At 64.0% G+C, this 54,514-nt stretch carries 58 protein-coding genes, 6 tRNA genes and 2 pseudogenes (1 of these 66 cut by a window edge); 31 read left to right on the top strand and 35 right to left on the bottom strand.

What is annotated here, in order from left to right; translation table 11 throughout:
* The 6 genes from rhaS to F8R15_RS05670 form a co-directional block, all read left to right on the top strand.
* On the top strand, positions 1–288 hold the final stretch of the coding sequence (gene rhaS / locus F8R15_RS05695; RefSeq protein ID WP_152843906.1) for a rhamnose ABC transporter substrate-binding protein. Its footprint begins 702 nt before the window's first position; only the last 288 of its 990 coding nucleotides appear in the window; its start codon lies off the left edge, out of view; the stop codon is at positions 286–288.
* 88 nt (positions 289–376) lie between these two features.
* Positions 377–1,912, top strand: a complete 1,536-nt coding sequence (locus F8R15_RS05690) for a sugar ABC transporter ATP-binding protein (protein WP_152843905.1) — start codon at positions 377–379, stop codon at positions 1,910–1,912.
* Positions 1,909–2,898 carry an ABC transporter permease gene (locus F8R15_RS05685; protein WP_152843904.1) on the top strand — a complete coding sequence of 330 codons (990 nt, stop codon included), beginning with the start codon at positions 1,909–1,911 and terminating at the stop codon, positions 2,896–2,898. The genes F8R15_RS05690 and F8R15_RS05685 overlap by 4 nt, the downstream gene beginning before the upstream one ends.
* A 13-nt stretch (positions 2,899–2,911) precedes the next feature.
* Complete coding sequence (locus F8R15_RS05680) at positions 2,912–3,901, top strand: ABC transporter permease (RefSeq protein WP_152844204.1); 990 nt, start codon at positions 2,912–2,914, stop codon at positions 3,899–3,901.
* On the top strand, positions 3,901–4,215 hold the full coding sequence (rhaM, locus tag F8R15_RS05675) for an L-rhamnose mutarotase (RefSeq protein ID WP_216644110.1): 315 nt from the start codon (positions 3,901–3,903) through the stop codon (positions 4,213–4,215). The genes F8R15_RS05680 and rhaM overlap by 1 nt, the downstream gene beginning before the upstream one ends.
* The gene (locus tag F8R15_RS05670) at positions 4,212–5,597 is read left to right on the top strand and encodes an FGGY-family carbohydrate kinase (RefSeq protein WP_152843903.1); all 1,386 of its coding nucleotides are present in this window, start codon (positions 4,212–4,214) and stop codon (positions 5,595–5,597) included. Before rhaM ends, F8R15_RS05670 begins: the two co-directional genes overlap by 4 nt.
* A gap of 117 nt (positions 5,598–5,714) precedes the next feature.
* Here the strand turns inward: F8R15_RS05670 and F8R15_RS05665 are convergent, their stop codons facing one another.
* On the bottom strand, positions 5,715–6,869 hold the full coding sequence (locus F8R15_RS05665) for a low temperature requirement protein A (protein ID WP_152843902.1): 1,155 nt from the start codon (positions 6,867–6,869) through the stop codon (positions 5,715–5,717).
* Positions 6,870–6,966: 97 nt separating this feature from the next.
* Entirely contained in the window at positions 6,967–7,887 is a 921-nt protein-coding gene (locus F8R15_RS05660; RefSeq protein ID WP_152843901.1) for an alpha/beta hydrolase, read from the bottom strand.
* 113 nt (positions 7,888–8,000) lie between these two features.
* Here F8R15_RS05660 and F8R15_RS05655 point away from each other — a divergent pair, with 113 nt between their 5' ends.
* Together F8R15_RS05655 and F8R15_RS05650 are read left to right on the top strand one after the other, a co-directional pair.
* Positions 8,001–8,894: a LysR family transcriptional regulator gene (locus tag F8R15_RS05655; RefSeq protein WP_152843900.1), complete on the top strand. Its 894-nt coding sequence runs from the start codon at positions 8,001–8,003 to the stop codon at positions 8,892–8,894.
* Between the two features lie 143 nt (positions 8,895–9,037).
* On the top strand, positions 9,038–9,670 hold the full coding sequence (locus F8R15_RS05650) for a tyrosine-type recombinase/integrase (RefSeq protein WP_152843899.1): 633 nt from the start codon (positions 9,038–9,040) through the stop codon (positions 9,668–9,670).
* A 287-nt stretch (positions 9,671–9,957) separates the two neighbouring features.
* Here F8R15_RS05650 and F8R15_RS05645 read toward each other — a convergent pair whose 3' ends face one another.
* The 8 genes from F8R15_RS05645 to F8R15_RS05610 all read right to left on the bottom strand — a co-directional run bounded on the left by F8R15_RS05645 (position 9,958) and on the right by F8R15_RS05610 (position 15,071).
* Positions 9,958–10,263: a hypothetical protein gene (locus F8R15_RS05645; RefSeq protein ID WP_078539255.1), complete on the bottom strand. Its 306-nt coding sequence runs from the start codon at positions 10,261–10,263 to the stop codon at positions 9,958–9,960.
* A 103-nt stretch (positions 10,264–10,366) separates the two neighbouring features.
* Positions 10,367–10,669, bottom strand: coding sequence for a hypothetical protein (locus F8R15_RS05640; RefSeq protein WP_152843898.1), 303 nt, complete (start codon positions 10,667–10,669; stop codon positions 10,367–10,369).
* A gap of 54 nt (positions 10,670–10,723) precedes the next feature.
* Positions 10,724–11,071 carry a GlsB/YeaQ/YmgE family stress response membrane protein gene (locus F8R15_RS05635; RefSeq protein ID WP_216644109.1) on the bottom strand — a complete coding sequence of 116 codons (348 nt, stop codon included), beginning with the start codon at positions 11,069–11,071 and terminating at the stop codon, positions 10,724–10,726.
* 310 nt (positions 11,072–11,381) lie between these two features.
* Positions 11,382–11,729, bottom strand: a complete 348-nt coding sequence (locus F8R15_RS05630) for a hypothetical protein (protein ID WP_083077805.1) — start codon at positions 11,727–11,729, stop codon at positions 11,382–11,384.
* A 42-nt stretch (positions 11,730–11,771) separates the two neighbouring features.
* The gene (locus F8R15_RS05625; protein ID WP_152843897.1) at positions 11,772–12,869 is read right to left on the bottom strand and encodes an SH3 domain-containing protein; all 1,098 of its coding nucleotides are present in this window, start codon (positions 12,867–12,869) and stop codon (positions 11,772–11,774) included.
* A 274-nt stretch (positions 12,870–13,143) separates the two neighbouring features.
* The gene (locus tag F8R15_RS05620; protein WP_152843896.1) at positions 13,144–13,404 is read right to left on the bottom strand and encodes a hypothetical protein; all 261 of its coding nucleotides are present in this window, start codon (positions 13,402–13,404) and stop codon (positions 13,144–13,146) included.
* A gap of 23 nt (positions 13,405–13,427) precedes the next feature.
* Positions 13,428–14,192 (bottom strand): hypothetical protein, encoded by a 765-nt coding sequence (locus tag F8R15_RS05615; protein ID WP_152843895.1) that lies wholly within the window; start codon positions 14,190–14,192, stop codon positions 13,428–13,430.
* A gap of 225 nt (positions 14,193–14,417) precedes the next feature.
* A complete protein-coding gene (locus tag F8R15_RS05610; RefSeq protein ID WP_172976170.1) occupies positions 14,418–15,071 on the bottom strand; it encodes a DNA-binding transcriptional regulator in 654 nt (217 codons plus the stop codon).
* A gap of 206 nt (positions 15,072–15,277) precedes the next feature.
* On the opposite strand from F8R15_RS05610, the gene F8R15_RS22045 reads away from it, so the two are divergent.
* Positions 15,278–16,795, top strand: coding sequence for a ShlB/FhaC/HecB family hemolysin secretion/activation protein (locus F8R15_RS22045; protein WP_152843893.1), 1,518 nt, complete (start codon positions 15,278–15,280; stop codon positions 16,793–16,795).
* Between the two features lie 4 nt (positions 16,796–16,799).
* Positions 16,800–18,092 carry a hypothetical protein gene (locus F8R15_RS05600; protein ID WP_152843892.1) on the top strand — a complete coding sequence of 431 codons (1,293 nt, stop codon included), beginning with the start codon at positions 16,800–16,802 and terminating at the stop codon, positions 18,090–18,092.
* Between the two features lie 515 nt (positions 18,093–18,607).
* On the opposite strand, the gene F8R15_RS05595 is transcribed toward F8R15_RS05600, so the two are convergent.
* From F8R15_RS05595 to F8R15_RS05565, 7 genes are all read right to left on the bottom strand, one after another.
* Entirely contained in the window at positions 18,608–19,927 is a 1,320-nt protein-coding gene (locus tag F8R15_RS05595; protein WP_152843891.1) for an MFS transporter, read from the bottom strand.
* 168 nt (positions 19,928–20,095) lie between these two features.
* Entirely contained in the window at positions 20,096–20,419 is a 324-nt protein-coding gene (locus F8R15_RS05590; RefSeq protein WP_152843890.1) for an SHOCT domain-containing protein, read from the bottom strand.
* A gap of 104 nt (positions 20,420–20,523) precedes the next feature.
* Complete coding sequence (locus F8R15_RS05585) at positions 20,524–21,300, bottom strand: anti-sigma factor (RefSeq protein WP_152843889.1); 777 nt, start codon at positions 21,298–21,300, stop codon at positions 20,524–20,526.
* Positions 21,297–21,821 (bottom strand): RNA polymerase sigma factor, encoded by a 525-nt coding sequence (locus F8R15_RS05580; protein ID WP_368731009.1) that lies wholly within the window; start codon positions 21,819–21,821, stop codon positions 21,297–21,299. Before F8R15_RS05580 ends, F8R15_RS05585 begins: the two co-directional genes overlap by 4 nt.
* Before the next feature lie 56 nt (positions 21,822–21,877).
* On the bottom strand, positions 21,878–22,249 hold the full coding sequence (locus F8R15_RS05575; RefSeq protein WP_152843888.1) for a hypothetical protein: 372 nt from the start codon (positions 22,247–22,249) through the stop codon (positions 21,878–21,880).
* A gap of 100 nt (positions 22,250–22,349) precedes the next feature.
* A complete protein-coding gene (locus F8R15_RS05570) occupies positions 22,350–23,180 on the bottom strand; it encodes an FTR1 family protein (RefSeq protein ID WP_152843887.1) in 831 nt (276 codons plus the stop codon).
* 27 nt (positions 23,181–23,207) lie between these two features.
* On the bottom strand, positions 23,208–23,549 hold the full coding sequence (locus tag F8R15_RS05565; RefSeq protein ID WP_152843886.1) for a cupredoxin domain-containing protein: 342 nt from the start codon (positions 23,547–23,549) through the stop codon (positions 23,208–23,210).
* A 140-nt stretch (positions 23,550–23,689) separates the two neighbouring features.
* On the opposite strand from F8R15_RS05565, the pseudogene F8R15_RS05560 reads away from it, so the two are divergent.
* The 3 genes and pseudogenes from F8R15_RS05560 to F8R15_RS05550 form a co-directional block, all read left to right on the top strand.
* Positions 23,690–24,446, top strand: a pseudogene (locus F8R15_RS05560) (IS5 family transposase); the annotation flags it as partial.
* A gap of 345 nt (positions 24,447–24,791) precedes the next feature.
* A complete protein-coding gene (locus tag F8R15_RS05555; RefSeq protein ID WP_152843885.1) occupies positions 24,792–25,790 on the top strand; it encodes an LOG family protein in 999 nt (332 codons plus the stop codon).
* The gene (locus F8R15_RS05550) at positions 25,759–27,138 is read left to right on the top strand and encodes an MBL fold metallo-hydrolase RNA specificity domain-containing protein (protein WP_152843884.1); all 1,380 of its coding nucleotides are present in this window, start codon (positions 25,759–25,761) and stop codon (positions 27,136–27,138) included. Before F8R15_RS05555 ends, F8R15_RS05550 begins: the two co-directional genes overlap by 32 nt.
* A 7-nt stretch (positions 27,139–27,145) precedes the next feature.
* Here the strand turns inward: F8R15_RS05550 and F8R15_RS05545 are convergent, their stop codons facing one another.
* The 5 genes from F8R15_RS05545 to F8R15_RS05530 all read right to left on the bottom strand — a co-directional run bounded on the left by F8R15_RS05545 (position 27,146) and on the right by F8R15_RS05530 (position 30,528).
* Positions 27,146–28,066: an endonuclease/exonuclease/phosphatase family protein gene (locus tag F8R15_RS05545; protein WP_152843883.1), complete on the bottom strand. Its 921-nt coding sequence runs from the start codon at positions 28,064–28,066 to the stop codon at positions 27,146–27,148.
* A gap of 328 nt (positions 28,067–28,394) precedes the next feature.
* Positions 28,395–28,622, bottom strand: a complete 228-nt coding sequence (locus F8R15_RS21755; RefSeq protein ID WP_253732431.1) for a hypothetical protein — start codon at positions 28,620–28,622, stop codon at positions 28,395–28,397.
* 278 nt (positions 28,623–28,900) lie between these two features.
* A complete protein-coding gene (locus F8R15_RS21750) occupies positions 28,901–29,218 on the bottom strand; it encodes a hypothetical protein (protein WP_253732429.1) in 318 nt (105 codons plus the stop codon).
* 291 nt (positions 29,219–29,509) lie between these two features.
* Positions 29,510–29,584 (bottom strand) — tRNA-Asn (locus F8R15_RS05535).
* Positions 29,585–29,655: 71 nt separating this feature from the next.
* The gene (locus tag F8R15_RS05530; RefSeq protein ID WP_253732427.1) at positions 29,656–30,528 is read right to left on the bottom strand and encodes an MBL fold metallo-hydrolase; all 873 of its coding nucleotides are present in this window, start codon (positions 30,526–30,528) and stop codon (positions 29,656–29,658) included.
* Between the two features lie 36 nt (positions 30,529–30,564).
* On the opposite strand from F8R15_RS05530, the gene F8R15_RS05525 reads away from it, so the two are divergent.
* From F8R15_RS05525 to F8R15_RS05475, 11 genes are all read left to right on the top strand, one after another.
* A complete protein-coding gene (locus tag F8R15_RS05525) occupies positions 30,565–31,899 on the top strand; it encodes an ATP-binding protein (RefSeq protein ID WP_152843881.1) in 1,335 nt (444 codons plus the stop codon).
* 210 nt (positions 31,900–32,109) lie between these two features.
* Entirely contained in the window at positions 32,110–34,524 is a 2,415-nt protein-coding gene (lon, locus tag F8R15_RS05520) for an endopeptidase La (protein ID WP_078547181.1), read from the top strand.
* A 110-nt stretch (positions 34,525–34,634) separates the two neighbouring features.
* Positions 34,635–35,096, top strand: coding sequence for an HU family DNA-binding protein (locus F8R15_RS05515; RefSeq protein WP_152843880.1), 462 nt, complete (start codon positions 34,635–34,637; stop codon positions 35,094–35,096).
* A gap of 14 nt (positions 35,097–35,110) precedes the next feature.
* Positions 35,111–35,185: transfer RNA gene (locus F8R15_RS05510), tRNA-Val, on the top strand.
* Positions 35,186–35,302: 117 nt separating this feature from the next.
* Positions 35,303–36,016 (top strand): dimethylsulfonioproprionate lyase family protein, encoded by a 714-nt coding sequence (locus F8R15_RS05505; protein ID WP_078539211.1) that lies wholly within the window; start codon positions 35,303–35,305, stop codon positions 36,014–36,016.
* A gap of 42 nt (positions 36,017–36,058) precedes the next feature.
* Positions 36,059–36,134 (top strand) — tRNA-Val (locus F8R15_RS05500).
* Positions 36,135–36,270: 136 nt separating this feature from the next.
* Complete coding sequence (locus tag F8R15_RS05495) at positions 36,271–37,212, top strand: pirin family protein (protein WP_172976169.1); 942 nt, start codon at positions 36,271–36,273, stop codon at positions 37,210–37,212.
* Positions 37,213–37,478: 266 nt separating this feature from the next.
* Positions 37,479–37,555, top strand: a tRNA-Asp gene (locus tag F8R15_RS05490).
* Positions 37,556–37,583: 28 nt separating this feature from the next.
* Positions 37,584–37,660, top strand: a tRNA-Asp gene (locus F8R15_RS05485).
* Between the two features lie 82 nt (positions 37,661–37,742).
* Positions 37,743–38,003 (top strand): RND transporter, encoded by a 261-nt coding sequence (locus F8R15_RS05480; protein ID WP_078541348.1) that lies wholly within the window; start codon positions 37,743–37,745, stop codon positions 38,001–38,003.
* A complete protein-coding gene (locus tag F8R15_RS05475) occupies positions 38,000–39,265 on the top strand; it encodes a glutamate-5-semialdehyde dehydrogenase (RefSeq protein WP_172976168.1) in 1,266 nt (421 codons plus the stop codon). Before F8R15_RS05480 ends, F8R15_RS05475 begins: the two co-directional genes overlap by 4 nt.
* 24 nt (positions 39,266–39,289) lie before the next feature.
* Here the strand turns inward: F8R15_RS05475 and F8R15_RS05470 are convergent, their stop codons facing one another.
* Positions 39,290–39,904 (bottom strand): histidine phosphotransferase family protein, encoded by a 615-nt coding sequence (locus F8R15_RS05470; RefSeq protein ID WP_078601554.1) that lies wholly within the window; start codon positions 39,902–39,904, stop codon positions 39,290–39,292.
* A 25-nt stretch (positions 39,905–39,929) separates the two neighbouring features.
* Here F8R15_RS05470 and F8R15_RS05465 point away from each other — a divergent pair, with 25 nt between their 5' ends.
* From F8R15_RS05465 to F8R15_RS05455, 3 genes are all read left to right on the top strand, one after another.
* Positions 39,930–40,109, top strand: a complete 180-nt coding sequence (locus F8R15_RS05465; RefSeq protein WP_093477165.1) for a DUF3553 domain-containing protein — start codon at positions 39,930–39,932, stop codon at positions 40,107–40,109.
* 165 nt (positions 40,110–40,274) lie between these two features.
* Positions 40,275–41,051 (top strand): GNAT family N-acetyltransferase, encoded by a 777-nt coding sequence (locus F8R15_RS05460; protein ID WP_368731008.1) that lies wholly within the window; start codon positions 40,275–40,277, stop codon positions 41,049–41,051.
* Positions 41,048–41,875: a lysophospholipid acyltransferase family protein gene (locus tag F8R15_RS05455; RefSeq protein ID WP_368731007.1), complete on the top strand. Its 828-nt coding sequence runs from the start codon at positions 41,048–41,050 to the stop codon at positions 41,873–41,875. Before F8R15_RS05460 ends, F8R15_RS05455 begins: the two co-directional genes overlap by 4 nt.
* Here the strand turns inward: F8R15_RS05455 and F8R15_RS05450 are convergent.
* The 3 genes from F8R15_RS05450 to tyrS form a co-directional block, all read right to left on the bottom strand.
* Complete coding sequence (locus tag F8R15_RS05450; protein WP_078523132.1) at positions 41,851–42,075, bottom strand: ribbon-helix-helix domain-containing protein; 225 nt, start codon at positions 42,073–42,075, stop codon at positions 41,851–41,853. The genes F8R15_RS05455 and F8R15_RS05450 overlap by 25 nt on opposite strands.
* The gene (locus F8R15_RS05445; RefSeq protein ID WP_083077861.1) at positions 42,072–42,254 is read right to left on the bottom strand and encodes a DUF4169 family protein; all 183 of its coding nucleotides are present in this window, start codon (positions 42,252–42,254) and stop codon (positions 42,072–42,074) included. Before F8R15_RS05445 ends, F8R15_RS05450 begins: the two co-directional genes overlap by 4 nt.
* 74 nt (positions 42,255–42,328) lie before the next feature.
* Positions 42,329–43,579, bottom strand: a complete 1,251-nt coding sequence (gene tyrS, locus F8R15_RS05440; protein ID WP_078523134.1) for a tyrosine--tRNA ligase — start codon at positions 43,577–43,579, stop codon at positions 42,329–42,331.
* Positions 43,580–43,638: 59 nt separating this feature from the next.
* Between tyrS and F8R15_RS05435 the strand changes: the two genes are divergently transcribed.
* Positions 43,639–44,748, top strand: a complete 1,110-nt coding sequence (locus F8R15_RS05435) for an anhydro-N-acetylmuramic acid kinase (RefSeq protein ID WP_152843878.1) — start codon at positions 43,639–43,641, stop codon at positions 44,746–44,748.
* A 78-nt stretch (positions 44,749–44,826) separates the two neighbouring features.
* Positions 44,827–45,273 carry a DUF4405 domain-containing protein gene (locus tag F8R15_RS05430; RefSeq protein ID WP_152843877.1) on the top strand — a complete coding sequence of 149 codons (447 nt, stop codon included), beginning with the start codon at positions 44,827–44,829 and terminating at the stop codon, positions 45,271–45,273.
* Here the strand turns inward: F8R15_RS05430 and F8R15_RS05425 are convergent, their stop codons facing one another.
* The 7 genes from F8R15_RS05425 to F8R15_RS05395 form a co-directional block, all read right to left on the bottom strand.
* Complete coding sequence (locus F8R15_RS05425) at positions 45,274–45,702, bottom strand: cupin domain-containing protein (RefSeq protein ID WP_078541337.1); 429 nt, start codon at positions 45,700–45,702, stop codon at positions 45,274–45,276.
* Complete coding sequence (locus F8R15_RS05420) at positions 45,699–46,430, bottom strand: haloacid dehalogenase type II (protein ID WP_253732425.1); 732 nt, start codon at positions 46,428–46,430, stop codon at positions 45,699–45,701. The genes F8R15_RS05425 and F8R15_RS05420 overlap by 4 nt, the downstream gene beginning before the upstream one ends.
* Positions 46,431–46,513: 83 nt before the next feature.
* Positions 46,514–47,788: a phosphopyruvate hydratase gene (eno, locus tag F8R15_RS05415; RefSeq protein WP_078541333.1), complete on the bottom strand. Its 1,275-nt coding sequence runs from the start codon at positions 47,786–47,788 to the stop codon at positions 46,514–46,516.
* A gap of 103 nt (positions 47,789–47,891) precedes the next feature.
* Positions 47,892–48,788: a DMT family transporter gene (locus F8R15_RS05410; RefSeq protein WP_152843876.1), complete on the bottom strand. Its 897-nt coding sequence runs from the start codon at positions 48,786–48,788 to the stop codon at positions 47,892–47,894.
* A 64-nt stretch (positions 48,789–48,852) separates the two neighbouring features.
* Positions 48,853–49,572 carry an endonuclease/exonuclease/phosphatase family protein gene (locus F8R15_RS05405; RefSeq protein WP_152843875.1) on the bottom strand — a complete coding sequence of 240 codons (720 nt, stop codon included), beginning with the start codon at positions 49,570–49,572 and terminating at the stop codon, positions 48,853–48,855.
* Between the two features lie 27 nt (positions 49,573–49,599).
* Positions 49,600–51,030, bottom strand: a complete 1,431-nt coding sequence (locus tag F8R15_RS05400; RefSeq protein WP_152843874.1) for a YdiU family protein — start codon at positions 51,028–51,030, stop codon at positions 49,600–49,602.
* 69 nt (positions 51,031–51,099) lie between these two features.
* On the bottom strand, positions 51,100–52,200 hold the full coding sequence (locus F8R15_RS05395; RefSeq protein WP_078550739.1) for an AI-2E family transporter: 1,101 nt from the start codon (positions 52,198–52,200) through the stop codon (positions 51,100–51,102).
* A 179-nt stretch (positions 52,201–52,379) separates the two neighbouring features.
* Here F8R15_RS05395 and F8R15_RS05390 point away from each other — a divergent pair.
* A tRNA-Ser gene (locus F8R15_RS05390) sits at positions 52,380–52,469 on the top strand.
* 24 nt (positions 52,470–52,493) lie between these two features.
* On the opposite strand, the gene F8R15_RS05385 is transcribed toward F8R15_RS05390, so the two are convergent.
* Both F8R15_RS05385 and F8R15_RS05380 read right to left on the bottom strand, forming a co-directional pair.
* On the bottom strand, positions 52,494–52,994 hold the full coding sequence (locus F8R15_RS05385) for a hypothetical protein (RefSeq protein ID WP_152843873.1): 501 nt from the start codon (positions 52,992–52,994) through the stop codon (positions 52,494–52,496).
* Positions 52,995–53,260: 266 nt separating this feature from the next.
* Complete coding sequence (locus tag F8R15_RS05380; protein ID WP_152843872.1) at positions 53,261–53,497, bottom strand: hypothetical protein; 237 nt, start codon at positions 53,495–53,497, stop codon at positions 53,261–53,263.
* Positions 53,498–53,595: 98 nt separating this feature from the next.
* Here F8R15_RS05380 and F8R15_RS05375 point away from each other — a divergent pair.
* Positions 53,596–54,353 (top strand): annotated as a pseudogene (locus F8R15_RS05375) (IS5 family transposase).
* Positions 54,354–54,514 lie beyond the last annotated feature (161 nt).

Genomic DNA, 54,514 nt, shown 5'->3' with positions numbered 1-54,514 from the left:
ATCGGTGAGATCAACGTGACCGGTCTGGGTCTGCCCTCGGAGATGGCGGCCTATGTCGAGAACGGCGCCTCGAAGAGCTTCGCGATCTGGAACCCGATCGATCTGGGCTATGCCGCGACCGAGATCGCCTACAACCTCGCCAAGGGGAATGCGAAGGCGGAACCCGGCGCGAAGATCCCGATGGGTCGTCTGGGTGAAGTGACGCTCGACGACAATACCGAGGGCGCGATGGCTGATCCCTTCGTCTACGACAAATCGAACATCGAGCAGTTCAAAGACATCTTCTGATCTTTGAGCCGCACGAGCGGCAGGCGCGGGGCCTCGCGCCTGCCCGACACACCCGGCCCTGCGTGGGCCCAATGATTTCAGGCTGATCATGACACAGACAGATCAGAGCCCGGGCGGAGCCCGCGTGCTCGACCTTGAAGGCATCGTGAAAACCTTTCCCGGCGTGAAGGCGCTCGATGGGGTGAACCTGTCGCTCCGGGCCGGTGAGGTTACGGCGCTGGTGGGCGAGAACGGCGCTGGCAAATCGACGATCGTGAAGATCCTGACCGGGATCTACCAGCCCGACGGGGGCGAGATCCTGCTCGATGGCGCGCCGACCCGCTTCCCCGACGCCGATGCTGCCGCGCGCGCCGGTGTCACCGCAATCCACCAGGAAACCGTGCTGTTCGAAGAGCTGACGGTCGCCGAGAACATCTTCATCGGTCACGCGCCGCGCGGACGTTTCGGGATGATCGACTGGGCCGCGATGCGCAAACGCGCCACCGAGATCCTGCGCTCGATCGGGGCCGATATCGACGCCGAGGTGAAGCTCGCCGATCTCGGCATCGCCTCGCGCCACCTTGTCGCCATCGCTCGCGCGCTCTCGGTCGATGCGCGCGTCGTGATCATGGACGAGCCGACCGCCGCGCTCTCGCATAAGGAGATCGAGGAGCTGTTCGAGCTGGTCGATATGCTGAAAGGCCAGGGCAAAGCGATCCTCTTCATCTCGCATAAGTTCGACGAAATCTTCCGTGTCGCCGACCGCTATACGGTGTTCCGCGACGGGCAATTCGTGGGCGAGGGAAAGATCACCGATGTGACCCACGACGATCTGGTGAAGATGATGGTCGGCCGCGCGGTCGATCAGGTCTTCCCCAAGCGCACGCCGTCCATCGGCGCGCCGGTCCTGACCGTCGCGGGCTACTCGCACCCGACCGAGTTCGAGGACATCAATTTCACCCTGCGACGCGGCGAAATCCTCGGCTTCTACGGGCTGGTCGGCGCGGGCCGGTCGGAATTCATGCAGTCGCTGATCGGGATCACCAAGCCGTCGAAAGGCGCGGTGCGCATCGACGACCACGTGCGGGTGATCCGCTCGCCCGCTGCCGCAATCGACGAAGGCATCGTCTATGTGCCCGAAGACCGTGGCAAGCAGGGCGCGATCACCGATTTGCCGATTTTCCAGAACGTCACGCTGCCCTCGCTGGGCAAGACGTCGCGGCACGGCTTCACCCGGATGGCCGAGGAATTCGCGCTCGCTCGGACTTATTGCGAGCGGCTCGATCTGCGCGCGGCCTCGCTGGATACGACCGTGGGGTCGCTCTCGGGCGGCAACCAGCAGAAGGTCGTCATCGCGAAATGGCTCGCGACGCAGCCGCGGGTGATCATCCTCGACGAGCCGACTAAGGGGATCGACATCGGCTCCAAGGCGGCGGTGCATGACTTCATGGCGGAACTCGCCGCGGAAGGGCTCGCCGTGATCATGGTCAGCTCGGAAATCCCCGAAATCCTCGGCATGTCCGACCGTGTCATCGTGATGCGCGAGGGCCGGATCGTGGCTGAGCTGGAAGGGGGCGAGTTGTCGCCGGAAGTACTGGTGCGCCACGCCGCCGGAATCGAAGAGCAGATGGAGGCGGCGCAATGAACATTCGCAACATCCCGCGCGAGGCAATCCTCGGGCTTGTCATCGTCGCGCTTTGCGGCGTGATCGCGGCGCGCTTCCCCGCCTTCGTGCGCCCCTCGAACCTGCTCAGCGTCGCGACCGACACCGCGCCGCTGATCATGCTGGCGCTCGGCCAGTTCGCGGTGATCCTGACCCGCTGCATCGACCTGTCGGTGGCGGCGAACCTCGCCCTGACGGGGATGATCTGCGCGCTTCTCAACATGGCGATGCCGGGCTTTCCGATGGTACTGATGCTGGCGCTCGCGCTGGTCATCGGCGCGTTCCTCGGGGCGGTCAACGGCGTGCTGGTCTGGAAAGTCGGTATCCCGCCGATCGTGGTCACGCTGGGCACGATGACGGTGTTTCGCGGCATCATCTTCCTGCTGTCTGGCGGGTCGTGGGTCAACGCCCATGAGATGAGCGACAGCTTCACCCAGTTCCCGCGCATCCCGTTCCTCGGGATCGAGTTGCTGGCGTGGATCGCCGTCATCGCTGTCGCGGGCGTCTATCTGTTGGTGACGCGCACGCCTTTGGGCCGCGCCTTCTATGCGGTGGGCGGCAACCCCCATGCGGCGGTCTATACCGGCATCGACGTGGGGAAGACGCAGTTCCTTGCCTTCGTTCTTTCGGGGGCGCTGGCGGGCATGACCGGCTATCTCTGGGTCGCGCGCTACGCGGTCGCCTATGTCGAGATCGCCAACGGGTTCGAGCTGGACGTGGTCGCCGCCTGTGTCATCGGTGGCGTGGCGATCGCGGGCGGTGCCGGCTCCGTGGGCGGCGTTGTCTTGGGCGCGCTGTTCCTCGGCGTGATCAAGAACGCGCTGCCGGTCGTGAACATCTCGCCCTTCTGGCAGCTCGCGATCTCGGGCGCCGCGATCATCATCGCGGTGGCGCTGAACGCGCGGTCGAACCGGCCCAAGGGGCGCATCATCCTCAAGAAAGCGGAGCATAGCCATGAGCCTGTCTGAGACCCATGCGGACATGACCGAGGCGAGCGGAACGCGGTCGATCCCAGACCGGTTGACTTCGCCGCTGCGCCGCAACCTGCTGGGCTGGGAGAGCCTGCTGCTGATCGTGGGCATCGCGATCTTCATCCTCAACTCTTTCGCCTCGCCCTACTTCCTGAGCGCGTGGAGCCTGTCAGACGCGACCTTCAACTTCACCGAGAAGGCGATGATCGCCTTCGCGATGGCGCTTTTGATCGTCGCCGGCGAGATCGACCTCTCGGTCGCGTCGATCATCGCGCTGGCCTCGACCGCGATGGGCGCTGCGGCCACTGCGGGGGCGGGGACGCCGGTTCTGGTGTTGATCGGTCTGGGAACGGGCTTGCTATGCGGCGCGTTCAACGGCGCACTCGTCACGCGGCTCGGGCTTCCTTCGATCGTGGTGACCATCGGGACGATGAGCCTGTTTCGCGGCATCTCTTATATCGTGCTGGGGGACGGCGCCTATCGCGGCTATCCCGCGACCTTCCAGTGGTTCGGGCAGGGCTATGTGTTCTGGGTGATCTCCTTCGAGTTCGCGCTCTTCGCAGTGCTGGCAGTCATCTTCGGCATCTTGCTTCACAAGACGAATTTCGGCCGCGCGGTCTATGCCGTGGGCAACAACCCGACGGCGGCGCTGTTCTCGGGTATCCGGGTCCCGCGGGTGAAGATGACGCTGTTTCTGTTGACCGGGCTGATGTCGGGCGTGGCCGCAATCTGCCTCACCGCGCGGCTGGGCTCGACCCGTCCGTCCATCGCCTTGGGCATGGAGCTTGAAGTGGTGACGATGGTCGTGCTGGGTGGCGTGTCGATCCTCGGCGGCGCAGGCTCGATCCCGGGCGTCGTGATCGCGGCCTTCGTGCTTGGGCTGGTGACCTTCGGGCTGGGCCTGCTGAACGTGCCGGGCATCGTGATGTCGATCTTCACCGGCGCCCTGCTGATCGGCGTCATCGCGCTGCCGCGTCTGGTCGCGCAATGGAGGAGATGATGGAGAAATTCGCCTTCCGGATGCAGCTGAACCCCGGCTGCCGCGAGGAATATATCCGTCGCCATGACGAGATCTGGCCCGAGCTGGTGGGCCTGCTGAAAGAGGCCGGGGTCGAGGATTACTCGATCCATCTCGATCCCGAAACGAATGCGCTGTTCGGTGTGCTCTGGCGCAGGGAAGATCACGGAATGGATGCCTTGCCGAACCATCCGGTGATGCAGAAATGGTGGGCCCATATGGCCGATATCATGGCGACGAACCCGGACAACTCGCCGGTTTCCGTCCCGCTCGAGACGGTGTTTCATCTGAAATGACCGGAACAGAGAAGACCGCGCCGCGCCATATCGCCGTGATCGATGTCGGCAAGACCAATGCGAAGCTCGCGCTGGTCGATGCCCGAAGCCTCGAAGAGATCGCCGTCGTCACGCGCCCGAACCGGGTGCTGCCGGGGCCGCCCTGGCCGCATTTCGATCTCGAGGGGCATTGGGCATTCTTTCTCGAACATCTCAGCGCTTTCCATGCCGAACACGGTGTCGACGCGATCTCGGTGACGACCCATGGCGCCTCGGCAGTGCTGCTGGATGACGAGCGCCAGCTTGCCGTGCCGATGCTGGATTACGAACACGATGGTCCGGAGGCCAGCGCCGCCGACTACGACCGCCTGCGCCCGGATTTCGCGCGCACCGGATCGCCGCGACTTCCCGTCGGGCTCAATCTCGGCGCGCAGCTCCATTGGCAATTCACGACATGGCCGGATCTGCACGACCGGGTGGCTCATATCGTCACCTATCCGCAATATTGGGGCCTTCTGCTGACCGCGAACCTCGCGACGGACGTGACGTCTTTGGGCTGCCATACGGACCTGTGGAGCCCTTGGGAGAGGCGCTTCTCCGAATTGCCGCAGCGCCTCGGGATCGCCGAGAAGATCGCACCGCCACAGCAGCCGGGCAGGGTGCTCGGCACGTTGCGCGCGGAGGTCTCTGAGAGAACCGGACTGTCACCTGCGACGCCCGTGATGGTGGGTATCCATGACTCCAACGCCTCGCTTCTGCCCTATCTGGGATCGGAGGAGCCGTTTTCCGTCATCTCGACCGGAACATGGGTGATCGCGATGGCGATCGGGGCTGCACGCAAGCCGCTTGATCCTGCGCGCGATACGCTGATCAACGTCAATGCGCTGGATGCGCCGGTGCCGTCCGCGCGCTTCATGGGGGGGCGTGAATACGAGCTGCTCCGGGAAGGCTCAAACGCGGCCCCAACTCCGCAAGCCTGTGCCAAGATCCTCGCGCAAGGGACGATGATCCTGCCCTCGGCAGTGCCCGGAACAGGGCCTTTCCCGGATCATCCGCTCGAATGGATCGGCGAGGCAAGAACGCCGAGCGAACGGATGGCCGCGATCGGCTTCTATCTCGCGATGATGACGGAAAGCTGCCTCGACCTGATCGGTGCGCTCGGTCCAGCGATCGTCGAGGGGCCGTTTGCATCGAACCCGGCCTATCTCGACATGCTCGCAGCCTTGCGGCCCGATGGCGTTCGGGTCGCGCAGTCGGCGACGGGAACATCCGTGGGGGCGGCCTTGCTTGCGCTGCCCACAAAAGCGCCTCCCGAAGCTCGCCCTCATCCACGCCCGGCCCAAGCCGATGCTTTGAAGGCGTATTTCGAGCGCTGGCGGGAAGCGATCTTGCAGGAGGCCTGATAAGCCGCTGCCAGGAGCCCATAACTGATGTCCTGAGCCGGCCCATAGCGGTCCTCGGGGCGGTGCGCCGCGAAAGTCTACGTTGCGTTAAACGGAGCCTCTAACTCAGACAACGGCTTAGCCGTTTGCGCGAGCGGTGCCTGCGGCTCGCATCGCGGTCAACAGGACCAGCGCTACGGCGGTGACCGAGACCGGAGCGCCAGCGAAGGCGAGGGCCGCCACCACAGCGGTCCCGGCCAAGAGCAGGTGCTGGCGCAGCAGACCTTCGCGGAACCTGTCCCGGATGAACCATAATCCGAACAGATTAAGTGCAACGGGACCTGCGACCCAGCCCGAAGCGGTGGATGCGTCGATCTCGGAATGATGGGTCACGACATCCATCACCGCGCCCAAGCCTGCCGCGACCAGCGCGCCGGCGGCGAAGACGATAACATGGCCGTAGCCCCAGACGATGGCGCGACGAAATTCCGACGTTTCCAAATGGTCTTCACTTTCAAGGAAATAGAGCCACCACAGCGCGAAGACGATTACCAGCCCCGAGACGGCGGCGAGGATCAGTGGCGCCTCGGCTTGGCCCTCATAGAGATGACCGAACATCAGCGAGATCGAGACCACGACTTCGCCCAGAACGATAATGTTCAACAGGCCGTAACGTTCGATAAGGTGGTGGCGATGCCAAGGCGTCTCGCGGGCGCGCTCGGCCCAGACCGGAACGGCCAGCTCCACCACAAAGATCGCGGCGAACACGGCAAGGAAGGCGGCGTGGTTGGGCGGCATCGCGAAATAAAGCGCGATCCAGAGCGCCTGAGCCACCGCGATGCCGATGGCATAGCGCAGCGCCGAGCGCCGATAGTCGGGGTTCGACCGCGCGGCCCGCAGCCACAGCGCGATCATGCCGATGCGCATGATGATCCAGCCGACCAGCGCATAGCTGAAATCAAGGGAGGTGGTGATGGACTCGACCCCGCCGGCAAAGACCGCGGCCCCGCTCATCACCACCATCGTCAGCAGAATGAACAGCGCATCGCCATTGTCGAAGGCTGAGGCAAACCATGTGAAGTTCATCCAGGCCCACCAAATCACCGCGAACAGGGCGATGAAGTTGAGCAGCATCTCCGGCCCGTGCCCTTCGGAAATCGCGTGGTGTAGCGTCACCGTGACCGAAGCAATGGCGACCACACTGACCAGATCGAAAAACAGTTCGAGCTGCGTGGCCGCGCGGTGGCCCTCGCGCGGATCGCGGGCGATGAGGGGGCGAATTCCTGTGGGCATCGGCGTCTCCTGTCCTTTTTGTCGTCAGGTTGGCACGGATCCCTCTGGTGCCAAAGAAAAACCCCGCCCGGGTTTCCGGGCGGGGTCGGTGACTGCGTTACGCTGCCAAATGCTCCTTGAAGAAAGGCGCGAGAACCGAGACTGCCTCGGCCACATATTGCTGACCATCATAGAGCATCATGTGGTTCGCTCCCTCGACGATGTGGAAGGCCTTGTCGCTGCTGGCGGCGCGCTCGAAGAGATCGTCGCTCATCCATTTGCTGCCTGCCTCGGAGCCAGCCACGATCTGCAGGGGCTGGGTCAGGAAGGTCTCCGCCATGTTGAAAGCATCATAGGTGATAAGCTGGGTCAGGCTGCGCGCTGTGCCCCAGCCTGGTGCGGTCGGACATTGCGCACGTTGCGTGTGGTAATATTCCCAGGCCTGACGCAGTTCCTCGTTCGGGGCGTCTTCCTCTTTCAGCGGCGCCATCGGCATTTGCGCGACCGGGTTGCCAGCTGCATCCGAGCTCCGCGCCGCCGAGCCGGCCTCAATGTAGGGCATCGCGGCCTCCGAGGACTGCTCGCCTTCCCAGCCGTTGCGCAGCATGGAGCCGATATTCACGGCGCTGACCGTGCCGACCGCCTTGATCCGGCGATCGTTGATCGCGGCATTGGCGGTGTAGCCAGCTCCGGCACAGACACCGGCAGCGCCGATCCGGTCCGTGTCGATGAAAGGCAGCGTGGTCAGGTGATCTATCACCGCACTCACATCCTCGGTGCGGATATAGGGGTTCTCGAGCTGGCGCAGCCCGCCGCCGCTCTCGCCCTGATAGGAGGCGTCATAGGCGATGGTGACGAAGCCCGCACAGGCGAGTTCCGCCGCATAGGTGCCCGCGGTCTGTTCCTTCACACCGCCGCCGGGATGGGTCACGACGATAGCGGGATACTTCCGGGTCTCGTCGAACCCTTCGGGCAGGTTGAGGATGGCCGACATCTCGATGTCGGGATTGTTGGAGTTCGCAAAGCTGATCTTGGTCATGTCTTAATCTCCTTGGGTTGGGCCATTTGCCCTTTCGATGGAGACAATATGCAGGCTGGCGCCCAAAGTGATTAGATGGCAAAATCTTAATGGACTTATAAATCAGGTGATGAATGCGGCGAGAGGATATCGCGGATATCTCTGCCTTCGTGATGGTGGCCGAGGCTGGCAGCTTTACCAAAGCCGCCCGACATTTGGGGATTACTCAATCCGCCCTGAGCCAGATCGTGCGACGGCTGGAGGAGCGGCTGGACGTGCGCCTGTTGGCCCGCACCACGCGCTCGGTCGCGCCCACTGCTGCCGGAGAGCGCCTCGTCGCGCGAATGGCACCGATGTTGCGGGACCTTGAAACGGGATTGACCGAGCTGATCGAGACCCGGGACCGGCCCGGCGGCCATATTCGTATCACCAGCGTCGAACATGCAGCGCGCGCGTATGTGCTCCCCGCTTTGGCGCGCCTGCTCTCTGACTATCCCGAGATCACGGTCGAAGTTATTGTCGATTACGGGCTGGTCGATGTGGTCGCCGACAGGTTCGACGCCGGCGTGAGGCTTGGCGCGCAGGTCGAGAAGGACATGATAGCGGTGCGCATCTCGCCCGACATCCCGATGGCCGTTGTCGCGACGCCCGCGCACATCTCATCGCATGGACGTCCCGAACGGCCCGAAAGCCTCGTCGAGCATCGCTGCATCTGTCTGCGCCTCCCGAGTTCCGAGACGCTCTATTCGTGGCGTTTCGTGGCGGCAGATCGCGAGACCCAAGTGCGCGTATCCGGCCCGGTTATCTCGAACACCGCAGAGCTGATGCACAAGGCTGCGCGCGAGGGGCTCGGCTTTGCCATGCTTCCCGCAGATATGGTTGCGGAAGATCTGCAAGCGGGCCGGCTGGAACAGGTGCTGAGCGATGTGACGGCGCCGTTGCCCGGGTATCACCTTTACTATCCCAATCGTCGCCACGCTTCGCCAGCTTTTCGTCTGCTCGTGGACGCACTACGGTATCGTGCGTAGGGATATGATCAGGGTCCAAGGTCTGTGTTCGATTGGCGCACCCGGCGCGGAAAATATCTAAGGACAGCCTGAGAAGAGGTAAGATTGGGATGCCAACGTCGGGTTGGTGCTGCGGTAGGGCTGGGTGGATCGGAGGAACCGCCATGCCTACCATGAACCTGCCTGCCATCCGCGCCAAACGCCAAGCCTGGAAAAAGGGCCGCCTCGTCGGCCAGAAACGTCCGCTCCTTCCAAAGCATGTCTGGGCAATTCGCGTTCGATTGGAGATCGCCGACAAGGTGCGCGACCTTGCACTCTTCAACCTCGCCATCGACAGCAAGCTCCGTGGATGTGATCTCGTGACATTGAAGGTCGCTGAAGTCTTCGCCGCTGGGCAGGTGAAAGAACGAGCTTCGATCATCCAGAGCAAGACACAGAAGCCGGTTCGGTTCGAAATCACTGTGGGAACCCGCAACTCGTTCGCGGATTGGCTCGACGACCCGATGATGATTGGGTCAGAGTATCTTTGGCCTGGGCGTTTCCTTGAGCGCCTTCACATCTCAACGCGGCAATACGCCCGCCTGGGTCGTGACTGGGTGACCTCCATCGGCCTCGAACCCAGCTCCTACGGCACGCACTCGATGCGCCGCACCAAGGTCGCGCAGATCTATCGGAAGACAGGAAACCTTCGCGCCGTTCAGCTCCTGCTTGGCCATACCAAGATGGACAGCACGGTCCGATATTTGGGGGTCGAATTGGAGGATGCGCTTGCGATCTCTGAGGCTGTTGAGATCTGATCCACCGGGCCGCCCTTCATGGACGGCCCTTTGCTGTCGTAGACCCTAGCCCCAACCAATGTCTGCTATTTCGAATCAAAAAAGGACGTTCGGTCCCCAGTCAATATCGCTCGGAAGCTGCCCTCCCGCGAAAGCTTCACGAGCTTGGGGCTGCACGATGTGCAGCCCCGCATCTGTCTTTCAGGAACACACAGTTCAAAACCGGCACCGAGGCAGCTCTGCAAAAAGCGGCGTAGCGCGAATGCAGACTGCTCACGAGCCTACTGACCGGGAAACCGTAGCGTCCGTCAGCAATCCTCAGCCGGCAGCATGGTCACGTCGGAGTAACGACCGTCCGAGGTCGTGATGCGTGCGCAGGCGCCAGTGGAGCGATTGAAATACCACGAGGTTAGCCCTTCGGAGCGAATGCGCTCATAGCCGAGCGCCATGATCCCGCCTTCGGCTTGACCCGCGCGAGCGCCCTCGAAAGAGGAGAGGTCGTATTCGCTACCGACCGCTGGGCGACCTTGCTCGGGCATGCTCGTGTCGCCGGTCTCCACGCAGGCGGCAAGCGGAAGGGCCGCGGCAAAGGTCCAGATCAGTTTCGTCTTCATGGTCGTCTCCTTCGACAGTTTGTGCGCCAGTTCAGATCTATGCGCGGTTGGAAAATCTTGGCTGCGGCCCCGCTATGAGGGAGGCGTGGCCGCAGGCGGCGCGTCAGTTCGCGTATTCGCTGAAGACTGTGACGCTGCCGTTCGCTTCAAGGCGGCAGGTGTATTTGCTCCCGCCCGCCATGAGCGTGAGGATCGGGCCGCCGCCGGTCTGGATGCGGTCGAGGATGGTGACCGAACCCGCGCTGGTGCCGGTCAGGGTCGCGGCCTGCGCGACGCAGGGACCGGTCATGGTGTCGAATTGAGTGTCGGTGCCGCTGAGCGCAGGGTCCGAGCCTCCGGTCTCGACGCAGCCTGCGAGCAGGGCCGAGGCCGCGAACAGGCCTGCGATGGTCACAGTGGTTTTCATCGTTCTTCTCCCTTCAAGTCGGTCACCGGTGAGTGCGGGCGTCTTTCGCAGGGCTCAGGTCTTGCGGACCATCTTCACGATCAGCAGCAGAAGCACCGCTCCGAGGAACATCACGATCAGCGAGCCGAGCGCGCTCGCGATCTGAATTCCGAACAGCCGGAGCAGGACGCTCGCGAGGATCGAGCCGCCGATCCCGATCAGAATGTCGAGCCCGATACCGGAACCGGTCCCCTTCACGAGCAGACTCGCAAGCCAGCCGACAAGCCCGCCGACGACGACGGCAATCAGGATGCCGATGATCAGCCCCATCCCGGCGCCGACCGCGTTCGCGGGGCCTTGTTGCGCAAAGGCGGGCGCTGCGAAAGCGGTGGCCATGAAGGCCATGAGTAGTTTCTGTTTCATCACTGGATCCCCACGATTGCTATGAAATCTTTCAGGCCGGGCGAACGGTTCTCGACCTCGATCAAGTTCGGCCCCGTCTCTCCCGGAGCATTCCGCCGATGTAGCCGCCCACGGCCCCGGCAAGAGCGGAGGACCACCAAGATGTGCCTCCGAAGCCTAGGGTGCGTGAAATGAACCACCCGATGATCAGGGCGATGCAGCCAATGATTGCGTATTTGACCGGTGTGCTGAGAGCGTTGAACAAGGCTGTCTCCACCTGTTGAGGCTTTCGGGGCAGGGGCCATACGCCGCCCCCGAAGGTCGGTGCCGATCAGAGGTAGCCTTCGCTGCCCATGAACATGGTTTGCGGGTTGCTTCCATCCGCGCCGACGAGACAGCGCCACGGAGCGCCGTTTGCGCCGACCCGCATGTAGATGGCGGTTGCGGCCTGCGACGTCTCTCCACCGACCACGGTCACGCCGCCCGTTGTCTGGGCCGCCAGGGCCGATCGGCAGGAGTCGATCGCGGCCTGGCTGACATCCGGAGACATGCTGGTGATGAAGGGCGGGCTGCCGGGCGCGACAGGCATTTGGGCTGCCGATCCGCCGGTGTCCTCGACGCAGGCCGAAAGCGCCGCGAGCGCACCGAGCCCGGCCATGATTCCGATCAGTCTGGGCATGTCTTCTTCCTTTCCGTTGAAGTCGAGAGGGCAGTTCGGATGTCAGTCGATCCCGAAGATAACCGTGTAGGATTGCGCGCCGTTGGCCGTGTTGTAGACGTCGATGATGTGGTCGCCCGACTGAAAGAGTTGGCCACGGTATTCCTGCGCTGCCGGCATTTCGTCGAGCAGGACGGACCCGTCCGGGTTGTAAATCACGTAGGTCATCCCGGGCCCGTTGGCGGCGAGCCGGAAATACAGGTTCTGCCCGTTGGCCGCGCCGAGGATATATCGCTGCGATCTCTGCGGAAGCAGCTGACCGGAGAGCTCCGCGCCGCTCGAACCGGGCGCAAACCGCACTCGGATGTCTGCCGACCCGCTGCCCGCCATTGCCCCGCCGCCATCATCGGCGGTTGCGCTGTTCTCTCCGCCACCCGGCCCGGGAAGGCGCAGGAAACGGGCTGCGACCCAACCCTGCACACCACCTTGCGAGTCCTGAACCTTGCACCATTGCCGACCGTCCGACATCGTGCAGCCGCCGACATTGCGAACGACTGTGCCGTTGGGCAGCTTGCCCAGCAGTCGGCCGCTGGGGCGCGGTGCGTTGCGGATATTGAGCGTGTCGCCCGGCGTGCGGAGCGTCACGACGAAGAAATCCTCTTCGGGAAGCATCCCGCCACTCTGACTGCCGCCCGAGGTCGAGCCGCCGCTGTCTTTCCCGGTGATCGAGACATTGATCGTGAAGCCGACCGTCTTGCCGGTATCCCGGTCATTGCCCATCAGGTAGACGCGGATCGCCCAGTCACGGGTTTCGGGCAGCACCACGCTCGCCGAACTGCCTTCATTCGAGCCAACGAACAGACCGTTATAGTCCATTCCCGCGGGCAGGATGTTGAAATAGGCGATCCCGTTGCCGTTCGTGCCCGTGACCCTGAGATCGACATTCATCCGCTGGCCGACAGTTCCGCGCAGCACGTAGTCGATATAGTCCCGACCGGTCACTGCGCCGTTGATGGCCACGCCCGACTGCCCGCGCGGGAAGCTGATCGGCACGCTTTCTTGGGCGGAGGCGGGGTTCGTGGCGAACGCGAGGGTAAGGACACAAAGCGCGGCGGTCGAGGCGGCGCGGAACGCATGCAGGAACGGGGCCGCTTGGAACATGACGTGTCTCCTCTCGGTTCGGACAGGCCGCGAGGCCTGGGAATGGACCACGCGCGCGCGCATAAAATCGCTCGTTCCCGATCGGGGTGAGCGACGTCCGGGCTAAAAATTTCTTTTCAGACCATGCTTTAGCAAATCAGATCACGCGGACGTGAGTTTGGGGAGGGCGAAAATATGCGTTTTGGGAGAATCTGTTGACCTAAGGGCAAGGTGGCGCCGTTTTCCGGGACGCGCCGACGCCTATAAGCAGTGAAGACGTGGTGGTTCGGGCCGCTCAGTGGCGACGGCGCAGCACTCTGCAAGCGATAACAAGCAGGGCGAGATTTACGCCGGGCGCGGCAACCGCCCAGAGGGCGGCCGCACTTTCCGGCACGGGAACGATCATGTTCCAAGGCAGGCCAAGCGGCATCAGAGAGACGCCAGAAAGTGGATCGCGCTCCTGTCCGAACCAGCCAAACGTGCCGATTGCGAGTAGCAATAGCGCCGCGATCCAGAGGAGCACGAAGAGGCCGATGAGGATCCGACAGAGCGTCATCTCGTTGGTTTCACCCTACACCTTCAGCAGTCTTCCGCAGGAAGCATCGTGATTTCTGAAAACTTCCCATCTGAAGTCGTGATCTTCGCGCAGGCACCGGTCGCCCGGTTGAACCAGTAGGCGGTGAGCCCCTCGGTGCGGATCGACTCGAAGCCGAGCGCCTCCAGCCCGCCGACCGCCTGACCCGCAGGCGCGCCGACGAAATCGGTCACATCGGTCGGGCTGCCGACGGACGGCATGCCGCTTTCCTGCGGCGCACCATCCATGGCGCCGCCACCGTCATCCGCGGTCGCCGGCTCTTCCGCAGGGGCACCGTCCATCGCACCGCCACCGTCGTCGGCCGTGGCGCTGTCTTCCGTGGACGTCGGAGCGCTGACCTGTTCCACGCTCGCACCGCTGCCGTCATTCGAGACGAGACAACGCCATTCGGCATCGTCGGCGCTTTTCAGCATGACAAGCGAATTCGCCTCGGAGAACTCGGTGCTCAAAACCGTGCCGCCCATCGCGCCATGCGCCGCGCGCACCGCGTCGATGCAGGCGTCGATTGCCTCCTGGCTGACTTCGGACGAGGTCGCCGCTTGCGTCGCGGCAGGCTCCTGCGCTGCGGCTTTCGGGGCCTCATCCATCGCGCCGCCGCCGTCATCGGCCGTCGCGGTATCTTCCTTTGCGGGCTCCGCGCTCTGCGTCGTTGAGGTAGTCGCCGAGCCGGTCTCCTCGGTCTTGTCTTCCTCTTCCTGACATGCCGAAAGCGCGAAGACGAGCATGGCGCTGAGAACGAGCTTGTTCATTTTGAGGACCTCTCTGAATGCGTTGCGCAAGGGGTGACGGAAGTGGCGTGGTGCCAAAAGCAAGAGGGTGGCCGCTCCCGCTAAGGTCTTGCGCCGTCGTCATTCTTGGCATTTGATCACGAAGCGGTGATCGGTGGGAGGGCGGAAATATGCGTTTTGGCGGGCCCGATGAGTTGCGCGGCGAGGGGGCCGATCATCCAAGCGCTGCGGCCGCCCCGGTCCCCGTCAGTATAACGACGCGCCGTCGATCAGATGGGCGCGCTGACCCGCATGGGTGACATGAAAGGTTCCGGGATTGTCGGTCGCAACGAAGCCGATCTTCTCGATCGTGAATTCGTCATTGGCGGGGAAGTCGAAGAAAGAGGTGATGTAGTTGAGCGCCCCGACAAACTGCCCGTCCTCCGTCAGAGGCTCCCAGATCGAGATATTCCCTTTCCCACTCGCATTCACTGCGAAGCTGAACAGAAGGGCCGCCCCGTCGAGAAAACCCGATTCCAGCAGGTGATCCCGAAGATGCGGCGCGCCGATGCGATTGGAGTAGGTTTCAAAAGACGTTCCCATGAGCTTGAAGGGATCCTGTCCGCGATCGATGAAGGCTTTCTTGCCGGAGGCCGAAATTTCGACGAGCCGCAGATTCTGATCGAGGAGTGACGCGGGGCGCAGGTCACACCGCACGATCGCGAGGCTTCTGTTGAAGGCTCGCCGCTCCTCATCGCGCTCCAGAAGTGATCGCAGACGCGCGAGCGTTGCGGGGCGCGGATTTTCCACTTGGCGCTCCCACCGGCTCACCGTGCCCTGATCGACCCCGAGCCTTTCGCCCAGTTCGATCTGGGTGATGCCCAAGCGGCGCCGAATGTCCCGGATCGCAGAACCTTCCAACTCAGCCTCTCCCGAAATCAAAGCTTACCCTACGTTACCCGGGGGCGTTGTATCTGGGAAGACAGGAACTTGCGTGATCGGCGCAGGGCGAGGTGCGCCGTGCGGCTCAGATGTCACGCACAACCTTAGCGAGAACTGTTCAGGCTAGACAAGCGACTGACCTTGGGTAAACTATTTGTGATCGAGCGGTTTTTCAGGATGTTTCCGTGGGTATTTTTCGAGTGAAACCAATCGCGCTGAGCCTCGCTCTGGCGCTGGCCGCGGCTCCTGTTTCGGCGCAAGGCACCCAATTCAACCTCACCGGGGTAACCGTTTACGATACGGCGGAAATCCTCGGATATGCCGCGCAGGTCGTCGTTCAACGCACCGGGACCGTTACGGCCGAGGACCTCGCTCAGACGCTCGAGATCATGTATCGCGAGGACGGGTATTTCCTCGCCGAAGTGTTCGTCGCAGATGATGGTCAGACGCTCGTGGTCGACGAGGGGCAGATCGGCGATGTGTCGATCGAAGGGGTGGACGAGCCGACCTATCGCCTGATCCGCAGCTATGTGGAGCCAATTGTCGGGCGGCGTGCCGTCACCCAGAAGGAATTCGAGCGCGCGATCATGCTCGTGGAGGATATCGAAGCGATCTCGGCCACGGCAGAGGTCGACTATCCGGAAGGCGCCTCCGCAGCACGGGTCCGCGTCATCACGACGCCGGAGGATCGGGCCTCGGGATATGTGAGCCTCGATCACCCCTCGCGCGATTTCGGCGAAAGCGCGATCCTGAGCGTCCATCAGGAATTCCTGAGCGCGCTGACCCCGGGCGACCGGTTGCGGTTCGAGCTGTCCGGCTCGTCCGAATTCGATGGCGGTGGCGACAGCGTCTGGGGCGCTCTCGCCTATCGCATGCCCCTTGGCGGGGGCGGTGGGTTCGGTGAGGTCTATCTGGGCTCGGTCACGGCACGCCGTGACGCGCGCGGCACGCTTCTGTCCACCGACATCGAGGGCAACACGGCTATGCTCGCCTTCGGCTATCCGGTCCTGCGCGACGTGGATACTTACGGCTATGCGCTTCTCGAGGCGAAGCGGGTCGAATCCAACGTGGATGTCTCGGGCACGAAATTCGACAGCGCGGTCGATGTCGTCGGGGCCTCCTGGATCTTCGGCAAAGCGCTTCCGGGCGGCGGGGCCTATGAATATGCGCTGAACCTTTCAATCGGCGAGCGCACATCGGATGCCGCGGGCTTCGATGACGGCGATAAGCATTTCTCGCACCTGCGCGTTGGATTGGGCTACCAGCACCCGGTCTCATGGTTCGGCCCAGAGAGCGCCGTGCGCGCCGAGTTCTGGGGGCAATATTCGCCCGATCGCCTGCCGAGCATCGAGGAATTCTATATCGGCGGACGCGAGGATGAACGCGGCTACCGGTTCGCAGAGGCGCAAGGGGACAGTGGCGTCTCCGCAACGATCGAAGTCGGTCGCGACCTGTTCCCGAGTGCGGGGCAGGTCCGGCGCGTTCGGCCTTTCGGCTTCCTCGATCTTGGCTATGTGAAGAACAACAGTCCCTCGGTGGACGAGCTGGGAGAGGAAACCTTTGCGTCCCTCGGTCTCGGGGTCGATGCCGAATTCCCGGCAGGGGTCTTCGTGCGAAGTTATGTGGCAGCGCCCTTGACCGATGGGCCGTCCACCGGTGCGGGCGATCCTGCCTTCTACCTTGGTCTGACGAAAAGCTGGTGATCTCATGCGTAAACCGTCTCTTGCTCTGACAGTCGTCCTGTTCACGCTTCCAGCGGTGTCTGCCTTCGGCGAAGGCAATCACTTCGGGTTCTGCAATGGTGTGGGAAACAAACACGGGGCGGCAGATTGCGGGCCGAGCGGGACCGGCACCGGCACGGGAACACCGGGGACAATCCCGACGACCACCCAGCTTCCGACGACGGGCACTCAACCAACCCTTCCCACCGTTCCCGCGATCATCAATGTCGTGCCCACGAAGCCGACAGTGACGACGGGGTATGGCCCGGTTCCGACCGTGCAGGGACAGCCGGGCGCGCCGATCGTCGGCACCGGTCAGTTGCCGATTGTGATCAAGCCAGTGCCGCAACCCGTCCTGACCGGTGTCGGCCCGGTGAACCCGGCTCAACCGTTGCAGACACCGTCCTTCACCGGCACGGGGCAGTTGCCGACTGTGATCAAGCCTGTGCCGCAAACTGTGCTGACGGGCGTCGGCCCGGTCAATCCGCCTCAGGCTTTGCAGACCCCGTCCTTCACCGGAACGGGCCAGTTGCCCTACGTCATCCAGCCGCTGCTGCCTACGACCGTCACCGGGGTCTCTCCGGTGCCGACCATTCAACCGATTGCGGCGCCGTCCTTCACCGGGCAGGGGCTGCCCATTATCATCGTGGTGCCGAACCCGCCCACGACCTTTGGCGGCTATGGCCGAGTGCCCGCGTCGATCATCGTGCAGGCGAACCCGGGGCAAACCTTCGGAGGCTATGGCCGGGTTCCGCAGCCCACGCCGCAGGCGGTCCCTCAACAGGTACCCTACGCGGTGCCGACCCCGATGCGACAATCCACGCCGGTGCTGGCGCCGAGCAAGGTCGCAACGCCGGTCGCCTCGCCGCAGATGGTGCCCGGCCAAGTGCTCACGGCCACGCCTCAGGCGGTGCCGATGATGGTGCCGCGCCCGAAGCCGCGACCGGTTGGCGTGATGATGACCAGTTCGACGGGCGGAAAGGTCACGCATGCCCCGTCGGTGCAACAGCCCGCCCTTGGCAAACAACACGTCACCCATACGGCCGGTCGCCAGGCGCCGCACGATCCGCCGCGCTTTGCGTCCGCTGACGGAGGCGGTTCGTGGAATTGCATCGCGAGCGGCCATGGCAAGCGAAAACGCTTTATCGACGGCGAGGTCGCGGTCAGCGGAGCGCTCCGCCATGTCGGCGCGGTCGATGTGCTCGGGCGCGATTTGCCCGCCTTGCACCCCGATCATTCCGACTGCCTCGTGTCCGTCAGGCGCCGCAAAGAGCGGTGATCGGACTCAGGCCCCGTGATCTCACGGTGCGCACCGCATTCCAGAAGCTTGCGCTGCGTTTCTCCGCCACCCTCTTTTGCTGCATGTCCGGAGCTATCGGGGAGCGAATGTATTGTCCAAAGAGTGAAGGGCGGCCGCCGTCTGTGCGCTCCGTCGAGTGCTTTGCGGAGCTTTCTTACAGCCCATGAATGCTTTCTTGGTTGATGTCGTGACGATCGTCCCGGTGCTTCCGGCGATTTGCGCACCACGCAGCAAAAAACCGCGTCGCAGCCAGAAGACCGAGATGTCGCTGAACAGCCTAAAGCTGCCATTCGTTTTCCGTGCAGCGAATGTCAGCTTTCCGTCCTTCCCTTCAGGTGCTGCGAACGGCCCAAAGTGGCCGTTAATAATTCCTGCGGCAGAAGACCGATTGCTGCACGGTGAAAATGTTACCCTGAAATTTTCGATCTGCCGCGAAGACTCTGTCTGGTCGTCGGTGCGGTCTCGTGCGACTGCCGCTCGGGACCGCCTGAGCCTCAGAAGCGGGTGCCCCAATACGGGTGAAGATCGTCGATCACCAGCGGATGGCGATGCGTGCGTTGGCCCTGAAGATGCGGATGATCAGGCGAAAGGTTGTCGTGGCTATGTTCCAGCGTGACCGGATCGCCGGAGGGCCAGACTCGCAGCGCCACGATCAGGCCGAACGTCGCCACCCCTGCGAGCCCGAGCAGCGCAGGGACCGCGCCGAACTCGGTCATCAGCCAGCCGGAGAGTGGATAGGTCATCAGCCAGCAGGCATGGCTCAGGGCAAATTGCGCGGCGAAGAGGGCCGGTCGATCCTCCGAATGCGAGGACCGTCGCAGCAAGCGACCCGACGGTGTCAGCACTGCCGAATAGCCCAGGCCCGTCGCCAGCCATGCCGCGAGCAGCAGAGGCCAGCTGAGCCCGATGGCCGAGATCGCTACGGCAAGGCCGAGGAGCGTGCCGATCATCACGGCTGCACCGGACAGCATCACCGGGCGATCCGGGACGCTCTCGAGCAGGCGCGGCAGGCCGAGCGCCGCCAGCATCGACCCCGCCCCAAAGGCGAACATCGTCCAGGCCAGATCGCTGTCCGAGAGGTTGAGCCCGCCGCGCACCAGCACGACCGAATTCACCAGCACCATCGCGCCTGCAGCCGCCGCGGCGAGGTTCACCGCCAGAAGTCCCCGCAGCCGGGGCGTCGCAAGGTAAATCCGGATGCCGCGCGTGGTCCGGTCGTAGATGCCGCGCCGGGTTGCGGCCTGCGGGTTCGGCAGTATCACCGACACCACCAGCAGGGCCGAGCCCGCAAACCCCGCGACCGTGCCGAGAAACAGGCTGTTATAGCTCATCACCGCAAGGAGCAGCCCGGCGAGAGTGGGGCTGACGATGTTTTCAAGGTCATAAGCCAGTCGGGACAGGGAAAGCGCGCGGGTGTAATGCTCTTCTTCCGGCAGCACATCCGGCAGCGTCGCCTGAAATGTCGGGGTGAAGGCGGCGGAGGCGGATTGCAGGAGGAAGATCAGCACATAGACTTGCCAGACCTCGGTTACGAAAGGCAGCGCCAGTGCTGCGCAGGCGCGGACGAGGTCGAGCGTGACCAGAAGCGCCCGTCGGTTCACCCTGTCGGCGAAGGCGCCTGCCACTGGCGCGATGCCGACATAGGCGATCATCTTGATCGTGAAGACCGTGCCCAGAACCATCCCCGCATTGTCCCCGGCCAGATCGTAGGCCAGCAGCCCGAGCGCCACCGTGGCGAGCCCGGTGCCGAGGAGCGCTACGATCTGCGCGGCGAAGAGATGGCGATAGGTTCTGTCTGCGAGGATAGCGAGCATGGGCTCATGAATAGCTTGAAATGGCCTTGCGGTCCAAGCGACCCATCTCGGTCTTAGGGTCGGGGGCCTGATCCAAGCGGTCATGAGACGGGGCCAGCTTGGCGCCCGGGAGATCGCGCCCGACGGCTCGCAACCGTTCGCCAAGTCTGATCTCCGAGCGCAGCCTGGTCATTCTTCGAGCGCTTTTCGGCGGGCCTGATATTCCTCGGGATCGATTTCTCCTTTCGCAAGGCGTTCCTTGAGAATGTCGAGGGCGGTGCTCTGGCTCCGGCCCGGTCCGCGCTCCATCAACCAGCGCACGGCAAGCACGGCAAGGACGATGAGCACGCCCCAGAACACGACCATCATGCCGACACCGAAGAAGCCGTAGCCTTCGCCCCACATCATGGGATGACCGTAATAACCCTCTGCGTAGCCGCCCGGCGCATCGGCGAAAGCGACCGCCGGGGCGAGGGGTGCGAGACATGCAGTGAAAAGAGAAAGTTTGGCCATAGTCGCCTTCACGCGTTTGTTTTAGCGTCGATACACCTTTGAAGAGTGCCGGACATTGAGCCAGATCAACGGCGCGCTCCGAAGGATGCCACAGCGCAGAAAAATCATTGCCTGAAGGCAAGTTGCCGGTAGGCCGCCTCGGCCATCGGCCAGAGCGCGGTGCCGCTCAAAGGTGCGGACAAGGCGAAGCCGTAGCCCCGATCAACCCAGATTAGACTCGCCACACCATCCGCCCCTTCGGTCAGGCGAAACGCGGTTTCTCCGGTGGACAGCGCCGTGACATAGAGCGTCAGCCGCGCCCCCGCTCGGGTTTCATACATAAGCTGCGCGGCGGGGCCTTGATCGGCGGGCAGCAGGCGCCCGCCCACGAGGCTGTAGCCCTGCGCCGAGAGGTCCGGGGCGACGAGTTTGCGGTCGAGCCGCTTCGTCAGCCAGGCCATCAGGTGGTCGCGCTCCCGTGCGGCGACTTCGACCGGATGGACGACCTCCACCGTATAGACCGCATGGGCGACCTGTGCCTCGCGGGCGAGCTCTCTCAGTGGGGCGGCCGGTGGGGCGCTCCCATCCTGACGCGCCAGCCCCCAACCGGCGCCAAGCCCTGCGGCGAAGAGCGCCAAAGCGGCTGCCATCCGTGTCCAGTCCGGTCGAGTCGGCGTGGCGAGGCGCAGCCGCGCAGGGACAGGCGCGGCGTGGATCGGGGAGAGGGCCGCGCGCAGGGCGTCGCGATCGGCGCGCATCGCGGAGAGCCGCTGCGCCAGCGCGGGATCCGCCGCGAGCTTCGCCTGCACCCGGTCACGGGCCTCGGGCGGGAGCCGATCGTCGAGATAGCCGTGCAGCTCCGCCTCGTTCAGCATGTTGGCCTCCGCATGGGGATCGGTCATTTGAGCCTCCGCAGGTGGGGACGGCGCGGGCGGTCGGGGCGGTCATGGCCGGTCATCTCGCGCAGCGACTCTCGTCCGCGGGCAAGACGTGACATCACCGTGCCCTTGGGCAGGCCGAGGATCCGGGCGACCGCGTCATAGCTGAAATCCTCGACACCGACCAAGAGTAATACTTCCTGCTGCTCGATCGGCAGGCGTGCCAAGGCCCCCAGCACATCGCCGAGAAACACGACCGTCTCGGCATCGACCGTCGTCCCGGCGAGATCGTCGGGATCGATGGCACCCGCCTCGGGGCGCCGCGCGCGATGACGATGCGCATCGTGGTAGAGGTTGCGCAAAATGCGAAACAGCCAAGCCCGCAGCTTGTCCTCCGAGCGCAGCAGGTGCCAGCGCGTCAGCGCCCGCGCGAGGCAGTCCTGCACCAGATCATCCGCCGCATCGCGCTCGCGGGTCAGCGCGAAGGCGAAGCGGCGCAGCGCGGGGATCTGCGCCTCGATCAGATGGCGGGTGCGGAGGGTCACACGGGCGGGCCTTGCTGGATCGGGCGGCCTCGATGGGACGCCGCCCGGAGATTGCGTCAGGGTTGGGCGACCTTCCAGGCGCCATTGGCGACGCCATCGCCGGTCACGTCGCCCGGCTTCATGTCGTTCTTCCAAGTATACAGCGGTTGGCCCTTATATGCCCATTGCTTCGTGCCGTCGTCGCGGGTGATCACGCTCCAGTCACCCATCGCCTGATCTTCGGCGGAGGCCATCAGGGGCGGCCAGTTCGTGGCGCAAGGACCGTTGCAGGCGGACATGCCCTCGCTGTCCTTGGCGAAAGTGTAGAGCGTCATGCCCGCGGAATTGACCAGCGTCGGCCCCTTGGCGGTGTCGGTGACACTGGCAGGATCGGCTTGCGCAATGCTCGCGGCCAGCAAAACGGCAGTGGTCAGCAGAAATCGTTTCATCTTCCTCTCCTCTCGGAATTGGGTCCTGTAGGGAAGAAGACGACCCCGGCGCGGGAATAATCCCGGCCGGGGCAAAAAATTTGAATCTTAAGGACGAGCCTCAGGCCAGACGGGCCTGCAGGCTGCGGCTCTGCCAGCGCAGGATACCTGCGACCGTGGCCCAGTAGACGATCCAGCCGCCCAGCGTCGCGGCGTCCGGCGCGGCGCGATAGCCGGTCAGCGCCGAGATCAGCCCGCCAACACGGCCGCCGTCATCGAGCACCGCGCTCATATCCCAGAGCGGCGCGCCGAAGGGCAGGATACCTGCCGAGACGAGGTCATCCACGCCGGTGGTGAAGAGCGCCGCTCCCAGAAGCAGCAGCATGACCTCGGACACACGGAAGAAGCCGCGCCACGGCATAAATCGCGCACCGGCTCGCAGCGCCGCATAGCTTGCCCCAGCGGCAGCCACGCCCACGGCGATCGAGGCGAGAACCCCTGCCATCTCGCTCTGCTTCGCCGCCGCGAGCGAGCCGTAGAGGAAGACCACCGTTTCCGAGCCTTCGCGCGCCACTGCCGCCATCGCGAGCACGAAGACCGCCCACCAGCTTTGGCGTATCGCGGCGGCTTTCAGCCCGGCCTCGAGGTCGCGTTTCAGCGTGCGGCCATGGCCGCGCATCCAGACCACCATCTGCACGATCAGCCCGGCCGCGACGAAGACCATCACCGTCATCAGGTCCTGCCGGACATCTGCCGACAGTAGCTTCGAGAAGCCCAACAGCGTCAGCGCAAAGGTCAGCGCCAGCGCGAGACCCGTCAGCACGCCCCCCCAAAGAAAGCGCGCCGCTCGACGTCCGGCGCCTTCATGCGCGAGCCAGCCCGCGAGAATGCCGATGACGAGAAGCGCCTCGACACTCTCGCGCCACAGGATGAAGATGATCTGTCCGTCCATGACATTCTCCTGCGGGTGGAAGATGGATTATTTGACGACGATTGTGCCCTTGGCGGTGTCGAGATCCTCGTGGAATTCCTCGACGAAGGGATAGTTGCCAGCAGGTAGCGCCGGAAGGTCGATTGTCTCGGTCTGGCCCGGCGCGATGATCTTCTCGATACGCAGGCGCTTGCTCTCGAATTCCGCTGCAGTCTTGCCGGTATTCGAGACGGTCAGCGTCACGGCGGTATCGGCGGCCAGGTCGATCATTTGCGGAGCGATGACCCCGTCTGTCAGGGTGATCGTGGGAACGGCCTCATCTGCCACGGCAAGGGCCGGCGCACAGGTCAGCACGATGAACGCGGGAATGATGCGTGAAATACGGGTCATGATGTTCCTGCTTGTCTGTTCGCCCGTCGAATAACCGACAAAAACACTTGGGTCAAATAATTCCCGATAAAAATGCTAAGCTGTTTCGTCCGCAAATAGGCGCTCGACGCTGAACGGGCCGTGTCTGACCTTCCTCACTTCCAAAGAGCCATGGCAAACCGCGGGTCGATGACCGGCGGGGCTTGAGCGAGATAATCTTCATCAATCGTAATGGCTTGCGTTGGTCCGATGCGCCGCCAGAGTATGGCCCGCCGAAGACCCTCTACAACCGATGGAAGCGCTGGAGGTGAGTGGCTGAACGCCACTGGTCCGAGAGAAGCCACGAACGGGGTATTTTCGCCCGGATGATGGAGGGGCTTGCTTCCGAGGCCGCCGACCGGAAGACAGTGATGATCGATGTGAGCAGGCGAACGCCATGCGTTCGAGTGAGCCTGCGCAAGTATCTCAAGGCGCTCCGCACGGCTTCGAGCCTGCGGTTGAAAAAGGGGGGCGTGGCAGGCTGATTGGGCGGAGTTCGAAGATCAGAAAACGATCCGGGGGATCGTTTTCCTGAGAACGGGTGGCATGAACACCAAGTTGCATGCCGTCACAGACGCGAACGGCCGCCCGATCAAGTTCTTCATGACAGCCGGCCAGGTCAGTGACTACACCGGTGCGGCGGCCCTGCTGAGCAGCCTGCCCGAGGCCGAATGGCTGTTGGCCGATCGGGGCTACGATGCCGACTGGTATCGTGAAGCCTTGCAGGACAAGGGCATTAAACCCTGCATCCCGGGCCGGAAGTCTCGAGGCAAGCCCATCAAATACGACAGGCGCCGCGTTACGACCCGCTACGACAGGTGCCCGAAGGTCTTTCTGTCCACCGTAGCCCTCGCCGCAACTGTCATCTTCTGGCTTTGAAAATTAACGAGTCTGGAGTCTACGGAGCAGTCGTTCATCTATGGCGCAGCGAAGGGCGGCTCTCCGCCCAGGCCACCGAGCGGGTAGCGACCGGCCCTAAGCTGACATCTTTTTTTGCGAGAACGCTGCGTGAGAACGGGGGAGCAATAGTCGGTCACGGTAGCGGCGGGATGCGCCTGCTGCGGGCGGCGTAGAAACCGTCCACTTTTGCCACTTTCTGGCGACCGGGAGCGTGCGAAGATTTTTCGCCGTGGACTTGTATCGCAAGGTTCGACTTGCCTGCGCCGAGGAAGTCGTCAAGCTTGCCACCGCAAGCCTGCCGGTTCGGTAATCGAGGAGGAGCCGATGTCGGAGACTATCGAAGAGGAAAGCGCCAAGCCCCGGCCCGCCGATGACGTGGCGCGCGAGGTCGATCTGCCGTGGTGCCAGCCCAAACCCGGCCACGAGGATGTCCGCGCCCCCGATCTGATCCGCGAGATCATGGCGCATCCGAATTACCTTCAGGCCGATGAGGATGTCGATTTTCTCAACCGCGACGAGATGCGCGGCCCGCGCCTGCAGCTCGATTACCAGAAGGCCGAGACGCTGCTGCGCGAACATGGCATCGCCCATTCGATCGTGGTCTTCGGCGGCACCCGCATCCCCGAACCGGAAGCCGCGCGCGAGAAGCTGGCCGATATGGAGGCCCGCAGCGCGGCCGATCCGAGCAATGACGATCTGACCCGCCGCGTCGAGATCGCCAGACGCGTCGTCGCGAAAAGCCGCTATTACGAGGTCGCCCGCGCTTTCGGCCAGATCGTCGGTGCGCGCGAGGGCACGCATGGCAACCGTCTGGTGATCGTCACCGGCGGCGGGCCGGGGATGATGGAGGCCGCCAATCGCGGCGCCCATGATGCGGGCGCGCGCACGGTGGGGCTCAATATCACGCTCCCGCATGAGCAATTCCCAAACCCCTATATCACGCCGGGCCTGTGCTTCCGCTTCCGCTATTTCGCCCTGCGCAAGCTGCATTTCCTGATGCGCGCGCGGGCGCTCGTGGTGTTTCCGGGCGGCTATGGCACGCTCGACGAGCTGTTCGAGACGCTCACGCTGATCCAGACCCGCAAGATCCGCCCGCTGCCGGTGATCCTTGTCGGGCGCGAGTATTGGAGCCGGGTCTTCGATCCGGATTTCCTTGTGGAGGAGGGGGTGATCGACCCCGAGGACCGCGACCTGTTCTGGTATGCCGAAACTGCCGAAGAGATCTGGGAGGATATCGGGCGTTGGTATGCGCAGTTCGGTCGCAATATCGACGAACCAATGGGAGGAGAGGATGAAGATTTCATTTCACGGTGCCGCGCATGAGGTGACGGGATCCTGCCATCTCGTCGAATGCGCGGGGCGCAAGATCCTGATCGATTGCGGCATGTTCCAGGGCCGCTCGGAACTGACCGAGGATAATGCCGCGAAATTCGGATTCGAGCCCTCCGAGATCGACATGGTGCTGCTGACCCATGCCCATCTCGATCACTGCGGGCGGCTGCCGCTTCTGGTCAAGCGTGGCTTCAAGGGCGAGATCATCACGACCTCGGCCACGCGCGATCTGGCGCGGCTGGTGATGCTCGACGCGGCCCATCTGCAAGAGGAAGAGGCGCGCCATCATCACCGCCATGGGCGGCGCGGCGGGTCGCGTGAGGCGCTTTACGACACGATGGATGCGCTCGACGCGGTCGATCGGTTCGGGCGCAACGCCACCTATCGCAAGACGCTCTCGCTGTTTGACGGGATCGAGGCGACCTTTTTCGACGCGGGCCATATCCTCGGCTCGGCTTCGATCCGGCTTGACCTGACCGAGCATGGCCGCACCCGAAAGGTCCTGTTCTCGGGCGATCTGGGCCCCGACAATCGGCCGCTCCTCAACGATGCCGACCCGCCCGAGGATGCAGATGTCGTGGTGATGGAAACCACCTATGGCGAGCGCGACCATCGCGGGCTCGAGGCCTCGATCGCGGAATTCCTCGCCGCGATCCGCGCGACCACGGGGCGGGGCGGCAATGTCATCATCCCGACCTTCGCACTGGAGCGTGCGCAGGAGCTGTTGTGGTTCCTGCGCGAGGGGATAGCCTCGGGCGAGATCGAGAAATCGCTGCGGGTGTTTCTCGACTCCCCGATGGCGATCTCCGCGACCCGGATCTTCGCGCGCCATGACGAGGCGCTGCGCCCGGAACTGGCCGAGATCATTCGCAAGGGGCGCGATCCGTTCCAGCTGCCCGAACTGCATTTCACCCGTGAGACGCAGGACTCGATCGCACTCAACGAGATCCGCTCGGGCGCGGTCATCATGGCGGGTTCGGGGATGTGCACGGGCGGGCGCGTGCGCCATCACCTGCGCCACCACCTCGCGCGGAGCGAGAGTGCAGTGATCTTCGTGGGCTATGCCGCCGAAGGGACGCTGGCGCGGATCATCGTGGACGGGGCGAAGCACGTGAAGCTTTTCGGCGAGGAGATCCCGGTGCGTGCGCAGATCCACACGATCAACGGCTTCTCCGCCCATGCCGATCAGAGCGACCTGAAACGCTGGCTGGCCCGCACCCGCCACCCGGAAAAGATCTTCCTCGTGCATGGCGAGAAAAAGTCGATGGAGGCATTTGCGAAAGGGCTAGACCCGGCGAAGGTCGTGATGCCCGAGCTGCATCAGAGCTTCGAGCTCTAGCCCCGCTTCACAGCCCCGGCAGGTCGATCGTGACGGCCGCGTGATCGCTTGCATGGGGGCGGTGGCGGCCGATGCCGGGCAGGTGCTCGCCTCGATAGCGGGCGGCCTCGGTGCCCAAGCCCTTGCGCAGGATACGCGGCACCGCATCGGGGTAGCGCGCGGCCAGCGCAGGCGAGGCGAGCAGCACATCGGGGCAATGGTAGCGCCCCGAATGCGGATCGTAATAGGTCCAGCGCTCGGGCCGGGGCATCCGCGCCATCAGATCCACGCTGAACCCGTGTTCAAGCGGCGCGGTCGCGCGGGGCAGGGGCAGCTCGGGGTCGTCGGGCTCGTTGAGATCGCCAAGGATCAGCCAGAGCGCTTCGGCCGGAACGTCGAAGTGCCGCTCGATCAGCGCCCGTGTCGCCAGCGCCTCAAGGCGCCGGGTGCGCCAGGCGGCGGCCTCGTCGGGGTAGGGCGATTTGAAATGCGTGATGAACATCGTCAGCGCGCCCACTTCGACCATCAGGCAATCGCGCCGGAAGACCGGCATCTCGGGATCGACGCCCTCGGGCAGTTCCAGCCCCAGATCGCCCGGCCTCAGCGCGGCATGGCTGCGCACCGCTCTCAGCGCGCGGCGCGACAGCACCGCCAAATCTAGCCCGCGCCCGTCATTGCCCGGCAGGCAGACCCGCTCGGGGTAAGGCCGTGTGCCGGTGGGCAGCAGGTAGCGCGCGTGAAAGTGCTCCAGCGTCGCGAGGTCGAACACCTCCTGCAGCGCGACCAGATCGGCGTCGATCCCGGCGAGCAGTTCCGCCGTCAGCCGCCGGTCGATCGGATCGAGGCGCGGGTCCTCGGGGTCGTCGCTGTCCCAAGCCCCATGCAGCCGCCCCAGCTCCCGGTTCGGCAGCAGGCGCATGTTTTGGGTGTTGAGGCTCGCGATCCGCATCTTGGCGTCAGCATCGCATGGGCAGGGCGGTTTGGAACAGCGCGAATGCGTCCTTTGATCCTCCCCCAATCAAGTGGTCCGCCGGTATGTTTAGGAAAACGGAGGATCAGAATGGCTACGAGGCGACACAAGCCGGAAGAGAGTGTCACGGTGTGAGGGGACCGCGGCCCCAGTGGGCCCGCGCAAGCCCCGATCACGCGGCAAGTTGAGGTGCTTGACCACGTCATAGCCAGAAGAACGAGATGTCGCCGAACAACAGCAAGCCGACATTCGGCAGAAGCGCAGCGAATGGCCGCTCCCCGCCCAAAAAACGCCTGACACATCCCCGTCATACCCAAAGTGGCAGAGCATCGATCGCCGGGCGCATCAGGTTGGGTGGGGGCGGCTTGTGGTAAGTCTTCTCGTGAATATCGCGCCCTTCATGGCCCACGATGTCGCGAATGATCTTATCGTCGATTGGCGCGTGTTCGAGCGCGTTCTGCGCGTAATGGCGTAAGCTGTGGAAAGATAGCGCCGTGCCGTCGGCGTCCAGCGTATCATCGATGATCTGTCTCATCCGGCGTCCGAGTTTCTTGCCGTGCTTCCCGCTCTTGGGCTCCCGAAGGTCTGGAAACAGTTCAGGGTGCCCGGGACGCTTCATCTTCGTCACATGGTCGAGAAACCCGAGCTCGATCAGGCGCGCATGGATCGGCACGATACGACAAGAGGAGAGCGTCTTGACCCGGCGCTACTCGGTTTCACGGATCGAAATGCAAGGGATGTCGTCGACCTCGATGATGTCCCCGGGCGACAAGCCTGCAATCTCTTCGCGTCGCGCTCCCGTCACCGCGCCGATCAGCGGGCACCAATAGATGCCGTTGCGATAATGCGCCTGCGGCTCTCACTGGCAAGGTCGCGGCGATAAAGGTCGATCGTCGAGCTCAAAAGTTCAGAAGCACCTTCGGGCGCGTCCGCATTCACTCCCGACCGTGCCAGATGTGCCCAAGCGTCCCGCGCGGCCTCGTCGTGGCGCACATCATCAAGCGGATCGAGGGAGTCGAACCGGCGCAGCAATTGCAGCTTTTCGATCTTCGCCCGCTCGCGCTTGATTACATCCGCCAGCCAGACGCGCGCCTCTTGAGGGGAAATCTCGGTCCTGATGATGCCGTCCATAAATGTGCCGCTCTCCGCACTATTCTTGCGTGCTAAGATAGTCGCCACACGGCGATCCGTCGTCCCCAAGGAGAGCTTCAGGTCAACGAATTTTGTGGAAAACACCCGGATTCGACGGCGCCATTGATAGGCAGCGCCGCGACGGGAGAGGTGGGGGTGGCCGTGCATGGTCTTGCGTCGCCCTTGTTTCGGACGGGTCCACGCAAACTCGAGTGATGGAACACCCGTATGCCACACCTACGAAGCCATAAAAGGCTTTTTGTAGCTAAATCAACACCCTGGAGGGGAAGATGGCTCCGGCGGTAGGGATCGAACCTACGACCAATTGATTAACAGTCAACTGCTCTACCGCTGAGCTACGCCGGAACATGTGAGGGTGTATATGAATCTCGAATTGGGATGTCCAGAGGGTTCTGGTGAAAAATTTCAGGCTTTCGTCACGTCAGCGAAAATAGCGCCTCTGGGCGCAGGTCGGGCGCGGCGATGACTTGGTTTTGCACTGACATTTCAACGAGATGCGCGAAGACATTGCGTTCGGCCGCGGGCAAGAGGGCGGCGGGGACGTCGGTGTAGATCGCGCGGGTGAGGCCCTGCGGGGTGGCGGGGCGCTCGGTGAGGGCGCTTCGGATCTGCTCGGTGCGGGCGTCGCGATGCGCGCGCTGACTCGCGATCAGGGTCTCGGGATCGGTCACCGGGTCGCCGTGGCCGGGATAGAGGATGCGCGGGCTCTGCGCCTCGATCCGCGCGAGCGAGCGGTAATAGTCGCCCAGATCGCCGTCGGGCGGCGAGATCAGCGTCGAGGACCAGCCCATCACGACGTCGCCGGTCAGAAGGGCATCGCCCATCGCGAAGCTCAGATGGTTGCAGAAATGGCCGGGCGTGTGCAGCGCGGTGAGCGACCAGTCGCCATGGCTCAGCGTCTCGCCATCCTCGAGCAAAATGTCGGGGTCGAACGCGTGATCGACGCCCTCGCCGCCGCCCGCATGGCCGCGCGCCGCAAGTTCCGCCATCACCGGTGCGCGCCCGGCTTCGGGCGGGCCGAAGGCGAGGATGGGCGCGCCCGTGGCCTCGGCCAGCAGTCGTGCGCCGGGGGAGTGGTCGAGATGGGCATGGGTGACGAGGATATGGCTGACACGTTCACCCGGCGCGAGCGCGTCGAGCAGCGCCTGCAGATGGGCAGGATCGGCGGGGCCGGGATCGACCACCGCGACCTCTCCGGTGCCGATGACATAGGTGCAGGTGCCGGTATAAGTCATGGGGGACGGGTTCGGAGCCACGATCCGACGCAAGCCGGGCTGCAATTCTTCCATCTTTCCCTCCATCGCGGCCATCGTTAGGGTTCTGGCATGAAATTTCGCTGGCTGAAACAGATGATGCCGCGCGGGCTCTATGGGCGGGCCGCGCTGATCCTGATTCTGCCGGTGGTGACGATCCAGCTCGTGGTCTCGGTCGTCTTCATTCAGCGCCATTTCGAGCGTGTCACGCAGCAGATGACTGAAGGCATGGTGCGCGAGATCGCTCTGCTCGATCAGGTCGCGACCAATGCGCCGACAGCAGAGGTTGCGCGCGAACGGCTCGACGTGCTCGACAAGACGCTGAACTTCGCCTCGCAATTCCCGGCGCCCACGAATCTCGCGTCGCAGCGGGGCGATACGCGCAGTTTCTTCGATCTGACAGGGATCGTGGTGATCTCGACGCTCCGGGCCAACCTGTCGCAGATCCGCTCCATCGATCTCGACAACACCACCAACTCCGTGCGCGTAGTGCAGGAGACGCCGAACGGGCCGCTGGCGGTCAGCTTCGCGCGCAGCCGGGTTTCGGCGTCGAATCCGCACCAATTGCTTGTTTTGATGGTCTTTGTTTCCATTCTAATGACGCTGATCGCCTATATCTTCCTGCGCAATCAGCTGCGTCCGATCCGCAGGCTGAGCCATGCGGCGGAGGAATTCGGCAAGGGGCGCAACCTGAATTACCGCGTCTCGGGGGCGACGGAGGTGCGCGCCGCGGGCCGCGCCTTCCTCGACATGCGCAACCGGATCGAGCGTCAGATCGAACAGCGCACGCTGATGCTGTCCGGTGTCAGCCACGATCTGCGCACGCCGCTGACGCGTCTGCGGCTCGGGCTGTCGATGATGGAGGAGAACGACGAGGTCCGCGCGATGGAACGTGACGTCGACGAGATGGGGCGCCTTGTCGATGCGTTTCTCGAGTTCTCGCGCGACGGTGCGTCGCATGGCGAGCCGGAGACGCTGCCGATCTGCGGCTTCGTTGCAGGCGTGGTGGAGGACATGCGCCGAATGGGGCGCGATGTGACGCTGGTCGATTGCGACAGCGAGGAGGACGCGACCTTCCGCCCCGATGCGCTCAAACGCGCCTTGGCGAATCTGATCGGCAACGCGGTCCGTTACGGTACGCGCGCGGAGATCACCGTCTCTATCGCGCGCACGGGGTGGCGAATCGCGGTGCATGATGACGGGCCGGGCATCCCGCCCGAACGCCGCGAGGAGGCGATCCGGCCATTTACCCGGCTCGACCCGGCGCGCAATCAGGATCGCGGGCAGGGCGTCGGACTGGGTCTTTCGATCACCGCCGACATCCTGCGTCGCCACGGTGGATCGCTGAAACTCGGGCGATCCGAACGGCTTGGCGGCTTGATGGCCGAGATGATCCTGCCGCGCTGAGCGGCTACACGTTCGATCACGCGCGCGCACGAACCGCTCACGGCAACGAGATCGCCTCTTGCGGCCTGTCCCGGGGCCACGCATTGTGACGGGTGAGTGACATGCCCTAGTTGAATGGATGCTTCACGGCTCCTAGATATTGGGTTGAACAGGGGAGGGGCGTGGTCGCCGAAAACGGGGCCGGACCCTCCTGCCAAGAGAGGAACGCCGATGACCGAATTTAGCTCTGTCACCCATCCGGTCCTGCCGCTGCGCGACATCGTGGTTTTCCCCCACATGATCGTGCCGCTCTTCGTCGGGCGCGAGAAATCCGTGCGCGCACTGGAAGAGGTGATGGCGGAGGATCGTCAGATCTTGCTCGCAAGCCAGGTCGATCCGTCGCAAGACGACCCCGATACGGACGGGATTTTCCGCGTTGGCGTGCTCGCCAACGTGCTGCAACTGCTGAAACTGCCCGATGGCACCGTGAAGGTGCTGGTCGAGGGCAAGAGCCGCGTGCGCATCACCGATTTCGTCGAGAATGAGGACTATTTCGAAGCGAATGCCGAACCGCTGATCGAGACCGAAGGCGACGTGGAGACGATCCGCGCGCTGCTGCGCTCGGTCGCAGAGGAATTCGAGCGCTACGCGAAGATCAAGAAGAACATCCCCGAAGAGGCGCTCTCGGCCGTGGCCGATGCGACCGAAGCGGACAAGCTGGCCGATCTCGTTTCGGGCCATCTGGGGCTGGAAGTGGCCCAGAAGCAGGAGCTTCTGGAAACGCTCGACGTCTCCGAACGGCTGGAGCGGGTCTACGGGCTCATGCAGGGTGAGGTCTCGGTTCTCCAGGTGGAGAAGAAGATCAAATCCCGCGTGAAAACGCAGATGGAGAAAACCCAGCGCGAGTACTACCTGAATGAGCAGATGAAGGCCATTCAGAAGGAACTCGGCGATGGCGAAGACGGCCAGAACGAGATCCTCGAGCTCGAAGAGCGCATCGAGAACACCAAGCTCTCGAAAGAGGCCAAGGAAAAGGCCGAGGCCGAGCTGAAGAAGCTCAAGTCGATGTCGCCGATGTCGGCCGAAGCCACCGTCGTGCGCAACTATCTCGACTGGATGCTGTCGATCCCGTGGGGCACCAAATCCCGCGTGAAGAAAGACCTCAGCAAGGCCGAGGCCGTGCTCGATGCCGATCACTACGGTCTCGAGAAGGTCAAGGAACGCATCGTCGAATATCTCGCGGTGCAGGCGCGCTCGGCCAAGCTCAAAGGCCCGATCATGTGCCTCGTGGGTCCGCCTGGTGTGGGTAAGACCTCGCTCGGCCGATCTGTCGCAAAGGCAACGGGGCGCGAATTCATCCGCATCTCGCTTGGCGGCGTGCGTGACGAATCCGAGATCCGCGGCCACCGTCGGACCTATATCGGCTCGATGCCCGGCAAGATCATTCAGGCGCTGAAGAAGGCGAAAACCACGAACCCGCTCATCCTGCTCGACGAGATCGACAAGATGGGGCAGGACTTCCGTGGCGACCCTGCTTCGGCCATGCTTGAAGTGCTCGATCCCGAACAGAACGCGACCTTCGTGGATCACTATCTCGAAGTGGAATACGACCTGTCGAACGTGATGTTCCTGACGACGGCGAACTCCTACAACATGCCGGGCCCGCTTCTGGACCGGATGGAGATCATTCCGCTCGCAGGCTACACCGAGGACGAGAAGGCCGAGATCGCCAAGCAGCACCTGATCCCGAAGCAGATCAAGGGTCACGGGCTCAAGAAGAACGAGTTCGAACTGACCGATGGCGCGCTGACCGACGTGATCCGCTACTACACCCGCGAAGCGGGCGTGCGGAATCTCGAACGCGATATCGCGAAGCTCGCCCGGAAAGCGGTGACCGAGATCATCAAGTCGAAGGGTGCGACCAAGCACATCACCGTCGATGAGGCGAAGGTGGGCGATTACTTGGGCGTCAAGAAGTTCCGCTACGGTCTGGCCGAGAAAGAAGATCAGGTGGGCGTCGTGACCGGCCTTGCCTGGACCTCCGTGGGCGGCGACCTGCTGCAGATCGAAGCGCTTCGCCTGCCGGGCAAAGGTCGGATGAAGACCACCGGCAAGCTGGGCGACGTGATGAAGGAATCGATCGACGCAGCGTCCAGCTACGTCCGCTCGGTCGCGCCGCAATTCGGCATCAAGCCGCCGCGCTTCGAGAAGTGGGACATCCACGTCCACGTCCCGGACGGGGCGACGCCGAAAGACGGGCCCTCTGCGGGTCTGGCGATGGTGACCTCCATCGTATCGGTGCTGACCGGGATCCCGGTGCGCAAGGATATCGCCATGACCGGCGAGGTCTCCCTGCGCGGGAACGCGATGCCGATCGGCGGCCTGAAAGAGAAACTGCTCGCGGCGCTTCGCGGCGGGATCACGACCGTCTTCATCCCCGAGGAGAATGAAAAAGACCTCGCGGATATCCCGGACAACGTGAAGGAGGGGCTGGAGATCGTGCCGGTCACCCACGTTCGCGAAGTCCTCGCCCGCGCGCTGGTTCGCCAGCCCGAGCCGGTCGATTGGGACGAAGAGGCCGAAGAGGCAGCCGCCGCTGCCGCTGCCGCGGCCAAATCGGACGGGCAGGGCGCAACCGCGCACTGATCGTCTTGAGATCGAAAACGAGAACGCCCGTCGCACATCGCGGCGGGCGTTTTTGCATCTGAAGGCATTTGCACGTAACCTCCTTTTATTACGGTTAAAAAGGAGCCGCCATGGCCAAGAGCCAGAAACCGAAATCGACCCGCAAGCCGCCCGTCGCGACTCCCGAGGCTCCGCCGGCCTCCGCCGCGACGCTCACGCCCGCCACGCCCGACCCGGCGCCTGAGCCGAGCGAAGCGAAGGCGCTCGTGCGCAAGAGAAGCTTCGTGGATCGGGTGATGGTCGAGGCTGGCGTGAAGCGCGGCGAGGCGAAGGCCATGTCGGAAGCGGTCCTCAAGGTTCTGGGCGAGGCGCTCTCGGAAGGCGAAGAACTCAGCATCCCGCCGCTCGGCAAGCTGAAGATCAACCGCCAGTTCGAAAAGAACGGCGATGAGATCCTCGTGGTCAAACTGCGCCGCCCCTCGGGCATGCTCGAAGCGGTCGCGGCAGAGGCCAGCCCGGCGGAAAACGACCCCGCGCAGGACGCTGGAGATTTCGACGAAAACCCTCTTGCGGAGCCAGAGGAGGGGCGCTAAAAGCCCGCCACGGAGGGCGATTAGCTCAGTGGTAGAGCGCATCGTTCACATCGATGATGTCGGGGGTTCAAATCCCTCATCGCCCACCATCTTCCTACGAAGGCGCGTCTTGAACAGACGCGCCTTTGTCGTTTTCCGGTTGGTTTTCTGCGCCCAGCGGCGTCAGATTATGAGCCAGACAGCACGCCAGAGATGCGGAGGATGCGATGACCGAGACCACGCCGATGTCCGACGCCGGGCCCGATGAGGGGCTGCGCGTCTCCGATTGCCCGGACTGGCTCTATCTGCTGCGCGAATTCGACACGCTCTATCGGCACGGCTCGGCAGGCGGCAGCCGCCTGATCCGCAGCCATCGCAAACGGGTGCGCGACACGCTTTCGCAGATCATCGACACCAATCCCCCGGTGACGCCGCGCCAGCCGCAACCCAAGCCGGTGACGGCGCATCTGTCGCGGGCGCTCGATCTCGGTGAGCGCGGCGCGGTCGCGGGGATGGCCCGCGCGCTCTCGCGCGTGACGGGACAGCTGACATGGGAATACGGCTACGAGAAAGTGCCGAAGGCGCTGGCGCGCAAATATGCCTATTGCGAGGTGCTGGGCCCGCGCGGGCCGGTGGCCTCGGATCGGCTGGTGCTGGGATTCGTTCTGTTTGCGCCGCGCACGACGTATCCGCAGCACAGCCATAAGGAGATCGAGGAGAGCTATATCTCGGTCGCGGGCCCCTGGTCGGAGAATGACACTGCCGTGCATGCGCCGGGCTCGCTGATCCTGAACCGTCCCGATCACGAACACCGCATCACCACCGCCGATCTCGATCCCTGCCTGCTGGCCTATGCATGGGTCGGGCCGGAGGCGCGGTTGACTGCGCCGGGGATGAAACTCTCCTCGACCCGAAAGGTGCGGATGCGCGAAGGCATCTGAGGTCTTGATCCCCGGGCAAGGCGAGGCTAGAGGAAAGGCCGGGGGCGGTTAGCTCAGTTGGTAGAGCGTCTCGTTTACACCGAGAATGTCGGGGGTTCGAGCCCCTCACCGCCCACCATTCCCTCCGAAGGTTAAGCGAATTCAAGGCCTTGCATGGGTTTGCGCGCCCGCGCTCAGATTCTGTTCGCCCCTGGGGCTATGATCCGCACGCTGCGATGCTACCTTTCCCTCAACCACAGGAAAGGAGCGCCCCGATGAGCTGGAACCCCGCCCTCGACCCCGAAATTCCGATCGGCGATGCCGTTGACGCTATTGAGACCGTCATTGCGCCGCGCGCGCGTGACCTCGGCGGCTTCGAAGTGCGCCGCGCGCTCCCTTCGGCCGCGCGACAGATGATCGGCCCGTTCATCTTCTTCGACCAGATTGGCCCGGTGGAGTTCCTCTCGGGCCAACGCGGCATCGACATCCGCCCGCATCCGCATATCGGCCTCGCGACCGTGACCTACCTTTTGCAGGGCCGCCTGCATCACCGCGATTCGCTGGGCACCGATCAATGGATCACGCCGGGCGCTGTAAACTGGATGAATGCGGGCTACGGCATCACCCATTCCGAGCGCACCGACGGCAAGGTCCGCGACACCGGCCAGCATCTCGCGGGCATCCAGACCTGGGTCGCGCTGCCAGAAGATCAGGAAGAGGGGCAGGCGGCGTTCAAACATGTGGGCGCCGAGGCGCTTCCCGAACTGCAGGCCGAGGGCAAGACCGTGCGGCTGGTGCTGGGCGATGCCTGGGGCGCGCATGCACCGATCGAGCTGCCCTCCGAGATGTTCTACGCCGATGCGAATCTCGATCCGGGCGCGCAGATCCCGCTGCCCGACAATCACGAAGATCGCGGCGTTTACGTGCTGCAAGGCTCCGTCACCGTGGCGGGCGAGACCTATGAGGAAGGCCGGATGCTCGTTTTCCGCCCCGGCGACCGGGTGTCGCTCAAGGCGGGCGGGCAGGGCGCGCGGCTCATCGTGCTGGGCGGCGCCACCATGGGCGGTCCGCGCTACATCTGGTGGAATTTCGTGGCCTCCTCGCGCGACAAGATCGACGCCGCGAAAGAGGCATGGCGCGCGGGCGACTGGGCGCATGGCCGTTTCCAGCTGCCCCCCGCCGACGATGCGGAGTTCATTCCTGCGCCGAAGCGGTGAGTTCGGAGTAGGGAGGGGGCTCTGCCCCCGACCTTCGGTTTCCCCCGGGATATTTCTGCCAAGAGGAAGCAGAAAGCGCATCTCATCGGGGCGCGTGCGGGCGCGATAAATAAGGGTCGCGGGCGCGCGCTGAGGAGCCGCGAATTGCTTGCCCGAACGGCAGGTGAAAATTCGTCGGATTTTTGCTCTCAGGCCGCTTGACGGGGGCAGGTCGCCCGCGTAATACCCTCCCCACGCTCGGACGGCGATCCGGGCAGATGATGCGAGCGGTTGTAGCTCAGTTGGTTAGAGTACCGGCCTGTCACGCCGGGGGTCGCGGGTTCGAGCCCCGTCAACCGCGCCATCATCCGGATCGCCCCGAGCGCAGATGCGCGGTTGTAGCTCAGTTGGTTAGAGTACCGGCCTGTCACGCCGGGGGTCGCGGGTTCGAGCCCCGTCAACCGCGCCACTTTCCCCCATTTTACGGTAAAGTTGCGTTTGTGAAACGCGCATCTGTCGCTTATATCCGGGCGAAGTTTCGGGAGGAGCGCATGCGCTGGATCAAACAGGTTTTCGACCACATCACCCTGCTGCAGGCGGTGCTTTTCGCAGCACTGCTCGGTCTCGCACCATTCACCCCAGAGCCACATATCTGGGAAAAGCTGAAGATGTTGGTGGCGGGCACGCTGGTGCGTCCGATCGACTGGTTCGATCTGGTGATGCACGGGCTGCCGTGGATCGTGCTGGCGGTGAAGCTGGCGCAATGGGTGAAGACGGGACAGACCGGGAAATCCGGTAGAGGTGCGCAATGAAAGACGACATGGACGCCAAGGGGCTGATCGAGACGATGGGCGCGGCCGCGCGTGCGGCGAGCGCGGAGCTGGCCTTCGCCAGCGCCGAGGTGAAGCAAAAGGCGCTGGAAGCGGCCGCCGATGCGGTGCTCGCGCGCAAAGGCGATATTATCACCGCCAATGGCGAGGATATGGCCTACGGCGCCGAGAAGGGGCTCAGCCCCGCGATGATGGACCGGCTGATGCTGGACGACGCGCGGATCGAGGCGATCGCCAAGGGCCTGCGGGCGGTGGCGGCTCAGCGCGATCCGGTGGGCGACACGATCGCGGAATGGGACATGCCCTCGGGGCTGCATATCAAGCGCGTGCGCACGCCGCTTGGCGTGATCGGGGTGATCTATGAATCGCGGCCCAACGTGACCGCGGATGCAGGCGCGCTGTGCCTGAAGTCGGGCAATGCGGTGATCCTGCGCGGCGGCTCGGAGAGCTTCCATTCCAGCCGCGCGATTCATGCCTGCCTGCTCGAAGGTCTGCGCGCCGCGGGCCTGCCCGAAGCGGCAGTCCAGCTTGTGCCCACCCGCGACCGCGCCGCCGTGGCCGAGATGCTGCGCGCGACCGAATTCATCGACGTGATCGTGCCGCGCGGGGGCAAGGGGCTCGTCGGGCTGGTGCAGGCCGAGGCGCGCGTGCCGGTCTTCGCCCATCTCGAGGGCATCTGCCATATCTATGCCGACGGCGCTGCCGATCTGGAACAGGCGCGGGCCGTGGTGGTGAACGCCAAGACCCGGCGCACCGGGATTTGCGGTGCGATGGAATGTCTTCTGATCGACCGGGCCTTCTGGGAGAAACATGGCGGCGTGCTGATCGAGGACCTGCTCAAGGCGGGCGTCGAGGTGCGCGTGACCGGCGATCTGCTGCAAATCGAGGGCGTCACCGAGGCGAGCGCGGAAGATTTCGGGCGCGAATTCCTCGATATGATCTGCGCGGCGAAGATCGTCGATGGCGTGGATGGCGCGATCGAACATATCCGCCGCTATGGCAGCCAGCATACGGAATCGATCCTGACCGAAAATGACGCCGCTGCCGACCGCTTCTTCGAGCGGCTCGACAGCGCGATCCTGATGCGCAACGCCTCGACCCAGTTCGCCGATGGCGGCGAGTTCGGGATGGGCGCAGAGATCGGGATCGCGACCGGCAAGATGCATGCGCGCGGGCCGGTGGGTGCCGAGCAACTGACATCGTTCAAATATCTGGTGACGGGGCATGGCACGGTGCGCCCTTAAGGCGCACCGAACACCCCGGAGACCTCAGAACGCGATCGTGCCGCCGTCGGCGTCGACCGACCAGTCGAGCCTGCGGCCCTGCCGCGATGCCTCGCGCGGTAGAATCGCGAATTGCACCCGCGCGGGCGTCAGTTCCATCCGGGCCCCATCGAGCACGGCGAAAACCTCCCGGTTAGGCCGCGCTTTCTCGGACCGCGCGGTAATCATCCAGCCATCGCCGCAGGGCAACGCGCGCAGCGTGCCGCCGAAGGGCAGCGCGGTCTCCAGGCAGAGCATCGCGAGAAACGCCAGCTTCACCTCGGCGCGCGGTGCATCGCCCGGCACTTTCCATTCGTAGTCCAGACGGCTTTGCGCCGATAATTCGCCCAACAGACCGGAGACCTCCGCCTCGCCAAGCTGTTGTTCAGCGCCGGCTCGCCCGAAAGCCACCCGGAAGAACTTGACGCGCGCATTCGCCGCCGCCACGCTTTGGGCGATCAACTCGACCTCAGGCCCGGGCGCATCGCTCGTCATGGTGAGCAATTCGACCCCATTGCCGATCGCCCCGATCGGGCTGATAAGGTCATGACACAGGCGCGAGCCCACAAGGGCGGTCAAATCATCGTCGTCCGTACCGGCATTGGCGGTCTCGAATGGCATTAAACTCTCCAATAGGTGAAATGTGATCTATGAAATTCTCGAACCCGGCATGCTGGTCAGAAACCCGGCCCAGCCCGACTGGGGCACCGGACAGGTTCAATCGCGTATCGGCGAAAAAGTGACGGTAAATTTCGAGCATCAAGGCAAGCTTGTCCTGGACGGGCGGCGGGTCGCGCTGGAATTGGTTTTCTCTGAACAAAGTTGACGAATGGTTAACAGCTTCGTGAGGTCGTGTGGGAAACCTTCAACCTTGGGATGTGGCGATTGAACCCTCCGTGATGCGCCGATGACACGGCGCGCACCGCGCGATATTGCCAATCCGGGCGCGGCTTTCTAAACCGGGCCAGCGAAGATCGGCAGGAGGACGCCCGTGATCGACAGCGCCGCATTCGAAATCAGGCTGGCCCGTGATGCCGCCGATCTCGTGGCGTCGCAGCGGCTCCGTTATCGCGTTTTCGTCGAAGAGCTCGGCGGCGGCGGTGAAACGGTCGATCACGAAAACCGTCTGGAAAGCGACCGGCTCGACCCGGTCTACGATCACCTGCTGCTGGTCGATCCGGCACGCGCGGAAGGCGAGCATGTGGTGGGGGCCTATCGGCTTCTGCCCTCCGATCGGCTGGAACGGGCGGGGCAGTTCTATTGCGACAGTGAATATGACCTCGCGCCGCTGATCGGCACGGCGCGCAAGCTCTTGGAGCTGGGCCGCTCCTGCGTCGACCCGGACTATCGCGGCGGGGCGGCGATGTTGCTTCTGTGGAACGCGCTGGCCGACTATGTGCTGGCCCATGACATCGAGATTCTCTTCGGTGTGGCCTCCTTCCACGGCACCGATGCCGAGACGCTGAAAGCGCCGCTCTCCTGGCTGCATCACCACCATCTTGCGCCCGAACATATGCGCCCGCGCGCACGGCCCGAAGCTTATCAGCCGATGGATCTCGTGCCCGAGGAGGCGCTGGATCGGCGCGCGGCGCTGGCTCAGATGCCCAATCTGATCAAGGCCTATCTGCGGCTTGGCGGCTTCGTGGGCGAGGGAGCTTTCATCGACCGTCCCTTCAACACCACCGATGTCCTTTTGCTGATGGATACCAAGGCGATGAGCGACAAGCATCGCAGCTTCTACACCCGCCGTTTCGAGGGCCGCGCGTGAGCTGGATCGAGGACGAGCCCGATCCCAAACCGCTTGGCGCGCTCGATTGGACGCGGGCTGTGTTGCGCGGTCTGATCTGGGGGCTGATGCTGCTGATCGGGCTGATCGTGCTGCTGCTGGTGCGGCTGGTGGAGCGCCCGGTTCACGGGCTGGCGCGGCCCTGGACGCCGTGGATCACGCAGGCGGTGTGCCGGATGAGCTTCCCGATCCTCGGGCTCTCGTACAGCGTCACCGGGCGTCCGATGACCAAGATCGGCGCGGTGGTCGCCAATCACGGGTCGTGGCTCGATATCTTCGCGCTCAACGCCTGCCAGCGGGTCTATTTCGTCTCCAAGGCCGAGGTCGCCAAATGGCCCTTCGTCGGCTGGCTCGCGCGGGCCACCGGGACTATCTTCATCAAGCGCGACCCGCGCGAGGCCAAGACGCAGCAGGGGCTGTTCGAGGATCGCATCCGCGCGGGCCATCACCTGCTGTTCTTCCCCGAGGGCACCTCGACCGATGCGCGCCGGGTGCTGCCCTTCAAGCCGACGCTGTTTCAGGCCTTCTACAGCCACGGGCTGGAGCGTGTGATGCAGATCCAGCCGGTCACCGTCGTCTACACGCCCCCTGCGGGCGAAGACGTGCGGTTCTATGGCTGGTGGGGCGATATGGGCTTCGGGCCGCATCTGATAAAAGTGTTGGCCCAGAAGCGGCAAGGCGCGGTCGAGGTGGTGTTCCACACGCCGCTCTCCGTCTCCGATTATCGCTCGCGCAAGGAGCTTGCATGGGCGGCGGAAAGCGCTGTGCGTCGCGGCCTGCCTTACGAGATCGCGCGCGCCCGGTAATAGGCCAGAACGTAGAGGCGGATCGCCGTGGCAAGGCCCGTCTCGGTGCCGCGATCTACATCAATTTCGGCTGCCAACTCATTGAGACCAAGGTTTTTTTCGGTCGCGATGTCGCGGAAGGCGCGCCAGAATTCGTCCTCCAGCGTGACCGAGGTGCGGTGCCCGCCCAGCGTCAGAGAGCGTTTCTTCGGTCGGCTCATTCGTCGTGCTCGCGCTGATGCCCGTCGAGATCGCGCCGCTCTTTCGTGGCGCGGCTTTCCTGCAGCGTCTTCTCTGCCTTGCTGCGCCCGAATTTCTCAGCGTTCACAGAGCCTTGCTCGCGTTTCTTCACGCGGGCCTGCTGTTTGCGAAACTGATTGAGATTGCTGACCTTGCTCATAGGCAAAGAGTGCCACAGCCGACCGGATCGGGAAAGGGGCTTGGGCGCGCCCGCATGAGGCGCGCCCGAAAGGTTTATTCGACTTCGACCAGCGCGTGGCGCTTCTTGCCCGCGCTCAGCTTCACCGGGGTCTCCAGATCGGCGGCGGTGAACATGCGGCCCGGATCGGCGCAGGTCTCGTCATCGACCTTGAGCGCGCCTTCCGCGATCAGCCGCTTGCCGTCCTTGCCCGATTTCGCAAGGCCCGAGCGCACGACGAGCTGTGCAAGGCTGATCCCGTCGCCGAGTTCCTCGACCGTCAGCGTGAGCGTCGGGAGGTCGTCACCCACGCCGCCTTTCTCGAAGACCTCGCGCGCGGTCGCTTCGGCGGCATGCGCCGCGTCCCAGCCGTGGCAGAGCGCTGTGACCTCGTTGGCCAGACGCACCTTCGCCGCGTTGATCTCGGAGCCTTCCAGCGCGCCCAGGCGCTCGCATTCTTCGACCGGAAGCTCGGTGTAAAGCTTCAGGAAACGGCCCACATCGGCATCGGTCGTGTTGCGCCAGAACTGCCAGAACTCGTAAGGGCTCAGCATGTCCGAGTTCAGCCAGATCGCGCCGCCCTGGCTCTTGCCCATCTTGCGGCCGTCCGAGGTGGTCAGAAGCGGCGAGGTCAACCCGTAGATCTCGTGATCGAGCACACGACGCGTCAGGTCGATCCCGTTGACGATATTGCCCCACTGGTCCGAGCCGCCCATCTGCAGCAGGCAGCCGTAGCGGCGGTTCAGTTCGAGGAAGTCATAGGCCTGCAGGATCATGTAGTTGAATTCGAGGAAGGACAGCGATTGCTCGCGATCCAGCCGCGATTTCACGCTCTCGAAGGACAGCATCCGGTTGACCGAGAAATGCCGCCCGATATCGCGTAGAAATTCGAGGTAGTTCAGCCCGTCGAGCCATTCCGCGTTGTTCAGCATGAGCGCATCGGTCGGTCCGTCGCCGTAATCCAGGTATTTCGCGAAGACCTGCTTCATCCCGGCGATGTTTTCGTCGATCGCTTCGGGTGTCAGCAGCGGGCGCTCATCGGAGCGGAACGACGGGTCGCCGACCTTCGTGGTGCCACCGCCCATCAGGGTAATCGGCTTGTGGCCGGTCTTTTGCAGCCAGCGCAGCATCATGATGTTCAGCAGGTGGCCGACATGCAACGACTTCGCCGTCGCATCATAGCCGATATAAGTCGGCACGACCCCCTTCGCCAAAGCCTCGTCCAGCCCCTGATAATCCGTGCAGTCGGCCAGAAAGCCCCGCTCGATCATCACGCGCATGAAGTCTGATTTCGGATGGTAGGTCATCGTGCTTGTTCCTTTCGTCTGAGCGTGCGTATATCGGGGCAGGCGACGAGAGGGAAGCCATGTTGAAATCCGGGCCGGTCTGGGCAGTTGGCGCCATGTCGGGCACGTCCTTGGACGGGGTGGACGCGGCGCTCGTTTTAACCGACGGAACCCGCATTCTCGATTTCGGCCGCAGCGACTACCGCCCCTATACCGAGGCCGAGCGTGCGACGCTTCACGCAGCTCTCGGGCATTGGCCCGGAGAGCCGGGTGTGGAAGAGGCCTGCGAGGTGGTCGAGACCGCCCATGCGGAACTGCTCAGCGGATTGGGAGAGGCGCAGGTCGTGGGGTTTCACGGCCAGACGCTCGCCCATGATCCTTACGGGATGCAGGGCCCGCGCCGCACCCATCAGGCAGGCGACGGTTCGGTTCTGGCCGAGGTGCTGTCGCGCCCCGTGGTCTGGGATTTCCGCTCCACCGATGTGGAGATGGGCGGGCAGGGCGCGCCGCTCGCGCCGTTCTTCCATTTCGCCTGCGCGAAATACGCCAAGCTTGACGCGCCTGCGGTATTTCTGAACCTCGGCGGCGTCGGCAATGTCACCTGGGTCGATCCGCGCCAGCCCTCGGCCGAGGTGCCCGGCGCGGTTCTGGCCTTCGACACCGGCCCCGCCAACGCGCCGATCAACGACTTGATGCGGCTCCGGCGCAAGGCCGAGTTCGATGCCGGCGGCGAACTGGCGCTCGCGGGCACGGTCGACGAGGCCATGGTCGAGGCCTTCCTGACGCATCCCTATTTCCTGAAAATGCCGCCCAAATCGCTCGACCGGAACGATTTCCACGACATCCTGACCCGCGTCGCGGAGCTGGACGACGCGGATGCGGCAGCCACGCTGACCGCCTGTGCGGCCGCCTCTGTCGCGCGCGCGGGCGAGCATTACCCGACGCCGCCGAAAGCGATCTATGTCTGCGGCGGCGGGCGGCTCAACACCGCGCTGATGGTCGCCTTGCAGCGGCGGATGAACGTGCCGGTGCAGCCGGTGGAGGATATCGGGCTCGACGGCGACATGCTCGAGGCGCAGGCCTTCGCCTATCTCGCGGTGCGGGTCGCGCGCGGCATGGCGACCTCGGGACCGTCCACGACCGGGGTCTCGGCGCTGATCGGCGGCGGCAAGGTCTCGCGGCCCGGCTAAATTCACATCACTTGACGCCGATCATGCCGCGCCGCGGCGCAAGGCGCTAGGATCGGCCTCATTGAAGAGGGTAGTCCGATGTCTGAAACTCCAACCGATCCCTGTCCCACGCCGCAGGCGCGCAAGCAGGCCCCGTTCTCGAACCGGGCCGCCGCGGTCTTCCTCGCGGGGCTCAGCTTCGTCGTCATGGTCATCTCCGGCCTCGTCGTCAGCATCGCGCCCTCGGGCCGGTTGGCGCGGGATATCGACTGGTCGCTCCTCGCGCTGAACCGCGCCGATTGGGAGCTTTTGCACCTCGCGATGGGGGTGCTCTTCATCTTCGCCGGTATCTGGCACATCAAGCTGCACTGGCCTGTGATCCGCAACCTGCTGTGGTCGGCAGCGGCGCAGACGCTGTGTCACCGGCGCGAACTGGCGCTGGCGGTCGGGCTGGTGGGTGCGGTGATCGTGCTGACGCTGCTCTGGTGGCCGCCGATTAGCTGGCTCGATCAGCTCTCGCGTTGGGCGAGGATCGGGCTCTGGTGATCAGCGGGGGATGTCGAAGCCTCTCGGGGCCAGCTCGAAGCCCTCGAAGCGAAAGCCCGGCGAGACGGTGCAGCTGACAAGGCTCCACGCCCCGGTCGAGCGCGCCGATTGCCACTGGCCCGCGGGCACGATCCCCTGCGGTTGATCGCCGCCAAGCACGTCTGGCCCCAACAGCAGTTCCAGCACCGGCCCCGCCTCCTGCGGCGCGATATCGAGCTGCACCGGCGCGCCTGCGTGGAAATGCCAGATCTCGGTCGCGTCCACCCGGTGCCAATGGCTGCGCTCGCCCGCCTTGAGCAGGAAATAGATGCACGTACCCGAAGGGCGCGCGCCGTCTGCGGCCTCCGCCTCCCAGGTCTGGCGGTAATGCCCGCCCTCGGGATGGGGCGCGAGGCCGAGGGCTTCGATGATCGCGTCGGCCTCACTCATGCGAAAAGCTCCTTCGCCAGCGTCTCGAAATCGGGCGCGATCGCGTCCCATTCCTCGCTCGCCACAAGGTCCTTGTCCTGAGCGGGCCCGTATTCGGTGGGGCGCGGCACGAAGGCGGTCTGTAGCCCCAAGGTCCGGGCGGCTGCGAGATCGTCATTATGCGCGGCCACCATCATCACCTCTTCGGGCGGCAGTCGCAGCGCGGCGCAGGAGGCCAGATAGACCTCGGGCTTGGGCTTGTAGTCGCGCGCGATATCCGCGCCGAGGATGCAATCCCACGGCAGCCCCGCATGGCGTGCGAGCCGCGTCATCAGCGCGATGGACCCGTTGGAACAGGGCGCGATGATCGCATGGCGCCTCAGCGCGTGAAGACCGCCGACCACATCGGGCCACGGGGTCAGCCGCTCCCAGACATGCGAGAGGCTATCGGGCGCCGAGACCGCGAAGCGTTTGGCTACCCGGTGCAGGTTTTCGCGATGCAGATCGTCGAGCGCCACATAGCCGCGCCCGCCGTCGCGAATGCGCCGCATCGCAGGATCGTATTCGGCGCGCCACGCATCGGCGAAGGCAAGGGAATCGATCCCGGGAAAGGCGGTTTCCACCTCATGCGCGACCGAGTTGCGCCAATCGACACAGGTGCCGAACACATCGAAAATCAGAGCCTTGATCATGGCCCGACAGTGACGCGGATCAGGGCGCGGCGCAATCGCCCCTTCGGCTTGGCTCAAATATCCTCGCCGAAGGCGAAACGAAAACCCCCGGCGAAGCGCGTGCTCCGCCGGGGGCTTGGGTGTCTCAATTCAAGACGCGCTTAGCGCAGGATCGAGCGACCCGCATATTCCGCCGTCTCGCCCAGCGATTCCTCGATACGGATCAGCTGGTTGTATTTCGCGAGCCGGTCCGAACGTGCCAGCGAGCCGGTCTTGATCTGACCGCAGTTGGTGGCGACCGCGAGATCGGCGATGGTCGCGTCCTCGGTCTCGCCCGAACGGTGGCTCATCACGTTGGTGTAGCCCGCGCGATGCGCCATATCGACCGCCTGCAGCGTCTCGGTCAGGGTGCCGATCTGGTTGACCTTCACCAGCATCGAATTCGCGACGCCCTGCTTGATGCCATCGGCCAGACGCGTCGGGTTGGTCACGAAGAGATCGTCGCCCACCAGCTGCACCTTGTCGCCCAGACGCTCGGTCAGGAGCTTCCAGCCTTCCCAGTCGTCCTCGGCCATGCCGTCTTCGATCGAGATGATCGGATAGGCGCCCAGCAGCTTCTCGAGATAGTCGACATTCTCTTCCGAGGTCAGCGACAGGCCTTCGCCCTTCATCTCGTATTTGCCGTTCTTGTAATATTCGGTCGAGGCGCAATCCATCGCGAGGTAGATGTCTTCGCCCGGCTTGTAGCCCGCTTTTTCGATCGACTTCAGGATGATGTCGAGCGCGGCGGTGGTCGAGCTGAGTTCCGGCGCGAAGCCGCCCTCATCGCCCAGACCCGTCGTCATGCCTGCCGCCGAAAGCTCTTTTTTCAGCGTGTGGAACACTTCCGAACCCATGCGCACCGCGTCGCGGATGTTGCCCGCCGAGACCGGCATGATCATGAATTCCTGGATGTCGATCGGGTTGTCGGCATGCTCGCCGCCATTGATGATGTTCATCATCGGCACCGGCAGGACGCGGGCCGAGGTGCCGCCGACATAGCGATAGAGCGGCAGGGTCGAGAAATCGGCCGCCGCTTTCGCGCAGGCCAGCGAGACGCCGAGGATCGCGTTGGCGCCGAGGCGGCCCTTGTTCTCGGTGCCGTCGAGTTCGATCATCGCGCGGTCGATCTCGACCTGCTCGGTGACGTCCTCGCCGACGAGGTTCTCCGCGATCTCGCCGTTCACGGCCATGACCGCTTCGAGAACGCCTTTGCCCATGTAGCGGGCCTTGTCGCCGTCGCGGCGTTCGACCGCCTCATGCGCGCCGGTGGACGCGCCCGAGGGCACGGCCGCCCGGCCCATCGTGCCGTCTTCGAGGATCACGTCGACTTCGACGGTGGGGTTGCCACGGCTGTCGAGAATCTCGCGGGCGTGGATGTCGATGATGGTGCTCATGGGGCGCTCTCCTCGGGCTCCGGTTGATGCTTGGCTAGGTGCATACACCCGTGCTGCGCCTGCGAAAAGGCCGTAAGGGCGATTTCTGGAAGAAATGTTACCGCTAACGGCGGCCTTCACGACGCAATTTGGCCTGACGCCACAGCGCGTAGAGGCCAGAGCCCACGATCACCGCCCCGCCGATGAGCGTCCAGCGATCCGGCGGCTCGGAGAAAACGAGAGTCGAAATCACGACGGCGAAGGCGAGGCGCGAATAGCGAAACGGCATGATCACCGCGATCTCGCCCAGCCGCACCGAGGCGATCAGCGCGTAATAACCCACCGGCCCGATCGCGAGCGCGCCCGCAAGGTAGAGCCAGTCCATCGGCTCGGGCGTAACGATCGGCTCGGGCAGGACCGCCAGCAGCACCAGACCCAGCGGCAGCACGCAGAAGAAGCCCAGCGTCGCCACCTGCAGCGAGGTCACATCACGCGGCACGCGCCGCGTGGTGACGTCGCGCATCGACAGGCCGATCACCGCGCCGACCGCGAGAAGCGAGAGCATCGAGAATTCCTCGGTGCCGGGGCGGATCACGACCAGCACGCCCAGAAAACCGATCAGAATGGCGGAGAGCCTGCGCCAGCCGACCCGCTCCTTGAGGAAGATCGCCGCGCCAAGCGTGGTCGCTAGCGGCGTCGCCTGATGGATCGCGGTCGCCTGGGCCAGCGGCGTGAAGGCCACGGCGGAGACGAAGAAGCCGGTGCCGACGATCTCGCCAACGTTGCGCAGCCAGAGCGCCGACGACAGCAGCGAGCGGGTGAAGATCCGTTCGCCTTTGAGCTTGGCGAGCACCGCGAAGATCGTCGCGCCGCCAAGACCCACCGCGGCGAGAATTTGCCCCACCGGCCAGTCGCCCGCGAGCATCTTGATGAACATATCCTCCAGCGCGAACCCCGCCATCGCGAGGATCATCAGCATCGAGCCGCGCAGGTTGTCGTGGTCGGTGGGTTCGGGTGTCATGGGGCTCTCCTGACCGGATGGTCAAGGCCCACCTAGCGCGGGTGTGATCGGCCTTCAAGGCGCGTCACGAACTGGGATGCGCCCGGGTGACGATGCCGCCGATATCGGCCCAGATCGGCAGGTGATCCGAGGCCACCCGCGCCAGCGGCGTATCCAGTACGCCCTTGCGTACCACCCGCAGCCCCGGCGAGGTCACGATCCGGTCGAGCTGGCCGATCGGCGCGCGCGAGGGGTAGGTCGCGCCCGGCGCGTGGATGTGAAATCCGGTCAGCGCCTCGAAACCGTGCCGCGCGCGCCATTCGTTGAAATCGCCGATGGCGAGGGCGGGGTGCGGTTTCACCCCGGCCATGATCTCCGCGATCCGCGCCCATTGCGCACGCCGATCCGAGCGCCGCAGCCCCAGATGCGCCGCGATCAGCAGGAAGGGCGCGCCGCTGTCGGGGGCGATATTCACCGCAATCGCGCCGCGCGGCTCGAGGCCGGGCAAGGTGACGGGCTCGACCCCCAGCACCCGCGAGCCGCGTCGCACCAGCACGACCTGCCCATGCCAGCCCAGCGAGGCGGCGGTGGTGCGGGGCATGTCGTGTCGAATAAAGTCGGTTTCTTCCTCGATCAGCTTTTGCGGCAGCGCCGCCGGCCGCTCGCCCATGCGCTTGTCGACCTCCTGCAAGGCGATCACATCGGCATGCAGCGCATTGATGACATTCACGACCCGCGCCGGATCATGCTTGCGGTCGGTCCCCACGCATTTGTGCAGATTGTAGGAAGCGATCCGAAGTGTCATTTTACTGAGTGCCTTACAGGGTGTTCTTCATGTGCCGCAGAAGGTCCGGAAAACCCGTTCATCGGATTTCGGCGCAGCTTCATATGCGGCGTAACGCGGATCTTCCGCATAGGGATCCGCGAGCGCGGCCATGAGGCTATGGAGCGGGCCGTCATCGCCATCGACCGCCGCCGCGATCATTTCCTCGATCCGGTGATTGCGCGGGATGCGGAGCGGGTTCGCGGCTGCCATGACGGAGTGCGGATCGTCCTCGCTGGCGATCCGCTTCTCCCAGCCCTCGCGCCAGAGATCGAAGGCCATCGGCTCTGTGAATTCCTGCCCCGCTGTCTTAGGATCGCGCCGCAACACACTGAAGACGCGCGTGAAATCGGCTTTCTCTGTTGTCATCCGGTTCAGCAGGTCCTCAATCAGCGGGAGATCGTCTTCGGTCGCCTCCGCGATGCCGATCTTACGACCCATCAGCCGCAGCCATTCGCGCTGATAGACGCCGATGAAGCTGTCGACCGCGGCGCTCGCCTGTTCGATGGCGGCATCGTCGTCGCCGATCAACGGCATCAAGCAAGTTGCGAATTGCGCGAGGTTCCAGACCGCCACTTGCGGCTGGCGCGCATAGGCATAACGCCCTTGCTGGTCGATGGAAGAGAACACGCGCCCCGGATGGTAGTGGTCCATGAAAGCGCAGGGGCCATAGTCGATCGTCTCGCCCGAAAGCGCCATATTGTCGGTGTTCATCACGCCATGGATGAAGCCGATTGCCATCCATTTCGCGACCAGTTCACCTTGCTTCGCCGCGACTGCGCGCAGCACCTCAAGTGGGGTTTCGCAATCGGGATAATGGCGCTCTATCAATGTGTTGAGGAGCGTTCTTAATCCTTCGCGGTCATTGCGCGCCGCGAAATACTGGAAGGTGCCGACGCGGATATGGCTGCGCGCGACGCGGGTCAGGATCGCACCGGGACGCCCCGAGGCATCGCGCACCACCGTCTCGCCCGTGCGCACGGCGGCCAGTGCGCGCGTCGTCGGCACGCCCAGCTTCGCCATCGCTTCGCTCAGCACATACTCGCGCAGCACCGGGCCGATCCACGCCCGCCCGTCAGAGCGTCCGCGCGAAAACGGCGTGCGCCCCGCGCCTTTCAGTTGTAGATCGAAGCGAACCCCATCCGGCGCCACGATCTCGCCGAGCAGCACCGCGCGCCCGTCGCCCAGACGCGGCACGAAACCGCCGAACTGGTGGCCGGCATAGGCCTGCGCGATCGGCTCGGCACCATCGGGCATCGTGTTGCCCGCCAGCATCGCGAGCCCCTCGGGGCTTTCCAGCCAATCGGCATCGAGCCCCAAACGCTCGGCAAGGTCGCGGTTCAGGATCACCAGTTCCGGCGCTTTCACCGGTTGGGGCGGCTGACGCTCGAAGAAGCTGTCGGGCAGGCGGGCATAGCTGTTGTCGAAGGGAATGGTCATGGGGTCTCCTTGCCTCCCTATCTAAGCCGTGTGCCGGTCAATCCAATCCCCGCGCGCGACCCGCAGCTCTCAATGGTCCATATCGGGCAGGCCTTCGCGCGACAGCAGCACCGCCAATGGTCGCAGGCGTGGGCTTTGCGCGCAGATGATCATCAGCGCCACCATGATCGGCACGGCGAGGAACATCCCCGGCAGACCCCAGACCGCGCCCCAGAAGGCGAGCGAGATGATGATCCCGAAGCTCGACAGTCGCAGCGCATGGCCCATCAGCATCGGGTCGATCACGTTGCCGATCACGAATTGCAGGATGCCGACCGCGACCAGCACCGTGCCCGCGGTGTAGGGGTTCTGGGTCAGCACATAGACCGCGAGCGTCGCGATGACGGTTGCGATGATCGAGCCGATCGAGGGGATGAAGTTCAGCGCGAAGGTGATGATCGCGACCGGCAGCGCCAGATCGAACCCGCCCACGGTGAAGACACCATAAACCGCGACGGCGGTGACGGCGCTGACGATGGCTTTGACCAGAAGATAGTGGTTCACCCGGCGCATGATCGTGCCGACCATCCGCGCGATCCGCTCGGCGCTCTCGGAATCGCCCATCAGCGAGTTGAGCTTGGCGTCGAACCAGATTCGCTCAGCGAACAGAAAGCCCACGAAGAGAATGATCAGGATCGTGGCCGAGAGCAGGTTCGAGGCCTGACCGGCCAAGGTGGTCAGATAGCCCGCCACCTGAATGCTCTGCATCGATTCCAGCACCGATTGCTCGACCTCGGGGCCCATCCAGCCGAAGAGCTGCGCGATCGCCTGCTGCGCGGGGCCCGCATAGTTCAGCACCATCGTCACGACCGTGTTCACCTGAGAGATCAACACCGCACTCAGCGTCAGCAGCCCGCCCGCGATCAGCGCCAGTGCGACCAGCGAGGCCAGACGCGGCGGGATCGAGACCGGCCCGATCCGCAGCCGTCCGACCGCGTTGATCGCCTCGGAGGTCAGCGAGAACAGGATGATCGCGATGGCCAGAGAGATCAGGATGAATTTCGCCTGCACCATCAGGAACAGCGCCAGCGCGAAGGCGATGATGCCCAGAAGCACATTGGTGAGCGCACGCGGCTCGAACGCGCGCCCATCGATCAGGGCAGGGCGGCCCTCATCGGGAGTGTCCTTCATCTTCATCATCTTCCTGTGCCTGACCCTGACGGGGCCGTAACCGGTTTTTCTTATGCTAGGAGCCGCCGCGCAGGCGCGCAAGCGCCGAACCCGCGTGATTTCAGGGCTTTTTCATGACCTGCGCATTATTCCGGATCGGGTCTTGCATCCCGCCCGGATTTGCGGATAAACCCGCCGGCGGAGCGGTGGCCGAGTGGTCGAAGGCGCACGCCTGGAAAGTGTGTAGGCGGGGAACCGTCTCGAGGGTTCGAATCCCTTCCGCTCCGCCACTCTCATTCTCAGGTCTATATTTTTCAAGTACTTAGCTTGATCGCGTGAACCAGGCTGTGAACCTCAATGTGAACCTGAGAATGGCTTACTGGACCTCCTTTATCGCCCGGTGTAGCCGAAAAGCTATCCAAAAACTCCATTCGATTCTTGGTCCAGTCGACAAGCGCGGTGCCGCCCAAGCCGGGGTAGAACCAAGGGATGTCAGCGTAGGTCGCAGGGAAAATCTCTCGCTCCTTTTCGCGCCAGTCGTCCACGATCTTCCCATCGAGGGTGGTGGCCAGATCGAAGATGGTTTTGAGGGAGAAGATGCCGTTATTGCGCAGCTCCGCATAGCGCGCTTTGCACTCGTCCAGCAGGTTCGAAAGGACCAGCCCCCAGATGCCGAAGCCAGACGTTGCGCTGCCGCTGATGCTGGTCGGGAATGTGCGATCCAGATCGTAGACCGTTGCGTTCCAACGCGTGCCGTCATGGATGTCGAACAGCCGGTTCTTCTGCCGCCCATCGAGGTCGCCGACAAACTTCATGAACAGCACCGTGTCGATGAAGCTGTTGATGTCGATACGCGAAATGAACTAACCGGGCTCATTCCTGTTGCCACAACCAGCATCACGTTCTTGAGTTTGCTGCAATTGAGCAGGAACGCTTGGCTTACTTGGTCGAGAGGTCGCAGGTGTTTTTAGCCATCCTCTCGCGGGCCAGCTGATCACGCATCCACAGCCCGTCGCGCCGCGTCTCGCTCCGCAAGGATTCGATTTCAGACGCGCTCAGCCGGTTTGAGTTTCTTGGAGTTTCAGACTTCGGATGCGGTGAGCGCCTCGAAGCCGTGGCCAGTTGCTGTTCGGAAATCTTGCTCGAGGTCGCCATATTTCTCACGAAGCCAATCGATAGCGGATTGATCAGACGTCAAGGTGGCGCTGTATTCCTTGCCAGTCAAGGCAGCGGAACCGACAGCCTTTATGGCCTGCGTCTCGAGTTGGCTGGCCCGCGCGGCGAAGATCGCGCCTATAGTGATCGTGCCATCGAGCACAATGATACTCCCACCTCGGCTCTAGGCTCAGGGCCGATTGGTCGGCATGCTCCGCCGCTGGCGGGATGATTCACGTTCTCCAAATGAAGGAGAGCATGATGAGCAACCTTTACTGGCTGTCCGAAGAGCAGATGGCGCGTCTTCAGTCATTCTTTCCAAAGAGCCATGGTCGCCCGCGCGTCGATGATCGGCGTGTTCTGAGCGGCATAATCTTCATCTATCGCAATGGCTTGCGCTGGTGCGATGCGCCGATGGAATACGGTCCATCCAAGACCCTTTACAACCGTTGGAAGCGATGGAGCGAGATGGGCGTATTCGCTCGGATCTTCGTGGAGCTGGCAGCCGAAGCGGCGGAACCGACGACCATCATGATTGATGCGACCTACCTGAAAGCACACCGCACGGCCTCGAGCCTGCGGGCGAAAAAGGGGGGCGCGGACGCCTGATCGGTAGGACGAAGGGAGGCATGAATACCAAGCTCCACGCGGTGACCGATACGAATGGCCGCCCGATCAGGTTCTTCATGTCGGCTGGGCAGGTCAGTGACTACACTGGTGCGGCGGCACTTCTCGGTGACTTGCCCGCGGCGCATTGGTTGCTCGCTGATCGGGGTTATGACGCCGACTAGTTCCGCGAAGCCTTGCAGGACAAGGGGATCAGGCCCTGCATTCCAGGCCGCAAGGCGCGCAAGCTCTCCGTGAAATACGACAAGCGCCGCTACAAGCGGCGCAACAGGATCGAGATCATGTTCGGCAGGCTCAAGGACTGACGACGCGTGTCGACCCGCTACGACAGATGCCCAAAGGTCTTCCTCTCTGCCATCGCGTTGTCCGCTACCGTGCAGTTCTGGTTATGAGTCCCGAGCTTGGAGGCGCGGATCGGGCACCAGCTGTTCGAGCGCCGCGGTCGCCAATTGGTTTTGACTGAGGTGGGCCATATCACGCTCGACTATTCGGAGCGGATTTTCGAGGCGGGCGAAGAACTTGAAGCCACGTTGCGGCAGGCTTCGGCGGGGCG

Origin of the sequence: Thioclava sp. JE_KL1, assembly GCF_009296265.1 — a bacterium.
Lineage (GTDB): Bacteria > Pseudomonadota > Alphaproteobacteria > Rhodobacterales > Rhodobacteraceae > Thioclava.
The sequence above is the reverse complement of the archived record's forward strand: the minus strand, read 5'-3'. Positions and strand labels throughout refer to the sequence as shown.

Excerpts from the sequence above, each read along its gene's own strand:
- F8R15_RS05690 (WP_152843905.1), top strand. The coding sequence starts at position 377 with ATGACACAGACAGATCAGAGCCCGGGCGGAGCCCGCGTGCTCGACCTT.
- F8R15_RS05685 (WP_152843904.1), top strand. The coding sequence starts at position 1,909 with ATGAACATTCGCAACATCCCGCGCGAGGCAATCCTCGGGCTTGTCATC.
- F8R15_RS05680 (WP_152844204.1), top strand. The coding sequence starts at position 2,912 with ATGACCGAGGCGAGCGGAACGCGGTCGATCCCAGACCGGTTGACTTCG.
- rhaM (WP_216644110.1), top strand. The coding sequence starts at position 3,901 with ATGGAGAAATTCGCCTTCCGGATGCAGCTGAACCCCGGCTGCCGCGAG.
- F8R15_RS05670 (WP_152843903.1), top strand. The coding sequence starts at position 4,212 with ATGACCGGAACAGAGAAGACCGCGCCGCGCCATATCGCCGTGATCGAT.
- F8R15_RS05665 (WP_152843902.1), bottom strand. The coding sequence starts at position 6,869 with ATGCCCACAGGAATTCGCCCCCTCATCGCCCGCGATCCGCGCGAGGGC.
- F8R15_RS05660 (WP_152843901.1), bottom strand. The coding sequence starts at position 7,887 with ATGACCAAGATCAGCTTTGCGAACTCCAACAATCCCGACATCGAGATG.
- F8R15_RS05655 (WP_152843900.1), top strand. The coding sequence starts at position 8,001 with ATGCGGCGAGAGGATATCGCGGATATCTCTGCCTTCGTGATGGTGGCC.
- F8R15_RS05650 (WP_152843899.1), top strand. The coding sequence starts at position 9,038 with ATGCCTACCATGAACCTGCCTGCCATCCGCGCCAAACGCCAAGCCTGG.
- F8R15_RS05645 (WP_078539255.1), bottom strand. The coding sequence starts at position 10,263 with ATGAAGACGAAACTGATCTGGACCTTTGCCGCGGCCCTTCCGCTTGCC.
- F8R15_RS05640 (WP_152843898.1), bottom strand. The coding sequence starts at position 10,669 with ATGAAAACCACTGTGACCATCGCAGGCCTGTTCGCGGCCTCGGCCCTG.
- F8R15_RS05635 (WP_216644109.1), bottom strand. The coding sequence starts at position 11,071 with ATGAAACAGAAACTACTCATGGCCTTCATGGCCACCGCTTTCGCAGCG.
- F8R15_RS05630 (WP_083077805.1), bottom strand. The coding sequence starts at position 11,729 with ATGCCCAGACTGATCGGAATCATGGCCGGGCTCGGTGCGCTCGCGGCG.
- F8R15_RS05625 (WP_152843897.1), bottom strand. The coding sequence starts at position 12,869 with ATGTTCCAAGCGGCCCCGTTCCTGCATGCGTTCCGCGCCGCCTCGACC.
- F8R15_RS05620 (WP_152843896.1), bottom strand. The coding sequence starts at position 13,404 with ATGACGCTCTGTCGGATCCTCATCGGCCTCTTCGTGCTCCTCTGGATC.
- F8R15_RS05615 (WP_152843895.1), bottom strand. The coding sequence starts at position 14,192 with ATGAACAAGCTCGTTCTCAGCGCCATGCTCGTCTTCGCGCTTTCGGCA.
- F8R15_RS05600 (WP_152843892.1), top strand. The coding sequence starts at position 16,800 with ATGCGTAAACCGTCTCTTGCTCTGACAGTCGTCCTGTTCACGCTTCCA.
- F8R15_RS05595 (WP_152843891.1), bottom strand. The coding sequence starts at position 19,927 with ATGCTCGCTATCCTCGCAGACAGAACCTATCGCCATCTCTTCGCCGCG.
- F8R15_RS05590 (WP_152843890.1), bottom strand. The coding sequence starts at position 20,419 with ATGGCCAAACTTTCTCTTTTCACTGCATGTCTCGCACCCCTCGCCCCG.
- F8R15_RS05585 (WP_152843889.1), bottom strand. The coding sequence starts at position 21,300 with ATGACCGATCCCCATGCGGAGGCCAACATGCTGAACGAGGCGGAGCTG.
- F8R15_RS05575 (WP_152843888.1), bottom strand. The coding sequence starts at position 22,249 with ATGAAACGATTTCTGCTGACCACTGCCGTTTTGCTGGCCGCGAGCATT.
- F8R15_RS05570 (WP_152843887.1), bottom strand. The coding sequence starts at position 23,180 with ATGGACGGACAGATCATCTTCATCCTGTGGCGCGAGAGTGTCGAGGCG.
- F8R15_RS05565 (WP_152843886.1), bottom strand. The coding sequence starts at position 23,549 with ATGACCCGTATTTCACGCATCATTCCCGCGTTCATCGTGCTGACCTGT.
- F8R15_RS05555 (WP_152843885.1), top strand. The coding sequence starts at position 24,792 with ATGTCGGAGACTATCGAAGAGGAAAGCGCCAAGCCCCGGCCCGCCGAT.
- F8R15_RS05550 (WP_152843884.1), top strand. The coding sequence starts at position 25,759 with ATGAAGATTTCATTTCACGGTGCCGCGCATGAGGTGACGGGATCCTGC.
- F8R15_RS05545 (WP_152843883.1), bottom strand. The coding sequence starts at position 28,066 with ATGCGGATCGCGAGCCTCAACACCCAAAACATGCGCCTGCTGCCGAAC.
- F8R15_RS21755 (WP_253732431.1), bottom strand. The coding sequence starts at position 28,622 with ATGAGACAGATCATCGATGATACGCTGGACGCCGACGGCACGGCGCTA.
- F8R15_RS21750 (WP_253732429.1), bottom strand. The coding sequence starts at position 29,218 with ATGGACGGCATCATCAGGACCGAGATTTCCCCTCAAGAGGCGCGCGTC.
- F8R15_RS05530 (WP_253732427.1), bottom strand. The coding sequence starts at position 30,528 with ATGGAAGAATTGCAGCCCGGCTTGCGTCGGATCGTGGCTCCGAACCCG.
- F8R15_RS05525 (WP_152843881.1), top strand. The coding sequence starts at position 30,565 with ATGAAATTTCGCTGGCTGAAACAGATGATGCCGCGCGGGCTCTATGGG.
- lon (WP_078547181.1), top strand. The coding sequence starts at position 32,110 with ATGACCGAATTTAGCTCTGTCACCCATCCGGTCCTGCCGCTGCGCGAC.
- F8R15_RS05515 (WP_152843880.1), top strand. The coding sequence starts at position 34,635 with ATGGCCAAGAGCCAGAAACCGAAATCGACCCGCAAGCCGCCCGTCGCG.
- F8R15_RS05505 (WP_078539211.1), top strand. The coding sequence starts at position 35,303 with ATGACCGAGACCACGCCGATGTCCGACGCCGGGCCCGATGAGGGGCTG.
- F8R15_RS05495 (WP_172976169.1), top strand. The coding sequence starts at position 36,271 with ATGAGCTGGAACCCCGCCCTCGACCCCGAAATTCCGATCGGCGATGCC.
- F8R15_RS05480 (WP_078541348.1), top strand. The coding sequence starts at position 37,743 with ATGCGCTGGATCAAACAGGTTTTCGACCACATCACCCTGCTGCAGGCG.
- F8R15_RS05475 (WP_172976168.1), top strand. The coding sequence starts at position 38,000 with ATGAAAGACGACATGGACGCCAAGGGGCTGATCGAGACGATGGGCGCG.
- F8R15_RS05470 (WP_078601554.1), bottom strand. The coding sequence starts at position 39,904 with ATGCCATTCGAGACCGCCAATGCCGGTACGGACGACGATGATTTGACC.
- F8R15_RS05450 (WP_078523132.1), bottom strand. The coding sequence starts at position 42,075 with ATGAGCCGACCGAAGAAACGCTCTCTGACGCTGGGCGGGCACCGCACC.
- F8R15_RS05445 (WP_083077861.1), bottom strand. The coding sequence starts at position 42,254 with ATGAGCAAGGTCAGCAATCTCAATCAGTTTCGCAAACAGCAGGCCCGC.
- tyrS (WP_078523134.1), bottom strand. The coding sequence starts at position 43,579 with ATGACCTACCATCCGAAATCAGACTTCATGCGCGTGATGATCGAGCGG.
- F8R15_RS05435 (WP_152843878.1), top strand. The coding sequence starts at position 43,639 with ATGTTGAAATCCGGGCCGGTCTGGGCAGTTGGCGCCATGTCGGGCACG.
- F8R15_RS05430 (WP_152843877.1), top strand. The coding sequence starts at position 44,827 with ATGTCTGAAACTCCAACCGATCCCTGTCCCACGCCGCAGGCGCGCAAG.
- F8R15_RS05425 (WP_078541337.1), bottom strand. The coding sequence starts at position 45,702 with ATGAGTGAGGCCGACGCGATCATCGAAGCCCTCGGCCTCGCGCCCCAT.
- eno (WP_078541333.1), bottom strand. The coding sequence starts at position 47,788 with ATGAGCACCATCATCGACATCCACGCCCGCGAGATTCTCGACAGCCGT.
- F8R15_RS05410 (WP_152843876.1), bottom strand. The coding sequence starts at position 48,788 with ATGACACCCGAACCCACCGACCACGACAACCTGCGCGGCTCGATGCTG.
- F8R15_RS05405 (WP_152843875.1), bottom strand. The coding sequence starts at position 49,572 with ATGACACTTCGGATCGCTTCCTACAATCTGCACAAATGCGTGGGGACC.
- F8R15_RS05400 (WP_152843874.1), bottom strand. The coding sequence starts at position 51,030 with ATGACCATTCCCTTCGACAACAGCTATGCCCGCCTGCCCGACAGCTTC.
- F8R15_RS05395 (WP_078550739.1), bottom strand. The coding sequence starts at position 52,200 with ATGAAGGACACTCCCGATGAGGGCCGCCCTGCCCTGATCGATGGGCGC.
- F8R15_RS05385 (WP_152843873.1), bottom strand. The coding sequence starts at position 52,994 with ATGAAGTTTGTCGGCGACCTCGATGGGCGGCAGAAGAACCGGCTGTTC.